Genomic DNA, 57085 nt, shown 5'->3' with positions numbered 1-57085 from the left:
CGGCCAGACCCTTACGGGTACCGTGCGTCGCGATGAAGTACTCCGCCACCGACAGCCCCTCGCGGTACGAGGAGATGATCGGACGCGGGATGATCTCACCCTTGGGGTTGTTCACCAGGCCTCGCATACCCGCGATGTTGCGGATCTGCAGCCAGTTACCACGGGCGCCCGAGGACACCATGCGGTTGATGGTGTTGTCCTCCGGGAAGTTCGCCTTCATCGCGGCCTGGACCTCGTCGGTCGCCTCGGTCCAGATCTTGATGAGCTCCTGGCGACGCTCGACGTCGGTCGTGAGGCCCTTCTCGTACTGGGACTGGACTTTCGCGGCCTGCTTCTCGTAGCCGGCGACGATCTCGGCCTTGTTCGGCGGGGTGAGGATGTCGCTGAGCGCGACGGTCACACCGGAACGAGTGGCCCAGTAGAAGCCCGCGTCCTTGATGCGGTCGAGCGATGCGGCCGTCTCGGTCTTCGGGTACTCCTCGGCCAGCTTGTTGACGATCTGCGACAGCTTGTTCTTGTCTGCCTGCTCGCGGACGAACGGGTAGCCCTTCGGCAGCGTGTCGTTGAAGATCGCCTGGCCCAGCGAGGCGTCGACGAGTCCGTGACGCTCGTAGCCCTCGGGAGCGTCGCCCTCGAGGAACGTCAGACCCGGGATGCGGATGCGGACCTTGGCCTGCAGGTCGAGGGTGCCCTCGTCCTTGGCCAGGATCGCCTCGCCCACCGAACCGAACGCGCGACCTTCACCGGCCGCTCCCGCCTTGACCGTGGTCAGGTGGTGCAGACCGATGATCATGTCCTGCGAGGGCAGGGTCACCGGACGGCCGTCGGACGGCTTGAGGATGTTGTTCGACGCGAGCATCAGCACGCGGGCCTCGGCCTGAGCCTCGACCGACAGCGGCAGGTGCACAGCCATCTGGTCACCGTCGAAGTCGGCGTTGAACGCCGCGCAGACGAGCGGGTGCAGCTGGATGGCCTTGCCCTCGACGAGCTGAGGCTCGAAGGCCTGGATGCCGAGACGGTGCAGCGTGGGTGCACGGTTCAGCAGCACCGGACGCTCGCGGATGATCTCCTCGAGCACGTCCCAGACCTCGGGACGGGTGCGCTCGACGGCGCGCTTGGCCGCCTTGATGTTCTGCGAGTGACCCAGGTCGATCAGGCGCTTGATGACGAACGGTTTGAAGAGCTCCAGAGCCATCTGCTTGGGCAGACCGCACTGGTGCAGCTTCAGCTGCGGGCCGACGATGATGACCGAACGGCCGGAGTAGTCGACGCGCTTGCCGAGCAGGTTCTGGCGGAAACGACCCTGCTTGCCCTTCAGCATGTCGCTGAGGGACTTCAGGGCGCGGTTGCCGGTACCGGTGACGGGGCGACCACGGCGACCGTTGTCGAACAGTGCGTCGACGGCCTCCTGCAGCATGCGCTTCTCGTTGTTGACGATGATCTCGGGGGCGCCGAGGTCGATCAGACGACGAAGACGGTTGTTGCGGTTGATCACACGACGGTAGAGGTCGTTGAGGTCGGAGGTCGCGAAGCGGCCACCGTCGAGCTGCACCATCGGGCGCAGCTCCGGCGGGATCACCGGGACGACGTCGAGGACCATGGCGGCCGGGCTCATGCCGGTCTCCAGGAACGAGTTGACGACCTTCAGGCGCTTGATCGCGCGGATCTTGCGCTGGCCCTTGCCCTCGGAGATCTGCAGGTGCAGGTTGTCAGCCTCGGCCGCGAGGTCGAAGGCCGCCAGGCGACGCTGGATGGCCTCGGCGCCCATGTGGGCCTCGAAGTACTGACCGAAGCGGTCCTGCAGCTCGTGGAAGACGTCATCCTCGGGGCGGAGTGCGCCGACCTCGAGCGTGCGGAAGTCCTCCCACACGCGCTCGAGCTTGGCGATCGCCTCGTCGGCACCCTTGCGGATGAGCGACATCTCCTTCTCGGCGGCGTCCTTGACCTTCTTCTTCTGGTCGGCCTTGGCACCCTCGGCCTCGAGAGCCGCGAGCTCCTCCTCCAGCTTGGCCAGGCGCTCCGCGATCTTGGAATCGCGGCGGTCGCCGAGCGTCTTCAGCTCGAGGCGGATGTTGTTCTCCTGCGTGCCCAGGTCGCGGTGACGAGCATCCTCGTCGACCGAGATGACCATGTAGGCGGCGAAGTAGATGACCTTCTCGAGGTCCTTCGGCGCCATGTCGAGCAGGTAGCCGAGGCGCGAGGGAACACCCTTGAAGTACCAGATGTGGGTGACGGGAGCGGCGAGCTCGATGTGGCCCATGCGCTCACGACGGACGGAGCTCTTGGTGACCTCCACGCCGCAGCGCTCGCAGACGATGCCCTTGAAGCGGACCCGCTTGTACTTGCCGCAGGCGCACTCCCAGTCGCGGGAGGGGCCGAAGATCTGCTCACCGAAGAGCCCATCCTTCTCGGGCTTCAGGGTGCGGTAGTTGATGGTTTCGGGCTTCTTGACCTCGCCGTAGGACCACGCGCGGATGTGGTCTGCGGTCGCCAGGCCGATGCGAAGCTCATCGAAGGTTGTTGCGTCGAGCACTAGTTCTCCTGTGTCGGAATTCTTTGTGAGAAGTCTGGGTGGTGGGCCGCCGCCTCAGGCGGCGGCCCAGACCTTAGATCTCGTCGATCGAGGCGGCCTCGAAGCGGCTGGAGATGTTGATTCCGAGCTCCTCCGCTGCGCGGAAGGCCTCGTCGTCGGTGTCACGCAGGTTGACAGCCGTGCCATCGGCCGAGAGGACCTCGACGTTCAGGCAGAGGGACTGCATCTCCTTCATGAGCACCTTGAAGGACTCGGGGATGCCGGGCTCCTGGATGTTCTCGCCCTTGACGATCGCCTCGTACACCTTGACGCGGCCGAGGATGTCGTCGGACTTGATCGTGAGGAGCTCCTGGAGCGCGTACGCGGCGCCGTAGGCCTCGAGAGCCCACACCTCCATCTCACCGAAGCGCTGTCCACCGAACTGCGCCTTACCACCGAGCGGCTGCTGGGTGATCATCGAGTACGGACCCGTCGAACGCGCGTGGATCTTGTCGTCGACCAGGTGGTGGAGCTTCAGGATGTACATGTAGCCCACCGAGATCGGCGCCGGGAACGGCTCGCCGGAGCGACCGTCGAACAGCTGCGTCTTGCCGCTCGAGTCGATCAGGCGCACGCCGTCACGGGTCGGGGTGGTCGCGTCGAGAAGACCTGCGATCTCCTCCTCGCTCGCACCGTCGAACACCGGAGTGGCGACCTTGGTGCCGGGGGCGGCCTCGAACGCGTCCTTCGGGAGCTTCGCAGCCCACTCCGGAGTGCCCTCGACCTTCCAGCCCTGCTTGGCGATCCAGCCGAGGTGCGTCTCGAGGACCTGGCCGAAGTTCATTCGACCGGGGATTCCGAGCGGGTTCAGGACGATGTCGACCGGGGTTCCGTCCGCGAGGAACGGCATGTCCTCGATCGGAAGGATCTTCGCGATGACGCCCTTGTTGCCGTGACGGCCGGCGAGCTTGTCGCCCTCGGTGATCTTGCGCTTCTGGGCGATGTAGACCACGACGCGGCGGTTGACGCCGGAGCCGAGCTCGTCATCGCCGTCCTCGGCGTTGAACTCCTTGACCGCGATGATCGTGCCCTGCTCGCCGTGGGGCACCTTCAGAGAGGTGTCACGGACCTCGCGGCTCTTCTCGTTGAAGATCGCGCGGAGCAGGCGCTCCTCGGCCGACAGCTCGGTCTCGCCCTTCGGCGTGACCTTGCCGACGAGGATGTCGCCGGGTCGGACCTCGGCGCCGATGCGGATGATGCCGCGCTCGTCGAGATCCTTCAGCAGCTCGGGGCTGACGTTGGGGAGGTCACGGGTGATCTCCTCCTTGCCCAGCTTCGTGTCGCGGGCGTCGACCTCGTACTCCTCGATGTGGATCGAGGAGAGGGTGTCGTCCTTCACCAGGTCCTGGCTCAGGATGATCGCGTCCTCGAAGTTGTAGCCCTCCCACGTCATGAACGCGACGAGGAGGTTCTTTCCGAGGGCCAACTCGCCGTTCTCGGTGGCGGGGCCATCAGCGATGACCTCTCCGACCTCGACGCGCTCACCGGCCGAGACGACGACCTTCTGGTTGTAGGACGTGCCCTGGTTCGAGCGGTCGAACTTGCGCAGGTGGTACTCCTGCGTGCCGCCCTCGTCGAGCATGACGATGACGCGGTCGGCAGAGACCTCGGTGACGACACCGGCCTTCTCGGCGGTGAGCACGTCACCTGCGTCGATGGCGGTGTAGCCCTCCATACCGGTTCCGACCAGCGGCGAGTCGCTGCGCAGCAGCGGCACGGCCTGACGCTGCATGTTGGCGCCCATGAGCGCGCGCTGCGCGTCGTCGTGCTCGAGGAACGGCACGAGCGAGGTCGCGACCGACACCATCTGGCGCGGCGAGACGTCGATGTAGCCGATCTCCTCAGGGAGGAACAGGTCGACCTCACCGCTTCCGCCCTTCGGGCGTGCGAGCACGTGGCTCTCGCGGAAGCGGCCGTTCTTGTCGAGCGGGGCGTTGGCCTGCGCGATGTTGAAGTCGACCTCTTCGGATGCCGTCAGGTAGTCGATGTGCTCGGTGACGACGCCGTTCTCGACCTTGCGGTACGGGGTCTCGATGAAACCGAACGAGTTGATCCGCGCGAAGGTCGCGAGAGCACCGATCAGACCGATGTTCGGGCCTTCAGGAGTCTCGATCGGGCACATGCGGCCGTAGTGCGAGGGGTGGACGTCACGGACCTCGACGCCTGCGCGGTCACGGCTCAGACCACCGGGGCCGAGAGCCGAGAGGCGGCGCTTGTTGGTCAGACCCGCGAGCGGGTTGTTCTGGTCCATGAACTGCGACAGCTGCGAGGTTCCGAAGAACTCCTTGATCGCGGCGACGACGGGGCGCACGTTGATCAGGGTCTGCGGCGTGATCGCCTCGATGTCCTGCGTGGTCATGCGCTCGCGGACGACGCGCTCCATGCGCGACAGGCCCGTGCGGACCTGGTTCTGGATCAGCTCGCCGACCGCGCGGATGCGACGGTTGCCGAAGTTGTCGATGTCGTCGGTGGCGATGCGGATCTCGGCCTGCTTGCCGCCGCGGATGCCGTCGAACGTCTCGACGCCTGCGTGGATGCGCACCAGGTACTTGATCGTGGCCACGATATCGGCGACGGTCAGCACCGAGTCGGTGAGAGGCGCGTCGAGTCCGAGCTTGTGGTTGATCTTGTAGCGGCCGACCTTGGCGAGGTCGTAGCGCTTCGGGTTGAAGTAGAAGTTGTCCAGCAGCGCACGGGCGGCCTCGGCGGCGACCTGCTCGCCCGGACGGAGCTTGCGGTAGATGTCGCGGAGCGCATCTTCCTTCGTGACGATGGTGTCCTTCGCGAGGGTCTCCTCGATGGAGGGGAAGCCGGCGAACTCGGTGAGGATCTCTTCGCTGGTCAGGCCCAGGGCCTTGAGGAAGACGGTGACGGACTGCTTGCGCTTGCGGTCGATGCGCACGCCGACCTGGTCGCGCTTGTCGATCTCGAACTCGAGCCATGCACCACGGCTCGGGATGACGCGGGCGGAGACGATGTCCTTGTCGGAGGTCTTGTCGGGAGTCTTGTCGAAGTAGACACCCGGCGAGCGCACGAGCTGCGAGACGACGACGCGCTCGGAGCCGTTGATGATGAACGTGCCCTTGTCGGTCTGCAGCGGGAAGTCGCCCATGAAGACCGTCTGGGTCTTGATCTCACCCGTGAGGTGGTTCATGAACTCGGCCTCGACGTACAGCGGAGCCGCGTAGGTCTTGCCCCGCTCCTTGCACTCCTCGATGGAGTACTTCTCCGGCTCGAGGTAGGGGTTCGTGAACGAGAGCTGCATCGTCTCGCCGAGGTCCTCGATCGGAGAGATCTCCTCGAAGATCTCGCCGAGACCGGAGATCTCGTTGACGTCGGTGCGGCCCTGTTCCTTGGCCTCTGCGACACGAGCCTTCCAGGCGTCGTTTCCGACGAGCCAGCCGAAGGACTCGGTCTGCAGAGCCAGCAGGTCAGGGACCGTCAGCGTGTCGGAGATCTTGGCGAACGAAAGACGGGATGCTCCGCGTCCGTTCTTGGTGGTGGTGGATGTGGATGCGTTGGGAGCAGCAGCCAAGGGAATAACCTCCGTGAGCCCCGCAGGGCTTCTCGATTCCTTTGTCGTCAGGTGGAGTAGCGCTCAGAGCTCAACGTATGCCGACCACCATATGAGGGCACGGAGAAAGGAGCGCAACTACCAACTATAGACACGAATCTGCTACATGGCAAGTCAAATCCTTGACCAATTCCGGATGCTGCGGTAAAAGCACTCGGGCGATGGACGGACGCCGCTCACTCCTGCGGTGTCCGTCGTCGCTGCGCCGCCGCATCGTGCGTGAGCTGCAGCGGGATCGTCACGGGTGCGCCGCTGTGCTGGACGACCCGCACGAACAGGATGTCGACGAGCACTAGCTGCGCGATGCGGCTGGTCATCGCCGCCATGCGGAACGGCGATTCGTGCGCGTGCGTGAGCAGCACCACGTCGGCCGCCAGCGCCAGTTCCGACTCGGCGGCGCTCGTCACCCCGACTGCGAGCGCACCCGTATCGCGGGCCACCTCGACCGCCCTCAGCACCTCGGCGGTCTGCCCGCTGTGCGAGAACGCGATCACGACGTCGGACGAGGTGCGCAGCGACGCGGTGGTGAGCGCCAGATGCGGATCGGCCGAGTGCGACACGGAGAATCCGATGCGCGCGAGCTTCTGCTGCAGGTCCTGCGCCGTCAGAGACGAGGCCGCCTGGCCGAACAGATCGATGTGCCTGGCCGCGACGAGAGCGCGCGCGACCCGGTCGAGGGCTTCGGCGTCGAGCCCCCGTGCGGTCGTCTCGATCGCGTCGATCTCCTGCGCCGCGAGCTTCGCTGCGATTGCCTCGGGACCGTCATGCGAGTCGATCGCCGTCGTGTCGAGCCCGAACCGTGCCCGTTGCGCCTGTGCGAGCGTGATCGTGCGTGCGGCGGCCACCCTCAGCTCGCGATAGCCGCTGAACCCCAGCGTCTGCGCGAATCGCGCGACGGTGGAGACCGAGGTGCGGCACAGCTTCGCGAGATCGTTGATGGCGAGGTCGACGACGAGCGTCGGGTCGGCGAGGATCGTGTCGGCGACGCGCGCCTCTGCGGCGCTCAGTCGGGGAAGTGATCTGCGAACCAGGGCGAGAACGTCGACGTCCACGGGGGCCTCCGGCGCTCAGCCTACGCGGCCGAGCAGCCGCTCCCTGGCCATCTGCGCGCCGATCCGACTGGCCGCCCCGACCTCGACGACCGGGAGAGGCAGGGCCGACCGTGCCGAGAGCCCGACGTTGACGACGACCGCATCAGGATCGCGCCGCGCCGCGCGCTCGACCAGCTCTCGCTGGCCCGCGTCGGAATCGGGTCGATCGATGAGGATCGCCGTGATGCCGTCTTCAGACACGGCGGCGTCGAGCACCGCATCCTGTTCCGCCGCAGACGTGCGGGCGACGTCGAGACGCACGCACTGGCCGCCGGCGGCGAGGGCCGACGCGACATAGGCCGCCGCACTGTCGACGGCGAGAGTCGATCGGCGGCGCGCGTCGACGACCGACAGGGCGGAGGCCGGCGGCGTCGGCCCGCCCTGGATCGCCCGGCGCACGATGTCGGCAGCGTCGAATGCGATCGGTTCTTCCGCATCCGCCTTCTGGAGCTTCTCGGCGAGCGCCGCGACCCGAGCGGCCGCCTCCTGCACGCGATCACGCGAGAGCGAGCCGTCACGGAGGGCTGAGACGATGCCGTCGCGCGCGCTGAGGAAGTCCCGCCGGTCCTGGTCGGGGTGCGCGGCGTCGCCGGGATTGGTGGGGTTGCCGATGCACAGCAGGTCGGCGCCCGCGGCGAGCGCGAGTGCCGCTCCCCCGCCGATGCCGACGGTCTCCCTGATCGCCGCCATGTCGAGTGCGTCGGTGATGATCGCCCCGTCGAAGCCCATGTCGCGGAGCCTGCCGAGCACGCGCGGGTTCAGCGTGGCGGGCTGTTCGCCCCAGGCGGGGACGACGATGTGCGCCGTCATGATGGTGTCGACGCCTGCGGCGATCGCGGCACGGAAAGGTTCGAGGTGCACGCGCTCGAACTGGTCTACGGGCAGCGTGATCTCGGGCAGTGCGTGGTGGGAGTCGAGGTGCGTGTCGCCGTGGCCGGGAAAGTGCTTGACGCAGGCGGCTGCGCCGCCGCTCTGGATGCCGCGAACCTCGGCGACCACGTGGCGAGCCACCAGCCGCTCGTCGTCGCCGAAGGAGCGGACGCCGATCACGGGGTTGCGGGGATCGGTGTTCACGTCGGCGACCGGTCCGAGGACGACGTTGGCGCCGACCGCGCGCACCCGCCGGGCGAGCTCGGCGCCGGTGGCTCGGGTCGCCGCGAGGTCGTCGAGTCGCCCCAGCTGGGCCGCACCGGGGAGGGTCGAGCCCTCGGCCGTCTCCAGCCGGGTGACGCTGCCGCCCTCCTCGTCGATGCCGATCAGCGCAGCGGGGTTCGCCTCGAGGATCTGCGCGCTGAGCGCGCCGAGGTCGTCGCCGACGTTCTGGCCGAAGTAGACGACTCCGGCCAGACCGTCGCGCAGTTCGTCGAGCAGCCAGTCCGGAGCGGTCGTTCCCAGGAAACCCGGCCAGAGCACGCCGTTCGCGAGCCGGGTGAGCTCCTCGCTCATCCCTTCACCGCCCCTGCCACCATGCCGGCCGACAACCGACGCTGCACGATCACGAAGAAGATCATGACCGGGATCGTGATGATCGTGGACGCGGCCATGATGCTGCCCCAGTCGTTCGAGTGCAGACCGAAGAACGACTTCAGTCCGATCGACACGGTGTACTGGTCGGTGGCGCTGCCGAGGATGGTCATGGCGAAGATGAACTCGTTCCACGCGGTGATGAAGCTGAAGATGCTCGTCGCGACGAGACCGGGCATCACGAGCGGCAGCAGGATCGAGCGGAACATCCGCCACCAGCTGGCGCCGTCGATGTAGGCGGCCTCCTCGAGCTCGACGGGCACGGCCGCCACGAAGCCGCGCAGCATCCAGATGCCGAACGCCAGCGACAGCGCGACGTAGACGACCATCAGCCCCAGGATGCTGTTGAGCAGCCCCAGGCTCTTCACCTGCAGGAACAGAGGGATGACGAGCGCCTCGAGCGGGACCATCTGCACGACGAGGATGAGCATCAGGATCGTCGTGCGGAACCTGAAGCGGAAGCGCGCGACCGCGACGGCGGCGAGCAGGCACACGATCGCACTGATCAGAACCGTGACGAGGGCGACGATCGCCGAGTTGCGCAGGAACGTGCCGAAGCCGCCGTCGGTGAGGACGAACGCGAAGTTGTCGAACGTGAGCTCCTGCGGCAGCAGCGACTGCCCTCCGCTGGAGGCCTTCTTGTCGAGCGCGCTGGAGACCATCCAGTACACGGGGAAGAGCGTGAAGATCAGGACTGCGGCGACCGCGACGCCGGTGCCGATCCTCGATGCGGCAGAGCGACGCGGGTTCACAGCTCGTCCTCCTTCATGAGCGAGCGGATGTAGACGATCGTGATGGCGATGAGCACGAGGGTCAGCAGCACCGCGAGCGCTGCGCCGAAGCCGTACTTGTTCTGGCCGAACGACTCCACGTACGACCACACGCCGAGGTTCAGCACCGAGCGGTTGCCGCCGTTGCCGCCGGGCATGAGATACACCTGCGCGAACACCTTGAAGTCCCAGATCGTCGACAGGATGATGACGACGGAGAAGACCGGCCTGAGCGTGGGGAAGATGATCTTCCAGAAACGGCGCCATGCGCCCGCGCCGTCGAGTGCCGCGGCCTCGAGCATCTCCTTCGAGACGCCCAGCAGGCCCGCGAGCACGGTGATCGCGACGAACGGGAAGCCGTGGTGCACGACGTTGATCAGCACGATCGCGTAGAACGACCACTGGTTGGTGAACCAGTTGTAGCTCTCGTCCATCAGGCCCAGGTTCTGCAGCACGGCATTGAAGACGCCGCGATCTGCATCGAAGATGAACGTCCACACGTAGGTGCCGGTCACCGCGGGCATCGCCCACGCGACCATGATGCAGCTCGAGACGATGGTGCGCCACACGGGGCCGAGCTTGGCGAGCAGCAGGGCGACGAGAGTCCCCACCGCGACGGTCACGAACACCGCGACGGCCGCGAAGCCGACGGTGTTCGGCAGCACGACGGTCCACAGCTGGGGGTCGCTCAGAGCCTTCGCGTAGTTCTCGAGACCGATCCAGTTCTGCTCTCCCGTGTTGATCTCGCGCAGCCCGTAGTCCTGCAGCGAGTACAGGAACACCTGCACGAGCGGCCACAGCATGAGCGTCGCGAGGATGAACAGTCCGGGGGCGAGGAGGAGCCAGGGCCGGGCCTTCACGAGGGAGAACCCCCGCGGCCTGCCGGCCACGGAAGCGGAGGAGGACTCCGCCTCCGTGGCCGGTAGAGGTGCGTGCACCATCGTCATGGAGGGAGACTTCCTACTGGTTGAGGAGCTCGGTCATCTCGGCGGCAGCATCCTTCGTCGCCGTGGCGACGTCCTTCTGCCCGCTGAGGATCGCCTGGATCATCGAGTTCGTCGTCTTCTTCGCCTGCACCGCGCCGAAGTTCGGCGTCACCGGCACGGATGCACCACCCTCGACCATCTGCTGGGCGAACGGGGCGACCAAGGGGTCAGTGGAGGAGAGTGCCTCTTCCATCGCTGACTGCACGCCCGGGAAGTACCCGGTCTCATCGGCCCACTTCTCGGCGAACTCACCGGTGGTCATGAGCTTGACGAACTGCCACGCGAGATCGGCGTTCTTGGTGGTGTTGAAGATCGACAGGTGGGATCCGCCGAGTACGGAGGGAGCGATGCCGCCGTCCTTGCCGGGGATCACGGCGGCGCCGATCTTGCCCTCGAGGTCGGGGTTGGCCTCGATCAGCGCCTTCGGCGTCCACGAGCCCGAGAGCATCATCGCGACGTTCCCCTGCGTGAAGGCGTCACGAAGATCCGTCTCCTTCCAGGTGGTCGCACCGGCGGACGAGAATCCGTGCTCGGTGGCGAGACCCGTGTAGAACTCGATGCCCTCCTGCGACTCCTCGCTGTCGAGCTCGCTGGTCCACTCCTTGCCGTCGAGGGTCGCGACCTCGCCGCCTGCACCCCAGACCCAGGGGTAGACCTGGAACTCAGCGTCGCCTGCGACGGGGAAGGGCAGCATGTCGGGCTTCGCCGCCTTGATCGCCTCGCCGGCAGCGACGATGTCGTCCCAGGTCTTCGGAGCTTCCAGACCGAGTTCCTCGAAGACGTCGGTGCGGTAGACGAGCGAACGGACGCCCGCGTACCACGGCATTCCGTAGAGCTCGTCGTCGTAGGTGCCGGCGACTTCGAGCCCCTCGACCAGGTCGTCGCGCAGGCCCTTCTCCTCGTCGACGTAGTCGTCGAGGGGCAGCAGCGCACCGGCATCGGCGAACTCGGCAGTCCACGTGGTGCCGGTCTCGGCGATGTCTGGAGTCGTGGCTCCGGCGATCGAGGTCACGAAGCGATCATGCGCGTCGGCCCACTGGACCTCTTCGATCTTGACGGTCGCACCGGTCTCGTCCTCGAAGGCCTTCGAGACGGCGTCGTAGAACGCGGTCGAGTCCGGGTTCGTTCCCTTCATGATCCAGACGGTGAGCTCCTGGCCCTTGCCGTCGACGGATCCGCCGTCGCCGGCGTCGCTGCCACCGGTCGAGCAGGCGGCCAGGCTCAGCGTGGCCACGGCGCCCAGCGCGACAGCCGAGAGTATGCGCTTGTGCATCAGGGATCTCCTCTTCGAAACGTCCTGGCGGCATCGGGTGCTCACCAACTTCGATAAGTATCCACGACTAACTAATTAGCTGCAAGCAATTCTCACGATTGTCATCCGGTTGTGACAAAAGTTTCCAGAGGTAGGCTCACGGCATGCGCCGCCCCTTCGACAAGGCCGACCGGACGACAGTCGCGCGCCATGCTCACCTGCTCTCCCCCTCGCCCGGATCCGTCGCGCTCAAGCTGCTCGGGGCTGCGCTCGCCGTGCTCCTCGTGTCGGCTGCGTCCATCGCCGCGTTCGTCGCGATCGACCTCGCCAACCGGGTGAGCGATGGGGCGGTCGCGCTGGAGGGCGACGACGACGTCGCGCCTCCCGCGCTGGGGGCCTACCCCGACGACAAGGCCTTCAACCTCCTCATCGTCGGCACGGACGAATGCGGGGAGATCACGAGTCAGTACATGGGGAAGCGCTGCAGCGACGCGGACGGAGGCATCCGCAACGACGTGAACCTGCTCGTTCACGTGTCGGCAGCACCGCGCAACGTCACCGTGGTGTCCTTCCCCCGCGATCTCATGGTCGAGGTGCCCGAGTGCACTCGTGACGACGGCTCGACCGCCCCCGCCATGGAGAAGGCGTCGTTCAACTCCCTGTTCGATCACGGCGGCGTCTCATGCATCGCGACGACCGTCACCGAGCTCAGCGGCCTCCCTGTCGAGTTCGCGGCGAAGATCAGCTTCGACGGCGTGATCGAGATCACCAACGCGATCGGCGGGGTCGAGGTCTGCGTCGCCGGCGAGGGCATCCACGACTCTCAGGCGGGAATCGACCTGCCGCCCGGCACTCACACGATCTCGGGCGCGGATGCCCTGGCGTTCATCCGCACGCGCCACGGCGTGGGCGACGAGAGCGACCTCGCGCGCATCTCGAACCAGCAGCAGTACATGTCGCGACTCGCGAAGAAGATCCTCAGCGCCGAGACCCTGACCGACCCGTCCACCGTGCTGAAGCTCGCGAACACCATCGCCGACAACATCGTGCCCAGCGAGAAGCTCAGCAACCCGCTCACGCTGGCCCAGCTGGCCCTCGCTCTCAAGGGCGTCGACTTCGCCGACTTCGTGTTCGTGCAGTTCCCGAACACCCCCGACCCCGACAATCCGAAGAGCAAGGTGGTCCCCATCGACGATGCTGCCGAGGCGCTCTGGGCAGCCCTCATCGCAGGGCAGCCGATCTCCCTCTCCGGAGACGTCAACAGCCACTCCGGCATCGTCGTGCCCACGCCGCCTCCGGGCGAGACGCCGGCCGATCCGGTGACGCCGCCCGCCACCCAGACGCCCGAGGTGCGCACGACGCTGCCGCCGGAGATCTCCGGACAGAGCGTCGAGCAGGACACTTGCTCCAACGGCAACCAGGCGAAGTGACCGCGTAGTCTCGGAGCATGGGCAGGACGCGCGCACGAGACACCGAGCACCCGCAGGCCCGACTCGATCACGGCGGCGTCGCCCGCATCGTGCCGAGCGCGTTCACCAGCGGCTTCGAGCTGATCGTCGACGACACCCCGCAATCCCACGTCGACCTCGACGATCCCACTCACCTGCACTTCGAGTACGTGGTGCGCATGGGCGCCGTGATCGATCAGCTGCCGCCCGGTCCGCTGACCGCAGTGCATCTGGGCGCGGGCGCCCTGACCCTGCCGCGTTACGTCGAAGCCACCCGACCCGGATCCCGCCAGCAGGTCATCGAGCTCGAGGCCCCGCTCGCGGCGCTCGTGCGCGAACACCTTCCGCTGCCGCGAGGAGCCGCGATCCGTGTGCGGATCGGCGATGCGCGCGCCGGAGTGCACAAGCTCCCCCCGGCCCTCACCGGCACCTGCGATCTGGTCATCTCCGATGTCTACTCCGGGGCGCAGACGCCCGCGCACCTCACGAGCGTCGAGTTCTACCGCGAACTGAGGGCGCTGCTGAAACCAGCAGGAGTGCTCCTCGTGAACGTCGCCGACGGACCCGGTCTCGCCTTCGCCCGCCGGCAGGCCGCGACGATCGCCGAGGTCCTGCCCGAAGTCGGCGTCCTCGCCGATACGCAGGTTCTCAAGGGGCGCCGATTCGGCAACCTCGTGATCGCGGCGTCCGCCTCTCCCCTGCCCACCGACTGGCTTCCGCGCGTGCTCGCCGCGGGTCCCCATCCCGCCAAGATCGCTCAGGGCGCCGAGGTCCTCTCCTTCATCCAGGGCGCCCGCGTCGTGACCGATTCGGATGCCACGGCGTCCCCTCGCCCCGACGATTCGCTCTTCCTCCGCTGAGCCCGGGCCGGCGCCGAAACGGAACACACCGGGCAAGGTCATGCCTCCTCGGCGTGTTCCCCGTCTCGGCGGAAACGGGAATGCAGACTGGAGCGAGGGATGCTGCGAGAGGAGAGCCGAGAGCATGAGTTTCATCCGGGGCTACGACCAGGAGACCCTCCGCGAACTGGTCGATCTCGATGAATGCGCGATGAGGCTGGCCGAGATCGAGAGCCAGCGCAGCCTTCCCGCTCTGCTGGAACGCGTGTGGCTCCTGAAGGTGCTCGGGCGCCTCGACGAGGCGCTCGCCCTCGCCGACGAGACCGTGCGTCAGGCCCGCATGGCCGGCACCCGCAAGGACGTGCTCCGCGCTCGCGTTCTGCACGCGACGATCCTGCAGTACCGCGGCGCGTTCGCGGCGGCCGAGCAGGAGCTCACGACGTGCGCAGCCGAGGCCGAGGGACAGGGGTGGGCGTCGATCGCGGCGTTCGCCCATCAGCACCACGGCAAGAACGCGTACGAAGCGGGAGACTTCGAGACCGCCCGCGACAGCTTCAAACGCTCCCTGTTCCTCCGCCGAGAGGCCGGCGCCGAGGACCGGGAGCTCGAGGTCGCGCTCCTCGCGATCGAAGCCGCGGAGCGCCGTCGGCCATCTCAGCTCGTCGCCGGCTGAGCAGACACCTCACCGGTTCGACTACCGGCCCGACCACCGCGACGAGGTGCGCCGTGCAGGTCGCAATGTCGGCGGCATGGCTTAGCCTTGGCGCATGGCGGAACTCGACCGTGTGCGCATCTGGGGCGAAGCGCTGATCAGGTTGCATCTCGACGACAGCTGGTCCTTCGGCTTCGACAACGCGAAACGCCGCGCGGGTCAGTGCGACTACACGAAGAAGCGCATCACGGTGTCGCGCTACCTCGCTGCGCGCTTCGAAGACGACGAGATCCACCAGGTGCTGCTGCACGAGGTGGCGCACGCGCTCGCGGGCCACAAGGCCGCACACGGTGCCTCGTGGAAGCGGATCGCACGCGACCTCGGCTACGACGGCGGGGTCACGCATCGGGGCGAGACCGCGGTAGAACTCGCACCGTGGGTCGGCACCTGTCCGGCGGGTCACGTCACCTACCGGCACCGCCGCCCGACCAGGGCCACGTCGTGCGCGAAATGCTCACGCACCTACGACGCGCGCCACCAGTTCACCTGGACCAGGCGCGAGATCACCCCGGCCACGCGTCTCGCCGCCCAGATGGCACGCTGAGATCAGTCCGTAGACGAGCGCTGTTCGGGAGCGGCGCCATCCTCCGCAGAATCGGATGCCGCGGCATCCGTCTCCTTGGTGCTCTGACGCCTGCGCAGCGTTCCTGCGAGAGCGCGCCATCCGACGAGGAACACGCCGAGCACGACCGTCGCGACGATGATGAACGCGAGCTGCGCCGTGTCGCCGGCGATGATGCGCAGCAGCATGCCGCCCGCGACCGTCACGACCCACACGGTGACACCCCACAGCAGCGACCAGGGCTTGCGCGGCCCCGATCCCATGAGCGCGGCGAGCGCGTGCCCGACCAGGAGCGCGACGAGGAACGGCCAGGCGGTCAGGAGGAATCCGCCCGGATCCTCCTGGTGCGATGCGCGCCCGATCACGGCGAAGATCAGCACGAGCACGGCATCGACGATGAGAGCGGGGAGGTATCTCATGCCCCGACCATACGGCCCCGCGGCCCGAATCCGCGGCGAGCGCGCGGCTTGTTGACGAGTGAACGGTCTGTCGACGTCACTGGGCCGTGCGTTCGGCAGGTGCCCGTCCGCTCGAGGGGCTACACGAAGGGCGCGAACCTGCCGTCGCGCAGCACGGGGACCATGTCGGAGGAATCGAGCGACGCGGCCTCGGCGACGGATGCCGGCACGATCCCCGACTCCGCCATGCGCGCGGTCGAGGCGACGCCGATCTCGAGCTCGCGTGCCGAGCCGCTGGCGCTGAGCAGGTGCCGCAGGGCGCCCTTGAGCGCTCGGAACCCCTCGGCGGCGACAGCCGCGTCGGGCGCGGTGTGGTCGATGCCGAGATCGGTGAGAGCGGCGATGACGGCTCCGGCGCCGAGCTGATCTTCGACGGCGAAACGCAGAGCGCCGTCAGGAGCCTTCTCCCCTGCGGCGATCACCGCCACCGAGGTGCGCTGCTGACGGCGCTCCTGCACGGCCTGCACCGCGCGGGCGACGGCCGCAGCATTGCGCAGCCCCCCGACCAGCACGAGAGCGCCCTCGGCGGACGCCGCCACGGCCGCACCGTTGCTCGACCACTCGCGCGCGTCATCGAGGGTGACGACGGCGCCCGAGGCGACGGCATCCGGCACCGTCGAGGAGAAGCGCAGCACATCGACGACCACGACGATGTCGGCGGGGGCGAGGCGTGCGAGGCCGGCGGCTCCCCATTCGAAGCGGACCTGATACGTGGACTGGTCGAAGGGCGATGCCATCTCTCCAGCCTAGGCTCGCTCGGATGCTTCTCGAGGTGCGTGCTGTGGTCGGCGCGGGCGGAAAGCGCGACCACAACACGCACCTCGACACCGACATCGGCTACCGGCGCCGGGCCGCGTCAATCCGCCGCGAGCGCCTCGACGGGCGCGACGCGTGTCGCGAGCCGGGTGGGAGTCGCGGCCGCGACGAGCGTGAGCACCGCAGTGGCCACGACGATCACCACGACGGGGATCCACGGCACCTGAGGAGCGATCAGACCCGCCGGTGTGAAGTCGGGCAGCGTCGGCACCGAGCCGAGCAGCGACTGCGCGGCGATCCATCCGTAGGCGATGCCGAGCACGAGACCGGTGACGGTGGCAGCCACCGTGATGTGCGTGGCCTCCAGGAGCACCATCCGGCGCACCTGCGCGTTCGAGAGGCCGATCGAGCGCAGCAGCCCGAGCTCGCGCCGGCGCTGCACGACGCCGATCGTGAGCAGGTTCACGAGTCCGACCGCCGCGATGACCGCCGAGACCGCGACGAGAACCATCATGATCGTCCCGAACGCATCGAAGGGCGCGAAGAAGTCGGGCGGGATCTCTCCGGTCACCTGACTCGTCATCAGACGCTTGGCGGACTCGAGCGCCACGGCGAACATCGTGACCAGCGTGACTCCCATCACGACGCCGATCGCCATGCGCGCGGAGCGCTCCGGATAGCGCAGCGCGTTCTCGGCTGCGAGGCGCGCGGTGGCGCTCGATCCGAACAGGCGCCCGACGAGACGCAGCACGGGCGGCATGAAGATGACAGATCCGAGTGCGAGCCCGGTGAACGAGAGGATGCCCCCGAAGAACGCGACCACCACTCCGAGCGGTGTGATCAGACCGAGGACCACCCCCGCCGCCAGAAGAGCCGCACCCGAGATCAGCAGCACCCAGGCGCCGACGTGGCGGCCCGGTTTACCGGCGACCTCGTCATGCGCACGCTCGACCGAGCCGCCGATGGCCTGCAGCGGTGTGACCGCCAGAACTCGCCGGGAGCCCGCCCATGCGGCGATCCACGTGGTGAGGGCGACGCCGACCGCGGGCAGCACGATGAACGGCTGCGCGATCGTGAAGTCCCGCGGGACGTTGTCGATGAACTGGGCGCCGATCTGTACGCCGACTGCGGCCAGCAGCAGACCCGCTGCCGCGCCGAGGAGTGCGCCGATGATCCCGACCACGAGCCCCTGCCGGCCCACCTCGCCGCGCTGCGACCGAGCGGTGGCGCCGATCAGCCGCATCAGCGCGATCTGGCGTGTGCGCCCCGCGATGATCGTCGAGAACGTGTTGGCGGTCACGATCGCCGCAACGTACATCGCGACCGCCGTCAACAGGACAGAGAGGATCGCCACGACGACGGCGAGCGTTCCGCTGTCTCCGATGAACGGATCCGCCTGCAGCACCGCGCCGATGTACGCGGTCGTCTCGACGAGCACGACGCCGAAGGCGGCCGACAGCGTCGCGACGAGGACGCTCGCGCCCATGCCTCGGTCGCGCAGCCAGGCCAGGCGGGGGCCGGTCGCCGCGGTCTGCGGGACGACGGTGGCGATCGCGCTCATGCCGAGACCTCCGCCGCGAGCATGTACGCCGAGATCTCCTCGGCGCTCTGGCGAGGATGGTCGGCGACGATGCGACCGTCGCCGAGGAACAGCACCCGATCGGCATGGCTCGCGGCGATCGCGTCGTGCGTGACCATCGCGATCGACTGTCCGTGGTCGCGACTCGCCTCCGCGAGCAGGCGCAGCACTTCGCGTCCGGTCTTCGAGTCGAGGTTGCCCGTGGGCTCGTCGGCGAAGACGAGGTCGGGAGCCGTGGCCAGCGCGCGGGCGATCGCGACGCGCTGCTGCTGGCCGCCGGACAGCTGGTGGGGGCGGTGCTCGAGGCGCGAGCCGAGGCCGAGCGATTCGATGAGGCCGTCGATGCGGGCCTTCTCGATCGCGCTCGGGCGACGGCCGTCGAGTTCGAAGGGCAGCATGATGTTGCCCAGCGCCGTGAGCGTGGGCACCAGGTTGAAGGCCTGGAAGATGAAGCCGACGCGACGACGGCGCAGGATCGTCAGATCGAGATCGTCCAGCCCGGTGATCTCGGTGTCGCCGATCCAGGCGCGCCCCTCACTCGGGGTGTCGAGCCCCGCCATGATGTGCATGAGCGTCGACTTGCCCGAGCCGGACGGCCCCATGATCGCCGTGAACTGTCCGCGACGGATGCCGACGCTCACGTCGTCGAGCGCGCGCACGGTGCCCTCGCCCGTGCCGTAGGTCTTCTTCAGGTGCTGGACGCGGGCGGCGAGCCCGAGGTCGGTGGTCGTGATCTCCATGCCATCGACGCTACGGAGAGCGGATGCCGCGGCGCGTCGCTCTGGCGGAGCATCCGGGTACATCGCAAGGATGATCCGGCGGGCGCGGCATCCGCTCCCGTCACAGCAGCGGGCGCGGATCGAACACGACGCGGATGCTCGTGATCAGTCCCTCTTCGACATGGCTCCAGTTGACCGTCGGCACGATCGCGCCGTTCCGGGCGACGAGATCGAACCACGTCATCGCATCCTTCCCTTCGACGACCCGCCGGGTCAGGCGCAAGGTGTCCATCACGGAGCCGGCCATCCCCTCCAGGCCCGCGATGCACTCGTCGACGCCTGCGGCGTCTCCGAAGACACCGGAGAACTGCACGTCCTCGGCGAGGACCGTCCGAAGCAGGCCGAAGTCACGATCACGCCAGGCGTCGAAGTAGATCGTCGCGGCGCGGCGGGTGGCGTCCTGCTGCGAAGTCATGGCTTCACCTTCTCGGCTCACAGCGACACCGTCCAGGCGCGGGTGGAGACGCCGACTGCGTTCCAGGCGTTGATCACGACGATGAGCGACACTAGGGCGCCGAGCTCCTCGGGTGAGAACACCGCGGATGCGGCCTTCCAGTCCGCATCCGGCACATGGGTCTCGGAAGCCCGGGTGATGCTCTCGGTCAACGAGAGGGCGGCCCGCTCCCTCGCCGTGAACAAAGGCGATTCACGCCATACGGCGACCGCGGCGAGCCTGCGCGCGTTCTCGCCGGCCTTCAATGCGTCACCGGTGTGCAGGTCGACGCAGTAGCTGCAGCCGTTCAGCTGGGACGCTCGGATGCGGACGAGCTCGCGCAGGAGGCGATCGACGCCCGCCTGGTCGAGCTCGCCGGTGGCGGCGTTGTCGAGGTGCGCGAGCGCCTTGGCGAATCGAGGTGCGGTGGCATCGAAGTCCAGGCGGACGAGCACGGGGACGGTCGGAGTCGGATCGGTGGGTGCGGAGTTCATGACTCCTCCTTTCGTCCTCTCCAGCGTCGTCCCCGAGTATCGATCTGTCCAACAGCTGGTTCAGATAGATATCATCGTTCTCAGATATGGAACTCCATCAGCTGCGCTACTTTCTCGCCGTGGTCGACGCGGGCTCGTTCACCGCGGCGGCAGACAGGGTGCACGTCAGCCAGTCGGGCGTGAGCGCCCAGATGCAGAAGCTCGAACGCGAACTCGGGGTCACGCTGTTCGATCGCAGTGCACGGCGCGCCGCACTCACGGCCGACGGCGAAAGGCTGCTCCCGATCGTCCGTGCTGCGTTGTCGGCGGTCAGCGAAGTGCGGGCCGCGGCAGACGACCTGCGCGGACTCGTCGTCGGCTCGTTGCGGGTGGGCACCGTGTCGGGGCTCGCCTGGCCGCCGCTGTTCGACGCGCTCGCGTCGCTGCACGAGACGCATCCCGGCCTCGACATCCGCCTGCACGAAGGCACCTCGGAAGAGCTCCTGTCGGCGCTGTCGCGAGGTGAGAGCGATGTCGCGGTCGCCGCGTGGACCGCCGGTGTCCGAGAGGGGCTCGAGACGAGCGTCGTGTTCGATGACGCGCTCGTCGCCGTGGTCGCGCCGGACCACCCGTGGGCGGCACGGCGCAGCATCCGCCCCCGCGAGCTGCTCGACGCCGACCTCATCGTGCTGCCATCCGGCACCGGGGCGCGCACTGCGCTGGATGCCCTGCTCACCGCGTCCGGGCGGATGGCTGCACCCCGGTGGGAGGTGTCGACGCCCTCCTTCGTGGAGATGCTCGCGACCCGCGGCCTCGGCGTCGGCATCGTCAGCGAGACGACCTGCGCCGGCTGGGCCGGCGTGCGAATCGTGCCCATCGGAGCGCCGACGGCCCGCTCTCGCCTGGGAATCGCCTGGCGCACTGAGCCCACGCACGCGACGCGCGCTCTGCTCGAGCTGCTGCGGGCGTCCCCCTCGACGACCTGATCGGGAACGGGTGTCCGGCCTCAGGCCAGTCCGTGCTCGAAGGCGAAGACGACCAGCTGCACGCGATCGCGGAGGGCGAGCTTGGTGAGGATGCGGCTGATGTGCGTCTTCACGGTCGCCTCGCTGAGATACTCGCGCGCCGCGATCTCGGAATTCGACAGGCCGCGGGCGGCCAGCGCGAAGATCTCGCGTTCGCGATCGGTGAGGGCCGAGTACTGGACGGGCACCGGCTTCGGCGCCTCGGCGAAGTGCTGGAAGAGATCACGCGTGGCGGATGCCGCGATCACGCTCGAGCCCGAGTTCACCGTGCGGATGGCCGCGAGGAGGAACTCGGGGTCCGCGTCCTTGAGCAGGAAGCCGCTCGCTCCCTGTCGGATCGCCCGGGCGGCGGCCTCGTCGAGGTCGAAGGTCGTCAGCATCACGATCCGCGGCGGGTCGGGCTGCGCGAGGATCTCGGTGGTGGCCGTCAGGCCGTCCATGACCGGCATCCGGATGTCCATCAAGACGACGTCCGGCCGCGTCGCGCGCACGACATCGATCGCCTCGCGCCCGTCGCCGGCCTCGCCGACGACGTCGAGGTCGGGCTGCGACGCGACCAGCATGCGGATGCCGGCGCGGAAGAGCGCCTGGTCGTCGACGAGCACGACTCTGATCACGAATTCCCCCCGATGGGCAGCGAGGCGCGAACGAGGAACAGTTCGCCCTCCAGCCCCGCATGAAGGCTACCGCCCACGAGCTGTGCGCGTTCGCGCATGCCGATCAGCCCGTGCCCCGATGAGGGCGACGAGGCGACGACCCCGATGCGGTTGGCGATCTCGATGTCGACGCGTTCGGGCAGCCATGACAGTCGCACGTCGACCGAGCCGTCCCCGTGGCGGATCGCGTTGGTCAGAGCTTCCTGCAGGATCCGGTAGACGGCCAGCTGGATCGCCCCCGGCGGTTCGCCGGGCGGCATCGGATCGACCGTGATGCGCGGTTCGATCCCCGCCTGCCGCACCTGTGCGAACAGCGTCTCGAGATCGGCGAGCGTCGGCTGCGGACCGTCGCCCTGGCGATGTCTGAGCTGGGTGAGCAGCAGCCGCACGTCGGACAGCGCGCCGCGGGCCGTCTGTGCGATCGTCGTGAGCGCTTCGGTCGCCATCTCCGGCTCAGCCGCGGCCACGTAGCGCGCGCCGTCGGCCTGCGCGATCACGACCGCGAGCGAGTGCGCGACGATGTCGTGCATGTCACGGGCGATGCGCACGCGCTCCTGCTCCTCGGCGGCGAGGGATTCGGCCTGCAGCTGAGCAGCCCTCGTGCGACGAGCGCGCAGCACGACTCGCCACAGCAGCCCGCTCACCCACGCGAAGCCGAGCGCCAGGATCGAGACGATCAGCAGCAGCACTCCCGCGCTCAGCTGCTCCCAGCCCGTGCTCGCGACGAACGAGACGCCGTTCACGAGGACCATGTACGCCGCGGCGATGAGTCCGCCCAGCAGGGTCGACCCGAATCCCCACCAGAGCACGGCCCTCGAGCCCCACGCCGCCGTCGCATAAAGCACGAGCAGGATGGCGAGGTCGATCGGCACCGGTCCGAAGCCCGACAGCATCTGAAGCACGGCGCCTGCCCAGGCTGCCGCGAGGGCGATACCGGGCGCGAGGCGGCCGATCGCGACGCCGCCGATCATGAGCACGCCCGCCACGATGAGCCCGGCGAGGGCGAGACCGTGGACCTCCGGGCCGCCCGTCACCGGACCGTAGAAGACGACCGACATGGGCGTGAGCACGACGAAGAGCAGCACCGCGCCGAGGATGTCGAGCACGAGCGCCGTACGGGAGAGCGGCCGGATCACTCCCCCACGCTACGCGAGCGCGAAAGCTGCGGCATCCGCCTCGAGATGTATCCGGCCGACGGGTCAGGCGCGCGCGATGATCTCGCCGTGCGGCACGAGGAACCAGCCGTCGCCGTCGTCGGCCCAGCGCTTCCACGCATCGCTGATGTCGCGCAGCTCGGCCTCGCTCGCCATGCGGCTGTCGAGCAGCTGCCGGGTGAGAGCGGACTCGAGTATGCGGTCGGCCCACATGCCTCCCCACCAGCTGCGCTCCTCGGGTGTCGCATAGCACCAGGTGGATGCCGTGACCGTGACGTCGTCGAACCCGGCGGCTCGGGCCCACGACAGCAGCCGGCGACCGGCATCCGGCTCTCCTCCGTTGGCCCTCGCCGCTCGGCGGTACAGATCGAGCCAGCGATCGAGCTCGGGCAGCACAGGGAACCAGATGAATCCGGCGTAGTCCGCGTCGCGCGCCGCGACGACCCCGCCAGGCACGGCGACCCGGCGCATCTCGCGCAGCGCCTGCACCGGATCGCCGACGTGCTGCAGGACCTGATGCGCATGCACGACGTCGAAGCTGTCGTCGGCGAAGCTCAGCGCGTGCACGTCCTCGACCGAGAAGTCGATGTTGGTCGCGCGGCGCGACTCGGCGAGACCACGCGACAGCGACAGCGCGTTCTCATCGATCTCGGTCGCGGTGACGTGCGCGACGACGCTCGCGAAGTCGAGGGTGATGGAGCCTGGCCCCGCTCCCACATCGAGGAGCCTCGTCGATCCCGTGAGGTGCGGACGGAGATACTCGGCGGAGTTCGAGATGTCGCGGACGCTGTGCGAGCGGAGGACGGATTCGTGGTGTCCGTGCGTGTACGAGGCCATGTTCCATCCTGGCACCCCGCGGAACGCCGTCGAGCCGGTCAGTGCAGCTCGGCCACCGCTCGCCGGATCGACTCGCGATCGGGTTTGCCCGAGGACAGCGTGTCGAGCTCGTCGACGAGGATCAGCCGAGCGGGGCGGGCGTGCTTGCCCAGTTCTTCCGCGACGGCGTCGCGAGCGTGCGCGAGCTGTTCGGCTTCGCTGCGCCGCAGCGCCTCACCGCGGGGCGCCACGATGACGGAGGCCTCCCCCCAGCGCGCGTCGTCGACGGCGACCACGACGGCGCCACTGAGACCGGGGATGCGCCGCACGATCCGCTCGACCCGGTCGAGAGAGATGTTGATGCCTCCCGAGACGATCACGTTGTCCGCACGGCCGTGGACCCGCACGATCCCGTCCTCGATCAGGCCGAGGTCGCCGGTGCGGTACCAGCGGATGCCGTGCTCGTCGCGGGTGAAGGTGCGGGCGGTGAGCTCGTCGTCGCCGAGATAGCCGTCGGCGAGCATGGGGCCCGCGATGCGCAGCTCCCCGTCGACGACGCGCACGGCGACCGTGTCGAGCGGCACGCCGTCGTACACGCAGCCGCCGCTCGTCTCGCTCGAGCCGTACGTGCGCACGAGCCGCGCGCCGAGTGCGGCCGCGCGATCGCGCAACGGCTCGGGCAGCGCCTGGCCGCCCACGAGGATCGCGCGGTACGCCTGCAACGCGGCGCGCACCGCGAGGCTGTCCTCAGCCTCCAGCAGCGTGGCCAGCTGTGCGGGAACGAGGGAGGTGTACAGGTCGGGGATGCCTGCGCCTGCCCCCGCGGAAGGGCGCAGCATCGACAGGGTCGCCGCGGCGAAGCCCTCTGCGGAGAAGCGCCCTTCGAGGATCGCGGGTTCCGTGCCTGCGACGACCGAGCGCACCAGAACCTGGAGCCCCGCCACGTAGGTCGCCGGCAGCGCGAGAAGCCAGCGACCGCTGCCGATGCGCGCGGCCGTCGCTTCGGCGCCCGCGCGCAGCGCCTCGCCGCTCAGCACGACGCGCTTCGGGATGCCGGTCGATCCGGAGGTCGCGATGACGACGGCGGTCCCGTCCGGCACCGCCTCGGGTTCCCCACCGACCATGCCGAATCCGAGCGCGGGTCCGCCCTCGAGCGCGTGCCGCAGGGCTTCGAGCAGCGCCTTCGGGTCTTCGGCGTCAGTCGGCCTCAGCTCAGTCGGCATGAGCGTCAGAAGTGGTAGGGGAACGCCGACCAGTCGGGGGCGCGCTTCTCGAGGAAGGAGTCGCGACCCTCGACGGCCTCGTCGGTGCCGTAGGCGAGGCGGGTCGCCTCTCCTGCGAAGACCTGCTGGCCGACCATGCCGTCGTCGACGGCGTTGAAGGCGAACTTGAGCATGCGGATCGCCGTGGGCGATTTCGTGAGCACGGTGCGCGCCATCTTCAGGGCCTCGCGCTCGAGCTCCTCGTGGGGGACGACGCGGTTCACGGCGCCCATCTCGTACGCGCGCTGCGCCGAGTACTCCTCGGCGAGGAAGAACACCTCGCGGGCGATCTTCTGCCCGGTCTGGCGGGCCATGTATGCCGAGCCGTAGCCGGCGTCGAAGCTGCCGACGTCGGCATCCGTCTGCTTGAAGCGCGCCTCTTCCGCCGAGGCGATCGACAGGTCGCACACCACGTGCAGCGAGTGGCCGCCGCCGGCCGCCCACCCGGGGATCACCGCGATGACGACCTTGGGCATGAATCGGATCAGGCGCTGCACCTCGAGGATGTGCAGGCGGCCGGCGCGTGCAGGATCGGCGACCGCGTCGACGTCGTCGGAGTACTTGTAACCGTCGCGCCCGCGGATGCGCTGGTCGCCGCCCGAGCAGAACGCCCAGCCGCCGTCCTTCGGGCTCGGCCCGTTGCCGGTCAGCAGCACGGCGCCGATGCGCGGATCCTGTCGGGCGATGTCGAGAGCTCGATACAGCTCGTCGACGGTGTGCGGGCGGAAGGCGTTGCGCACCTCGGGCCGGTCGAACGCGATGCGCGCGACGCCGCCGTCGGGCGTGACGTGGGCGGTGATGTCGGTGTAGTCCTCGGCACCGGGCGCGAGCACCCACTCCTCGGGGTCGAACAGGTCGGAGACGGATGCTGTGGTCACGGCGTCCAGCCTATTCCTCGGCGGGCGCAGGCGAGAGAGCGCCGCCCGTCGTGGGCGGCGCTCTCTCGGAGACGGTGTCAGGGCCGGCGCCGACGGACGGTCTTGATCCACCCGTCGACGATGTCCCACACGACGCCGGCCGCGACGCCGAACCCGAGGACGACCGCAAGGATGCGGATGATCCCACCCTCGCCGGATGCCTCGGCATCACCCGCGGCGAAGCCGTCACCGCCGGCCGTGACGACGTGGGCGAGGAAGTCGGGGTTGACGAGCTCGCCGCGCAGCAGCAGGACGAGCACCCACGCGAGGAACGCCAGCGCGAGGACGGTGTTCACGACCGCAGCCCCCACCGTCCAGCCGCCCCGACGGAAGATGATGATCGCGAAGACCGCCTCCGCCGCGATGAGCAGGAGCAGCAGTCCCATGCCCCACGGCCACAGGTCAGGGTTCAGGATCGGCAGCGCCTCCCCCGGGATGAAACCCCGGAAACGGTCCCACAGAACAGCGCCGACGGCGATCCCGAGGAAGACGAGCGAGGCGATCAGCTCGTTGCGCCCGGCGCCGTTCTCGGTGATCTCAGGCAGCTGGTCGACGTCCCACTCGTGGATCGACGTCGAGCTGCCGGTGCGCTCCAGCACGACGAAGACGAGTGTGGTCCAGAAGCAGATGTGTATGATCGCCCCGCCAGTGGCGACGATCGCCGAGGCGATGATCTCGCCGACGGGAGCGCCTGCGATCGTCTGCCCCAGTGCGGCTGCGCCGAGCACGCAGACGGGCACGATGATCAGCAGCAGCTTCAGCAGGCGCCACCAGGTGAGGTAGAAGCGCGGACCGATGAGGTGCAGGGGGCGATCGGCGTAGCCCGCGGCGAGGATGCCGGGGTCGCCGAGTTCCGTGAGCACTGCCCGCTCGGCATCCGTCGGCGACTCACCGGCCTCGAGCCTCGCTTCGATCGCGTCGGCGATCGAAGCCTCGAGCTCGGCGCGGACGTCGTCCTGCGCATCGGGTTTCAGGCTTCTGACCGTCGCGGCGATATAGCGCTCGGCGAGAGTGGCTGTCGTGGTCATGTCAGTTCTCCTCTGCGGTGAGGGCGGTGATCGCCGCGGTGAGCGAGCGCCATTCGTCGGTGAGGGTGTCGGCGAGGCGGATGCCGGCATCCGATGTGCGGTAGAACTTGCGGGGCCGGGCCTCGTCGGTATTCCACTCGCTGGTGAGGTACTCCTGCTTCTCCAGTCGGCGCAGCAGGGGGTAGAGCGTGTTCGCGTCCGTGGCGAAGCCGCGGTTCTCGAGCTCTTCGAGCAGTCCGTACCCGTAGCCGGGTGTGCGCAGCAGCTGCAGGCACGCCAGCACGACCGTGCCTCGGCGCAGCTCCTGCAGGTGCGTGTCGAGCGTCTCGTTCATGTCGATCACATTACTGTGCGTCACACACTATAGTCAAGCACACATTGATATTGAGGGGTGCGGTCGCTGTTCGCGACGTACGGTGGTGACATGTCCTTCGAGATCAGCCCTGTCGATCCCTTCGACGACGACGCCGTCGACGCCTGGTGGGATGCCTACGCCGCAGCCCGGCGCGTCGACATGGGCGAGAATGCCGTGATCTGGTCACGCGAGGAGAGCCGCGCCGAGTTGCAGCAGCCGTCGGCCACCACGCATCGACGCGCCTTCTCGGCGCGCGAGGGCGGCGAGGTCGTCGGCTCGGCATCCCTCGCCCTGTCCCTCAAGGACAACGTGCACATCGCCGCGATCGGGATCAACGTGCCCGCAGCTCATCGTCGGCGCGGCGTCGGATCGGCGCTCCTCGCGCACCTCGAACGCGAAGCCGCAGCTGCCGGTCGCACGACCCTGCGGGTCGACATCTTCTGGCCGGCGTCCGCCCCGGCCGACGGCACAGGCGAACCCGGACGCGAGTTCGCCCGGCGCCACGGGTACGACATCGCTCTGGGCGACCTGCAGAGCCGCCTGGATCTGCCGGTTCCGGAGGCCACGATCGACGCCCTCCTCGCGGAGGCTCCTGCGGCCGGATACACCGTGCGCAGCTGGACGGGGCCGGTGCCCGAAGACCTCGTCGTCGAATGGGCCGCTCTGGACGCGATGCTCGACACCGAGGCCCCCACCGGAGACCTCGACATCGAGGCGGCGTCCGCCGATGTCGCCGACTTCCGGGCCGACGAACAGCTCGTCGCGCGCCAGGGGCGCACGTCGTTCGGCACCGCGGCGCTCACCGCCGACGGCCACATCGCCGCCTACACGCAGATCGTCGTGTCGCTCGACGACGGCAACGCCTACCAATGGGGAACGCTGGTGCGGCGTGAGGATCGCGGGCAGCGCCTGGGCCTGCGCGTGAAGCTCGAGAATCTTCGGCTGCTGCAGCGCCTCTCACCCGGGACCACCCGCGTCTACACCTTCAATGCCGAGAGCAACGTCCACATGCTCGCCGTGAACACGCGCCTCGGGTTCCGGATGACGGCACGGATGGGCGAGCTGCAGAAGCGTCTCCTGTGAGGCGAAGCGCCGCCTGATTGTGACGACACAGGCACGGGATGCGGCATCCGATTCCGTACTGTAGAACGGTGACCCCGAAGACCCGAAACCTCGCTCTCACCCTGTCCGCGGCAGCCGTCCTCGCGCTGTCCCTCACCGCGTGCTCTCCCACCGCCCCGACATCGACTCCGACGCCGTCGGCCGCCGCCGCCGATGACGGCGCCTGCGCCGGCGTGACCGTCGTCGTCGACACCGGCGATCTGGAGATCTCCGACGACCCCTCCGCCTCAGTGTGCGTCGAGACCGACGAGACGATCCTCGGCACGGATGCGGTGACCGAGGCCGGGTTCACCACGGTGGGCACCACGACCTACCCCGACGACGTCATCTGCCGCGTGAACGGCGTGCCCTCGGAGGATACGGAGCTCACCGGCGACGACGGCGCCGCCTATCACGAGACCTGCGCCGACATGCCCCCGGCCGCCGCATACTGGGGCCTGTGGGTCAAGCCCGCCGATGGCGAATGGGACTACGCGCAGACCGGACTCTCCGCCCTCGAGCTGAACCCCGGCGACAGCGTCGAGCTGCTGTTCACCGTCAACGGCGCTCCCGCCGCTCCCACCTCGTGACCAGAGCGGGCCGGCTCCGACTGAGACCCGGCCCGCTGCGCGCGGCGGCGGGGCTGGCGGCGATCTTCGTCGTCGCCCGCGTCGTCTACCGCGTGCTGTTCCACGGTGCAGACGGCAGCGGTGTCGTGCTGCTGCCGCTGCCCGCCGTGCGGCTGCCCGCCCCCTTCTCCTGGGTGACGCTCCTCGGCCCCGTCACCATCGACGGGCTCTGGGATGCCGTGCTCTCGGCCCTGCCCATCGCCGCGGTCATCCTGCTGTTCGGCCTGCTGAACGCCCTGTTCGACATCTCGCGGGCGTTCGGCCTGCTCGCCCGACGCGGCCCGCTGCGCGGGATCGCCCGGGCGCTGGCGGTGGCGTGGTCGACGTTGCCGGGCCTCGGCCAGGCCGTGCGCACCGTGCACACCGCGCAGCGCCTCCGGGGAGAGAAGGCGGGACCGCGGATGCTGGTCCCGGTGCTCGAGCGCACCCTCGAGCGCGCGGCGGCGGTCGCGAACGGGTTGGAGCTGCGCGGCTTCGGCGGCGCACCGGTCGACGGCGAGTGTCTGACCCCCGTGACCGTGCGCGATGCCGCCTTCGGGTTCGGCGATGCGCCGGTGCTGTCCGTGCCGCAGCTCTCCCTCGGTACGGGAGTGCTCGCCGTCGCCACCGGTCCGACCGGATCGGGCAAGTCGACGATGCTGCGCGGTCTGGCCGGGCTCGTCGACCACGTCGACGGCGGCTGGTCGACGGGCGTCGTGGAGGTGGCGGGGCACGAGCGCCGGCGGACGCCGCCGCGCGATTCCTCCCGGCTCGTCGGCGTCGTGCTGCAGAACCCGCGCGAAGGGTTCTGCAGCGAACTGGTCCGCGACGAGATCGGACTGTCTCTGCAGCTGCGCGGAGTGGCATCGACGATCGTGACCGCTCGCGTCGATGAGGTCGCCGAGCGTCTGGGCATCGCCCATCTGCGGGATCGAGCGGTGCACGCGCTGTCGGCCGGGGAGGCGACCATGGTCGCGATCGCCGCCGCAGTGGTCGAGCGTCCGATCCTGCTGCTGGTCGACGAACCGCTCGCAGACCTGGATGCCGACGCACGTGCGCGCGTGGTCGCGGCGCTGGAGTCGCTGGCTCACGAAGGCGGCGTGTGCGTGCTGGTCGCGGAGCATCGCGCAGCCGCCTTCGAGGACGTCGCCGACGAGTGGTGGACGATCGAGGCCGGTGCGTTGAGCGAGCAAAGCGAGACGAAACGCCTCAGTCCCACGAACGCCCGTTCGTTGAGCGAGCAAAGCGAGACGAAACGCCTCAGTCGTCCGGCGCTTCCTCCGCTCGACTCTCACCGCGTTTCGGCTCGATCGCTGCGCTCCCCCGCTCGACGAACGCAGGTCGCGAGTCCTTCAGCCCTTGCGGCATCGCATGTCCGCATCGCGCTCGACGACACGATCGCTGTGGCCCACGCGACTCTCTCGCTCGCCCGCGGTGAGATCGCGGCGGTGATCGGGCCCAACGGCGCGGGGAAGTCCTCTCTCCTGATGGCGCTCGCGCTGCCGCCGCGCGATCTCGTGGTCACGGGGCGCCCGGTGCTCGTCCCCGACGCCTCCGACGATCTGTTCACCCGCGACACGGTGGCAGCCGAGTGCGCTCGGGCCGACCGCAAGGCGCGCAGGGCCGGTATCTCCTCGCAGACGGCGACCGCCGAGAGGATCGCGGCATTCCTCGACCTCGACGCCGAGGGGCTCCGCGAGCGGATGACGCGACATCCGCTCGACCTCTCACTCGGCGAACGACGCTGCCTGGCGATCGCTCTGCAGCTCGCGCGTGCCCCCGAGGCCCTGCTGATCGACGAGCCCACCCGAGGGCTCGACGTGCGTGCCCGCGATCAGGTGCGCGAGGCTCTGAGCCGGGCGGCCGATGCCGGCACCGCGGTGCTGGTGGCGACTCACGATGTCGACTTCGCGCACAGTCTCGGTGCACGGATCCTGCCGATGAGCGATGGCGTGCTTCCCGCACCAGCCGGTCTCAGCGTCCCGGTCACCGCGCACCCCCCGCTCATCGAGCCGGCAAAGCGAATCGACGGTACGAATCGTGCGGCTGTCGCTCCGGCGGTCGTTCCGGACGACTCAGGCGTTTCGTCTCGCTCCGCTCGCTCAACGGACGGGGCGGAAGAGATCTCCTCTCTCTCCGCTCGCACGACCCTCGGCCGAACGAGCACTCGCTGGGCCGCGGTCGCACTCCTCGCGGCGAATCTCGTGGCCCTCGCCGCCTTCACCTGGCCTTTCGTCGCCGTGGCCGTACCCTCGCAGGCGACCGCTGCGGTGCCCTGGGTCGCCCTCGCACTCGCCCCCGTGGCCGTGATCGTCGCGATCGCGGCGCTCGATCAGACCGTGCGCTCCGCGCACACCCTCGCCTACCTCGGTGTGCTCGCGGCGATCGGCACTGCTCTGCGCATCGCGAGCACCGGCGTGGGAGGCGTCGAGGCGGTGTTCATCCTGCTCGTGCTCGCCGGCCGCGCCTTCGGCGCCCGGTTCGGCATGCTGCTCGGCGTCGCCACGATCCTGCTGTCGTCCACGGTGTTCGGAGGCTTCGGCCCGTGGACGCCGTTCCAGATGTTCGCGTGCGCGTGGGTGGGCGGCGGCGCCGGGCTTCTTCCCCGTCGGGTGCGGGGCTGGGGCGAGATCATCATGCTCTGCGCCTACGGCGCCGTCGCGTCCTATCTCTTCGGCCTGCTGCTCAACCTCTGGTTCTGGCCGTTCGCGATCGGCTCGGGCACCACGATCTCCTACGCGCCCGGCGCTCCTCTCGTCGAGAACCTCGGCAGCTTCCTGCTCTACTCCCTCGTCACGTCGACCGCCGGATGGGACACGCTGCGCGCGATCACGACGATCGCCGGAGTAGTTCTGATCGGGCGTCCCGTGCTCGCGGCACTCCGCCGCGCGAAGCCGGTTGCGCTGCGGGCGCCCGCGCCCCCATCCACGCGCGACGTCTCCGACTCCTGACGCCGCTGCTGAGTCAGACCCTCGCCGACTTCCTGACGCCCGCTCCCCTGCTGAATTGCGACTTCGGCCCGGCTGCACTCGCAGCGTCGCCGGCCCGAACTCACACCGAGAAGTACTTCGCCTCCGGGTGGTGGAACACGAAGGCGTCCGTCGACTGCTCGGGGTGCAGCTGCAGCTCGTCGCTGAGCTCGACCCCCATGCGTTCCGGTCGCAGCAGCTCGACCACCTTGCGGCGGTCCTCCATGTCGGGGCATGCGGGGTAGCCCAGCGAGAAGCGCGCACCCCGGTACTCGAGCTTGAAGAGGCCGGCCGTGTCGCTCGGGTCTTCAGCCGAGAACCCGAGCTCTGAGCGGATGCGGGCGTGCCAGAACTCGGCGAGCGCTTCGGTGAGCTGCATGACGAGTCCGTTGAGCTCGTAGTAGTCGCGGTACCGGTTCTCGGCGAAGAGCTTCGCAGTGACTTTGTCGATCGCGGCTCCGGCGGTGACGAGCTGCACGGGCAGCACGTCGACCTGACCCGATTCCCGCGAACGGACGAAGTCGGCCAGGTCGAGGTGCCGGTCGCGGCGCTGCCGCGGGAACGTGAAGCGCAGGCGGTCCATACCCAACTGGAGCCCTGAGCCTGTCGAAGGGCCGGATCCTCCGTCCGGGGCCAGCAGTCCCGGAACGCCCAGGATGCCGGTCGGGTCGTCGCCGTGGTGCAGAACCACGACGTCGTCGCCCTCAGAGACCACGGGGAAGTACCCGTAGGCGACGGATGCATCCAGCATCCCCTCGCCGAGGATCCGATCGAGCCAGTAGCGCAGCCGGGGGCGCCCCTCGGATTCGACGAGCTGCTCGTACGAGGCACCGTCCTCGCCGCGGCCCGGTTTGAGTCCCCACTGCCCCATGAAGGTCGCTCGCTCGTCGAGATACGCCGCGTAGTCGGCGAGTGCGATGCCGCGCACGATGCGGGTTCCCCAGAACGGCGGGGCCGGAACCTCGTTGTCGGATGCCACGTCGGAGCGGGCCGGCAGGTTCTCCGGCTCCGTCAGGGTGAGCTGCGCGCCGCGAGCGTGGATGCGCTTCTTCAGCGCCGGCAGACCGACTTCGGCCGGGTCCTCCCCACGGGCGACCCGTACGAGCGGCTCCATCAGCGCGAGACCCTCGAAGGCGTCCTTCGCGTATCGCACCTCGCCGTCGAACATGCCTGCCAGGTCGTCCTCCACGTAGGCGCGGGTGAGCGCCGCGCCGCCGAGGATCACCGGCCACTTCTTCGCAAGCCCTCTGGCCTGAAGTTCGAGCAGGTTCTCCTTCATCACGACCGTCGACTTCACGAGCAGACCCGACATGCCGATCACGTCGGCGTCGTGCTCTTCGGCCGCCGCGATGATGTCGGCGATCGGCTGCTTGATGCCGAGGTTGATCACCTTGTAGCCGTTGTTCGTGAGGATGATGTCGACGAGGTTCTTGCCGATGTCGTGCACGTCTCCGCGCACCGTGGCGATGACCATCGTGCCCTTGCCCGAGGCGTCCGACTTCTCCATGTGCGGCTCGAGCAGCGCGACGGCGTTCTTCATGACCTCGGCAGACTGCAGCACGAACGGCAGCTGCATCTCGCCGGCGCCGAAGCGTTCGCCGACCACCTTCATGCCCTCGAGCAGATGGTCGTTGATGATGCCGAGCGCGGTCTTGCCCTCGGCACGCGCGAGATCGAGGTCGGCCTCGAGTCCCTTGCCCTCGCCGTCGATGATCCGGCGCTCGAGGCGCTCTCCGACGGGGAGAGCCGCGAGTTCCGCCGCGCGCTGGTCGCGCAGGGCCGCGGTGTCGACACCGGCGAACAGGTCGAGCATGGTCGACAGCGGATCGTAGGTGACGTTGCCGTCGGCGTCGTACTCGCGGCGGTCCCAGACGAGATCCAGGGCGACCTTGCGCTGCTCCTCGGGAAGGGATGCCAGGGGCACGATCTTCGCGGCGTCGATGATGCCGCTGGAGAGACCGGCCTCCGACGCCTCGTGCAGGAACACCGAGTTCAGCGCCATGCGGGCGGCCGGGTTGAGCCCGAACGACACGTTCGAGACTCCGAGGGTGGTGTGGATGCCGGGGTACTTCCGCGTGATCTGCCGGATCGCTTCGATGGTCTCGATGCCGTCGCGGCGGGTCTCCTCCTGGCCGGTGGCGATCGGGAAGGTCAAGGCGTCGACGATGATGTCCTCGACGCGCATGCCCCACTCTCCGACGAGCGAGTCGATCAGCCGCGAGGCGATCGCGACCTTGCCCTCCGTGGTGCGCGCCTGACCGTCCTCGTCGATCGTGAGCGCGACGACCGCCGTGCCGTGCTCCTTGACGAGCGGCATGATCCTGCCGAAACGGGAGTCGGGGCCGTCGCCGTCTTCGTAGTTGACGGAGTTCACGACGGGTCGGCCGCCGATGAGCTCGAGACCGGCCTGGATGACCGGCGGCTCGGTCGAGTCGATCACGAGCGGCAGGGTGGACTGCGAGGCGAACCGCGAGACCACCTCGCGGATGTCGGCGACCCCGTCTCGCCCGACGTAGTCGACGCACACGTCGAGCAGATGCGCCCCGACGCGGATCTGGTTGCGCGCGATCTCGACGCAGTCGTCCCAGCGCTCATCGAGCATCGCCTCACGGAACGCCTTCGAGCCGTTCGCGTTGGTGCGCTCGCCGATCGCGAGATACGAGGCGTCCTGATCGAAGGCGACGTGCTGGTAGAGAGAGGCCACGCCCGACTCGATCTCGGCCGTCCGAGCGGGCAGATCGCGGGTGCGGTACGGCTCCAGCCGCTCGACGACGGCTGCCAGGTGCTCGGGCGTGGTGCCGCAGCATCCGCCCACCAGGCCCAGGCCGAACTCGCGCACGAACTGCTCGTGAGCGGTGGCGAGCTCGGCAGGCGTCAGCGGATAGTGGGCGCCGTTCGCGCCGAGCACGGGCAGTCCGGCGTTCGGCATGCAGGCGATCGGCACGGTCGAGTGCTTCGACAGGTGCCGCAGGTGCTCGCTCATCTCGGCAGGGCCGGTGGCGCAGTTGAGACCGATCGCGTCGACCCCCAGCGGCTCCAGAGCCGTGAGCGCGGCGCCGATCTCGGAGCCCATCAGCATCGTCCCGGTGGTCTCGACGGTCACCTCGACGAAGATCGGCAGGCGGATGCCGCGCGCGACGATCGCCTGCCGGCATCCGTTCACCGCCGCCTTCGTCTGCAGCAGATCCTGGCTCGTCTCGATGAGGAAGGCATCCGCTCCCCCGTCGATGAGGCCCTCGGCCTGCAGGGCGAAGGTCTGCTTGAGGTGGTCGTAGGTCGTGTGACCGAGGCTCGGCAGCTTCGTACCGGGGCCCATCGACCCGAGCACCCAGCGCACGCGGCCGTCCGCGGCCTCCGCGGCTTCCGCGCGCTCGCGAGCGATGCGGGCGCCGACCTCGGCCAGTTCGTGGATGCGGTCATCGATGCCGTAGTCCGACAGGTTCGACCAGTTCGCGCCGAAGGTGTTCGTCTCGACGGCGTCGATGCCGGTCGCGAAGTAGGCGTCGTGGATGCCGCCGATCACGTCGGGGCGGGTGACGTTGAGGATCTCGTTGCAGCCCTCCAGCCCCTGGAAGTCGCCTTCGATCGAGAGCTCGTGCTGCTGCAGCATCGTGCCCATCGCGCCATCCGCGATGACCACGCGCGAGTGCACGGCATCCAGCAGCGCCTGCGAGCGGGCCGGGCGGTCGAAGGCCTCGATATCGAGAGCGTGGCGGGGAGTCGGCATCTCCCCAGCCTATTGCCGCGATGAGCCGTGTTTCGCGGGGTTTCGGGGCCAGAATGGGGGCATGCTCCCCGCACTCGCAGACCTGATCGGCTCAGCCCGGGTCGTCTCCCTCCCGATGGCTACGCGATTCCGCGGCGTCGACACGAGAGAGGCGCTGCTGTTCGAAGGCCCGGAGGGATGGGCGGAGTTCTCGCCGTTCCTCGAGTACGAGGACGCCGAGGCGGCGACCTGGCTGGCCGCGGCGATCGACTTCGCCTTCCGCACTCAGCCCGCGCCGCTGCGCGACCGCATTCCCGTGAACGCGACGGTTCCTGCGATCGAGGCGTCGAGGGTGCCCGAGGTCCTCGCGCGGTTCGCCGGATGCCGCACCGCGAAGGTCAAGGTCGCAGAACCCAGGCAGACTCTCGCCGACGACATCGCCCGTGTGCGAGCGGTGCGCGAGGCCATGGGCGCGGAGGGGCGCATCCGCATCGACGCCAACGGGCTGTGGAACGTCGATGAGGCCGAGCATGCCGTGCACGCGCTGAACGAGTTCGACCTCGAGTACGTCGAGCAGCCCTGCGCGAGCGTCGAGGAGCTCGCCGATCTGCGCAGGCGTGTGAAGTACATGGGCATCCCGATCGCGGCAGACGAGAGCGTGCGGAAGTCGTCCGACCCGCTGGCCGTCGCACGGGCGAAGGCCGCCGATCTGCTGGTGATCAAGGCCCAGCCACTCGGCGGCGTCACGCACGCGCTGCAGATCGTCACGGCGGCCGGTCTCCCCGTCGTGGTCTCCAGCGCCCTCGACACAGCTGTGGGCCTCTCGCAGGGCGCCGCCCTGGCGGCGGCGTTGCCCTCGCTCGAGTACGACTGCGGCCTCGGCACCTCGTCGCTGTTCCTCGACGACGTCGCCGAGCTGCGGCCGGTCGACGGATCGATCTCGGCGGATCGGGTGACGCCGGATGCCGCGGCTCTCGAACGCCTCGCCGCCTCGGACGAGCGGCGCGACTGGTGGCTCGAACGCCTCACCCGCTGCCACCAGGTGCTTGGCCTCGGCGGCGATGCGGCTTAGCCTGTCGGCATGTGCCGCAACATCGTCCCTCTGAACAACCTCGCACCGGCCGCGACCGACGACGAGTGCCACGACGCCGCACTCCAGTTCGTGCGCAAGATCGCGGGCACCACCAAGCCCTCGCGCGTCAATCAGGCCGTCTTCGATCGCGCCGTCGCCGAGATCGCACACGCCACGCGCCATCTCCTCGACGACCTGGTCACGACCGCGCCCCCGAAAGACCGCAACGAGGAGGCCGCGAAGCGACAGGCGCGATCGGCCGAACGCTACGAGGCGATCAGGGTGTTCCAGCAGGAGAAACGCGCAGCGCGCACCGCATCCTGACGCCCGCCGTCGCGGCGGGCGAGTTCACTCGATGAGCATCGAGACGAGGCGTCCGAGCTCCTCGCCTCCCGTGCGACGCAGCTGCGAGGCATCCTGCCCGTCCATCGCGCCGCGCACGGTCATGCCCTCCCACACGATCATCAGCATGCGGGCGGCAGCCTCGGCCGGCTCGCGCAGCCTGAGGTGGCCGGCGGCCACGATGTCGCTGATGATCTGGGCGATGCTGGCGACCATCTCGCGCTCCTGCGCGAGGTAGGCGGCGCCGAAGACCTCATCGCGAAGCGCCCTGATGCGGATCTCGCTCATGAGCATGACGCCGAGCCTGTCGTCACCGCCTGAATCCATGATGTCCTGCACCAGCTCGATCGGGTCGCAGCCATCTGCCAACGCTCCGTCGGCCGCCATCTCCTCGACGCGTGCACGCACGGCGCTGACGCGCACCTCTCCGACGCTCGCTGCGAGCGTGAGGAACAGTTCGTCTTTCGACTCGAAGTTCGAGTAGAACGCGCCACGGGTGAACCCGGCGCGTTCGCACACGGCCTCGACCGATGCTCCGTCGAGACCGACCTCGGCGAAGACCTGGGCTGCGGCGTCGAGCAGACGCGCCCTCGTGTTCTCGCGACTGCGCGTAGCGGGTGTCGTCATCGATTCATCTTCCCACTGGGTCCCTGAGCCTGTCGAAGGGTTCTCACCCGACGCACAGACTTTCGGGTGGAGGTCCCTTTACGATACATCTATGTATTGGATACACCTGTGTATCCAATAGTGGGAATCCCGAAGGAGCCTCGTGTCCACTCTCCTGTCCTCGCTCGGCCGCTGGTCGTTCCGGCACCCCTGGCGCGTACTCGTCTCCTGGCTCATCGTCTTGGGCATCGCGGGCGCGGGCGCGCTCACGCTGGGAGCGGGCACGGACAACTCGTTCTCCATTCCCGGAACCGAGTCCCAGGCGGGCCTCGAGCAGCTCAACCGCTCGTTCCCCGCTGTCAGCGGCACCAGCGCCCAGATCATCGTCGTCGCCGCAGACGGCGACTCGATCACGGATGACCCTTACCGGAAAGACATCGAGAACGCGGTCGATCAGCTCGCCGATCTCGACGACTCCGTGCTGTCGGCCACCTCTCCGTACGACGAGAACGTCAGCGGCATGATCAACGACGACAAGACCGCCGGAATCATCCGTCTGCAGTTCGACGGCCAGTCGACAGATGTCTCGGAGAAGACGAAAGACGGCCTGCGCAGCGTGGTTGCCGATCTCAGCGACGAGTTGCCGAGCGGTTCGCAGACCGCCCTCGGTGGGGATCTCTTCGCCACCTCGATCCCCGGAGTCACGCTCACCGAGGCGATCGGCCTCCTGATCGCCCTGCTCGTGCTGATCGTGACGTTCCGCTCCTTCGTCGTCGCCGGGCTGCCGCTGCTCACTGCCGTGCTGGGAGTCGGGATCTCCATGGCCGGAATCTTCGCGGCGACGGCCTTCGCCTCCGTCTCCTCGACCACTCCCCTCCTCGCTCTCATGCTCGGGTTGGCCGTCGGCATCGACTACGCGCTCTTCATCATGGCCAGACATCAAGATCAGGTCCGCGAAGGAGTCGACCCCGAAGAGTCGGCGTCGCGCGCCGTCGGCACGGCGGGCTCGGCCGTGGTCTTCGCCGGCATCACGGTGCTGATCGCCCTGATCGGACTCGGCTTCGCCGGCATCCCGTTCCTGACGACCATGGGCATCGCCGCATCGGCAGCCGTCGCGGTCGCCGTCGCGATCGCGGTGACGCTGACCCCCGCCCTGCTCGGCTTCATGAAAGGCCGGGTCGCCGGCCGTCCGCGCAAGGCGCCGACCCTTCGACGGGCTCAGGGGCCCAAGACGCGCGACTCTCAGCCCGAGAACGAGGGGAAGGCGACGCCTGCCCCGGCTGCACGTCGACGGTTCAGCGATCGTTGGGTGACGGGCGTCACGAAACATCCGATCCTCGTCTCGCTCGCCGTGGTGATCGGCCTCGGCATCGTCGCCGTGCCCGCTCTCAGCCTGAACCTCGCCCTGCCGAACGCGGGCGTGCTGCCCAAGGATTCCGAGGCGCGACAGAGTTACGATCTCGTCGGCGAGCAGTTCGGACCCGGCTTCAACGGGCCGCTGATCCTGACCGGCACGATCGTCACCTCCACCGATCCCCTGGGGCTCATGGAGGATCTGGGCGACGCCGTGGCCAAGATCGACGGCGTGAAGGAGGTCGCCCTCTCCACCCCGAACGAGACCGCCGACACCGGCATCGTGCAGATCATCCCGGAGACCGCCCCTGACGACCCGGCGACCGCGGATCTCGTGCGCGAGCTGCGCTCGCATCACGACGAGTGGCTGAAGGAGTTCGGCATCGATCTGAAGGTCACGGGGTTCACTGCGGTCGGCATCGACATCTCCGACCAGCTGGGCAACGCGCTGCTGCCGTTCGGGATCTTCGTGATCGGCCTGTCGCTGATCCTCCTGACCGTCGTCTTCCGCTCCATCTGGGTGCCGGTCACGGCCGCCGCCGGGTACCTGCTGTCGATCGTCGCCGGATTCGGCATCGTCGGCGCGGTGTTCGAATGGGGTTGGTTCTCCGACGCCCTGCATGTCGCGAAGGTCGGACCGATCATCAGCTTCATGCCGATCATCCTGATGGGTGTGCTGTTCGGCCTTGCGATGGACTACCAGGTGTTCCTGGTGTCGCGCATGCGCGAGGACTACGTGCACGACCCCGACGGGAAGAGCCCCGATCGCGCCACGCGACGAGCCGCCGCCCTGCGTGCCGTGCGCAGCGGCTTCACGGGATCGGCGAAGGTCGTCACCGCGGCGGGACTCATCATGTTCGCGGTGTTCGTGGCGTTCGTGCCCGAGGGCGACTCCTCGCTCAAGCCGATCGCCCTGGGTCTGGCCGCCGGCATCGCGATCGACGCGTTCCTCGTGCGGATGACACTGATCCCCGCGCTCATGGCGATCCTCGGCGAGCGCGCCTGGCAGATCCCGTCGTGGCTCGAGAAGATCCTCCCGAGCGTCGACATCGAGGGCGAGGCGGTCGAACGCGAGCGTCACCTGTCGGCGTGGCCGGGCGACGACTCGGTGGTCGCCGCCGACGACCTCGCACTGGCGGATGCCGGAATCGAGGCGTTGCATCTGCGCGTCGCTCAGGGCGGCACAGCGGTGCTCACAGGTGGCGCGCCCGGCGCGCTGCGTGTGCTCGCGCTCACGCTCGCCGGTCGCGTCACCCCCGATTCCGGTCGCCTGCGCGTGGCGAGTCACCTGCTGCCCGGTCGAGCGGCCTGGGTGCGCGCGCATGTGGGAGTGGTGCTCGTGTCGGATGCCGGCGCCGCAGCATCCGAGCTCTCCGAAGCCCTGCGGGGCCGCACAGCGCTCGTCGTGATCGACGGCGTCGACAGCCTCCCCGCAGCCGAGCGCGATCAGCTCGCGGCGCGCCTGCGAGACGCGGATGCCGCCACCGCCGTCGTGCTCACGGCCGCATCCCCCGCAGCGGCTCTCGAAATCCTGGCGCAGGCGGGCCGCCCGACTCCCGACGTGATCGATGTCTTCCCATCCGCCGATACCCCGGCTTCCCGCCGACACCCCGCCGTGCTGACGTCGCCAGCCGAGGGTCTCGACGACAACCCGGGGTCTGCGCACTCCGACGAATCCTCTGAGGTGACCGCATGACCCTCCCCATCGAGCGCGCACGTTCGCGCAAACCCATCACCTGGCTGACGATCCTCGGGGTCCTGCTGCTTCCCGCAGCCGTCGGCGGGATCCTCGTCGCGGCCCTGCAGAACCCGACGGAGCGGCTCGACTCGATGACCGCGGCGATCGTCAACCTCGACGAACCCGTCACGATCGACGGTCAGCTCACACCGCTCGGCCGCCAGCTCGCTTCCGGTCTGGTCGAGGGATCGGACGATCTCGACTCGAACCTCACCTGGGTCATCTCCAACGAGGACGATGCGAAGGAGGGTCTCGCCGACGGCACCTACCAGGCCGTCATCACGATCCCCGAGGACTTCTCGAAGGCGGCGACCTCGGCCGGCACCGCGATCGCCGACGGCGGGGGCTCCGCATCCGACGATGCGGAGAAGGCGACCATCCAGGTCACCACTCCTCCGGATGGACTCGTCGCCGACGACCTCATCACCGGGCAGATCGCCTCGGTGGCGGCCTCGAGCATGGGCTCGATGCTCAGCGAAGCCACCATGGGCAATGTGCTGGTCGGCTACACCACGCTCGGCGATCAGATCGGCGAGGCCGCGGACGGCGCAGTGAAGCTCGCATCGGGAGCCCGGGATGCCGCCACCGGCGCCGCGGCGATCCCCGACGGGGCGACCAAACTCGCCACCGGGGCGACCGGGCTGAGCACCGGAGCGTCCGACTTGTCCACCGGACTCACCACGATGGCGGGCAGCGCTCGGCAGCTCGCCGGCGGGGCGACGCAGCTGGGCTCCGGGCTGCTCTCGGGGGCGACGCAGCTCGAGCAGAACACGGCGGGCGTTACGGCGCTCGTCGGTGGCATCCAGACGGCCGCGGGATCAGCGAAGACGGCGTCGACCGGCTCTGCGACGCTCGCGGGAGATCTCGGCGCTCTCGCAGTCGACTGCGCGAAGCCAGACTCGGGAGTGCCCACGGCTGTCTGCGATCGGATCACAGCGGCAGCCACGTCTGCCGGCGACGTCGCGACCTCCGCAGGCACGGCATCCGCCATCCTGAACGACCCTCAGACCGCGGGCGGCGTCGCCGCCCTTCCCGGCACGTTCTCCACGCTCGCGACCCAGATGCGCACTGCCGGCACCGGCGCCTCTTCGATCGCCGCCGGCCTCAACCAGCTCGCCACCGACGGCCTCGACAAGTCCGCCGCTGGTGCTACTCAGCTCTCCGACGGCGCGGCGCAGCTGTCTGACGGGGCCACCCAGCTCGCCAGCGGCGCGGGCGAGCTGGCGACGGGCCTCGACACCCTGGCGACCGGCACCGGCGATCTCGCCGGCGGTCTGCGCACCGCATCCGACTCCCTCCCCTCGTTCAGCGACGGAGAGTCGAAGTCGCTCGCCACCGTCATGGCTGACCCCGTGAAGACGAACGCCGAGGCGACCACGATCTTCGGTCCGACGGCGATCCCGCTGCTCGCCGCAGTGGTGCTCTGGTTCGGCGGCCTCGCCTCGTTCATCGTGATGCGGGCCCACACCGCGCGCACCCTGACCTCGCGACGCTCCTCGGCGGCCCTGGCGCTGCGATCGTTCGCACCCGCCGCCCTGATCGGGGCAGGGCAGGGCGTTCTCGTCGCGCTCATCGTGCAGATCGTCGCGAGCTACGACGCGGGCACCTGGTGGGCATTCGCCGGCACCGCGGTGCTCGCGGGCGTCGCGTTCGCCGCAGTGAACCAGGCGCTCGTCGCCGTGTTCGGCGGCATCGGGCGCTGGGTGGGTGCTCTGATCGGCGTCCTCGCCGTGGCGACGGGTCTCATCTCGACCGTTCCGGACTGGCTCGCCTCGATCGGCGCTGCGCTGCCCACAGCCCCGGCCTTCACCGGACTCATCGCCGCGAACGGCTCTGCCGCTGCCGGGCTCATCGTATGGGGTGTGCTGTCGCTGGTCGTCACGACCCTCGTGATCACGCTGCGGCGTACGACCTCGGCGAAGACGGTGCTGGCCACCGCCTGATGCCGAGCGCGGTCGGACGCGCATCTCCGAGTCCCCTCGGAGGTGCGTTTCCGGCCGGGGACGAGTGCAGCGGCCCGGACCGATGACGACGGATGCCGTGAGAAGACGTACGCTCGGGAGATGCGCCGTCCGTTCATGAGCACCCCCGAGCAGCTCGCCTCGCTCGAGGGTCAGCAGTATCTCGTGCTCCGTCCGACGTCCGTCGTCGCCGACCGCTACCGCGCGGAACAGCGCACCGCGCTCGCACGTGCGGACGTACCGCACCCGCACACCGGGCACGTCACGCTGCGAGGCTTCTTCGAGCCCGAGCGGCGTGAGCAGCTGGCAGCGCTCGTGCGCAGGTGGGCAGCGGCTCAGCCGCCGATCGAGGTCGTCGCCGAGGCGGTCGACGCCTTTCCCGCGCCCTGGCAGATCCTCATCATCCGGTTGTCGCGCACGCCGAGCCTGCTCGCAGCGTACGCGCGCCTGACCGAAGCGCTCGACCGCACCGACCTCCGTCGGCTCGGCGAGCTGCCTCTCGAGGAGTGGACGTTCCACATGTCACTCGTCTATGCGAAGACCCTCGCGCCCGCACCGTGGACGACGCTCTCGCACATGTCACGTCGCTCGATCGGCGGGCGGCCCGCTGAGACCATCGGCGAGGCCGAACTCGTCTGGTACGAGAACGGCGAGGAGCACTCCGAGATCATCCCCTTCACCGGCTGACCCCCGGACGCACCGCGGCCGACGGGCGTCATGACAGCCCGTCGAGGGCTCAGCTCAGGCCGGAGTACGCGTGCAGGCCCTTGAAGAAGACGTTCACGATCGTGAAGTTGAACATCACGGCGGCGAAGCCGACGATCGACAGCCAGGCCGAGGGGTTGCCGCGCCAGCCGCGCGTCGCACGTGCGTGGATGTAGCCGGCGTAGATGACCCAGATCACGAAGGTCCAGGTCTCCTTGACGTCGAAGCCCCAGTAGCGACCCCAGGCGTCCTGCGCCCAGATCGCTCCGGCGATGAGCGTGAAGGTCCACAGGATGAACCCGATGATCGAGAAGCGATACGCGAGGCTCTCGAGGCGGTCGGACAGGGGAAGCGTGCGCAGGAATCCGGGACCCGTCTTCGCCGCGCCTTCGCGAACCAGACGCTCTCGTCGTGACTGCATGAGCTGCAGCGCCGACAGCGCGAACGCCAAGGCGAAGAAGGCCGTTCCGAGCGAAGCGACGAACACGTGGATGATCAGCCAGATGCTCTTGAGGGGATCCATCAGCGGGGTGACGGCGACGTAGAAGTTCGTCGCCGCGAGTCCGAGCAGGATCACCACGAGTCCGGTGATGAAGGTGCCGAGGTAACGCAGGTCGATGCGGGTGAGGACGATGAGGTAGACGAGCACGATCAGCAGCGTGCCGATCATCGCGAACTCGTACAGGTTGGCCCAGGGCACACGGCCGGCGGCGATGCTGCGGGTGACGACCGCGGCGAGGTGGAACACCCACGCCAGGACCATCAGCGAGGTGCCGATGCGCGCCATCACGAACCGCTGCGGTGCCGGATCGACGGGGGCTCCGGTAGGCGTGACCGCGCCGGAGCCGCTGCGAGCGCCGGCGCCGACCAGTTCGCGCTCGCGAACTGTCTGCGCATCCGCGGTCGCCTGCGAGCGGCGGGCGAGGTCGAAGGCGTAGGCCACGAACGACGCCGCGTAGATCGCGATCGCGGTCCACAGCAGGACCGGCGAGATCACGGAGAGATCGAACATGCTGTCAGTCTACTTTCGGGGTGTCGGATGCCGGGGGCTCGAGTTCTTCGGCAGATGCTGCGGAATCGGGCGCTTCGTCTCGGTCGGCGTCGCCGTCCTCGCTCGACGATCGGGGCACGGCCGACGTGACGCCGGCGGCGTCGAGCAGTCGGGCGTGGCCGGCGACGAGGTCGTCGACCGCCGCCGCGAGCGTCGGATCCTCGCCCCGGGCGAGGGCGGCGTACTCGAGGGCCACGCCATCGCCGGCAGCGACAGCCTTGACCCACACGCGCCGGCGCGGCACGAACAGGGCGAGCATCAGACCTCCGAGCGCGAGGAGCGCGAAGACGAGCACCCACACCGACGACGAGTCGTGATGGATCTGCAACGACGCGAACCTCTTCACCGACTGGGTGAGGTCGGTCGCTCCGGCGGGAGACTCGTCTTCGAAGGTCACGGTGCCGAGGCCGTTCGGCAGATCGGCGGTTTTTCCGGGGGTGAGCTCGATCGACTCCTCCCCGATCGCTCGACCGGTGAGCTGGGTGAGATCCGTGGTGTCGAGCACGTAGACCGATCGCGGCGTGCCGTCGTCGATGCCCAGATCGCCCTCGAACACGTCGAGCGTGAGCGTGGGGTTGAACAGGTCGCCGTAGGCGGAGGCGATCGCGCCGTCCTTGCCCGCCGCCGCCGTCGGATAGAACAGCCCGCGGATTCCGAGCTGCTCCGGCATCCCATCGGTCACCTTGACGATGCCCACGGAGAACAGGTTGTTGTCCTGCGGGAGGAACGGGACGCTGTTCGTGAAGACGACCTTCCCCTCGGCGTCGCGGACCGTGATGGTGGGCGCGTAGCCGTTGCCGAGCAGATATACCCGGTCCCCGCCCACCTCCAGCGGATGGTTGACCTTCACCGAGCCTGTGCGCTTGTGCCCGTCTTCCTTGACCGTCATGTTCGCCGAGAAGTCGCCGGCCTGACCCGAACCGGGTTCACCGTACGGCTGGTACGTCACATCGAAGGTATCGAGTCGCATCGAGTAGGGCGTCAGCGCGCCGTCGCCGACGAAGCGTCCTCGATTCATCGAGTCGTAGTCGAGCAGCGTGTTCGCGAACGTCTCGCCCTCGACGAGCACGCGCTGGCCGGTGTAGGCGAAGCCTCCGCCCACGCCGACCGTGATGAGCACGCCGACCAGGGCGATGTGGAAGATGAGGTTGCCGGTCTCGCGCCAGTATCCGCGCTCGGCCGATACCGAGAACGAGCGTTTGTCGTCGTAGCGCTCCACGCGGTAGCCGAGCGCCTTCAGCTGCTTCTGCGCGATGTCGATCGTCGCAGCGGCGTCGGCCGCGGCATCCGCCCCCTGGGTCCCTGAGCCCGTCGAAGCGCGGGTCACGTCGCGGAAGTCGGCCAGCCTCTTCAGCCGGGCCGGAGTGCGGGGCGGCCGGGCCTGCAGCGCCTTCGCATGATGCTTGATGCGCGGGATCACGCAGCCGACGAGCGAGGTGAACAGCAGCAGGTAGATCGCCGAGAACCACGGCGACAAGTACACGTCGAACATCTTCAGCGCGTCGAGCACCGGGAAGAGATCGGGATTGTCGCGCTGCCACTGCGTGACGCCGTTCGGATCCGCCATGCGCTGCGGGAAGATCGAGCCGGGGATCGCGGCGATCGCGAGCACCAGCAGCAAGATGAGTGCCGTGCGCATCGAGGTGAGCTGACGCCATCCCCACCGCAGCCAGCCGACGAAACCGAGCCTCGGCTGGGTGATCGTGTCGTCGCCGTCGATGTGATCCGACGGGCGCAGAGGGTCGGTTTCCACGGAGTCCTTCTGGTCGTTCTGGTCAGTGAGGTCAGAGCGGGAGGATGACACTGCCCATCACCGCCGTCAGTCGCGACATGATGTCGGTCCACAGCCCGGACACCATCAGGACGCCGAGCACGATGAGCAGGACGCCGCCGATGATGTTCACGATGCGGATGTGCCGTCGGAGGAACCCGACGGTCCTGGTCGCCCAGCCGAAGCCGAGGGCGACGAGCAGGAACGGGATGCCGAGACCCAGCGAGTACGCGAGACCCAGGAAGCTCGCTCGGACCGGGTCGCCCGAGTTGAACGAGAGCGCGACGATCGCGCTGAGAGTCGGCCCCATGCAGGGCGCCCAGCCGATGCCGAGTGCGATCCCCAGCAGCGGGGCGCCGATCATCCCCGCCTTGGAGTCGACGTGGAAGCGCAGCTCGCGCTGTGCGAAGCCGAAGAATCCGAGGAAGACGAGTCCCATCAGGATGATCACCGCGCCGAGGACGCGCGTGATCAGGTCGCCCCAGCGCAGCAGGAAGACGCCGACCGTGCCGCTGAGCGCGGTGATGCCGATGAAGACGACGCTGAAGCCCAGGATGAACAGCAGCACGCCGAGCACGAGCTGGCGGCGGACGGGAGTCGCACCTGCCTGGGTCCCTGAGCCTGTAGAAGGGGCGGAGCGAGACGAAACGCCTCCGCCCGCCACGGCCCCGCCGAGGAATCCGAGGTACCCCGGCACGAGCGGCAGCACGCACGGTGACAGGAACGACAGGAGTCCGGCGAGCATCGCGACCGGGACCGCGATCCACAGAGCACCCGAGCCGATGATGGCGTCGGGGTTCACGACTTCTCCGCGAGTGCGTCCTTGACGAGCGTGGAGAGGATGGAGGGGCTGTCGATCGGGCCGATGATGCGGGCCGCGACGCGGCCCTGCTTGTCGAGCACGAGCGTCGTCGGGGTCGCCTGGATCGGCACGGCCTCGGCGAAGGCGAGCTTCGCCTCGGCTGTGTCGACGTCGATCAGGCTCGGGTACGTGATGCTGTACTCCTCCGAGAAGGCCTTGGCTGTGTCGGCCTGATCACGTGTGTTGACGCCGATGAAAGAGACGCCCTCGCCGTCGAACTTCTGCCAGACGGTCTCGAGGAAGTCCGCCTCGACCCGGCAGGGCGCGCAGCCCGCGTACCAGAAGTTGACGACCGTGACCTGGCCCGCGATGTCGGCGCTGGAGAACTTCTCGCCGTTCTCGGTGACGCCTCCGAATTCGACCGGTTCACCTCGGTCTGCGACGGGGATCTCGACGATCGCGCCGTCCGCTGCGACATAGCCGTTGTTGTCTCCGCTGAGGAAGGAATCGCTCACCGGATCGGGAGCGCACGCGCTCAGACCGACGACGACGATTGCGGCGAGCGCGGCTCCGACCGCACCACGGACGAAGCGGATGCGGGAGCGGCGGCCGCTGCGCATCGGGGTGTTCACAGGCGCGACAGGCACGAATCCCAGTGTACGCAGGGGTTCCTATGCGTGGGCCGGATGCAGGCAGGCGTCAGAAGCGCGCGAGGACGTCCGCGACGCCCTGCCGGAACTTGGGGCACATGGCGATGTCGTGGGCGCTGCACTGCATCGCGTGCTCGGTCATCGCCTTCGAGCGACGCATCTCGTCCATGCGCCGATCGAGGTCGTCGAGATGCGCCTGCAGCACCTGGTGGCGACCCGCACTGCCGTCGTCCAGCAGCACCCCGATCTGCTCGAGGCTCATCCCTGCGGCCTTGCTGCGCTGGATCACGGCGATGCGCACGACGTCATCCTCGCCGTAGCGGCGCCGGCCGGCGGCATCCCGCTCGGGCCGTAGCAGGCCCACCGTCTCCCAGTGCCGGAGCACGTTGGTCGGCAGATCGAAGCGAGTCGCCACGTCGCCGACGGACCACGGATGCTCAGCACTTGACTTCATGTTGACATGAAGTCACAGACTGAGCTCGAAAGCAAGACGAGAGGACCCACTCATGTACGACGTGATCGTGATCGGCGCCGGCCCTGCCGGCCTGCAGGCGGCGTTGACGCTCGGACGGATGCACCGTTCGGCCCTGCTCCTGGACTCCGGCGAGTACCGCAACGGCACCGTGCTGCACATGCACAACGTCGTGGCCAATGACGGCACCCCTCCCTCGGAGTTCCGCGCCACCGCCCGAGGGCAGCTCGCCGAGTACCCCGACGTGGAGATCCGCGACGTGGGCGCCTCGCACATCTCGGGCCGTGAGGGCGACTTCACGGTGCGACTCGTCGGCGAGACCGAGGTGTCCGCCCGCCGGATCGTCCTGGCGACAGGCGTCGCCGACGATCTGCCGGAGGTACCGGGACTGGCCGCGCTCTGGGGGACGCACGCCTTCAGCTGCCCGTTCTGCGACGGCCACGAACACGCAGGCAGGCCCATCGCGATCCTGGGCGCCGCGGCCCGCGCCGAGCACCTGATCAGTCTGCTCGGGCGCTTCGTCGGAGCCATCTCGGTGTTCCCCGTCGGCGGTGACTTCTCGAAAGAAGAACGGCGGATGCTGGAGGCGCGCGGAGCCCGCGTGAGCGCCGTGGCTGCAGACGGGGTCGAACGCGACGGCGCCGATGTGATCGTCACGGCGGGCGGCTCGTCGATGTCGGTCGCCGGAGTCTTCGTCGCCTCGGTCGAGATGCGCCAGCGCGCCCCGTTCGCCGAGCAGCTGGGTCTGGCCATGCTGCCCTCGGGCGCGATCGAGATCGACGACTTCGGCGCCACCTCCGTGCCCGGCGTCTCGGCGGCGGGTGACCTTGCCCACCGCGCGGCTCTCCCGGGGGCGATGGCGTCGGTGCTGCTCGCGGCTGCGGCCGGTCAGCTGGCCGCGATCGGCATCGTCAAGGCGCTGAGCGCCGGTCAGTGAGCGTCGAACGACGGGGTCAGACCGCGCCGAGGTCGATTCCACCGGCGGCGGGCTCCGCATAGTCGACCTCGCGCCACACATCGCCGACGCGCTCGAACGAGGTCACGCTCGACAGCGCGCAGCGCCGCGTGCGCGGGTCGTGCCGAAGCGGGAGACCCGCGACCCGGAGATGCGTGATCCAGATCGGCGCCTGGTGCGACACGACGACCACGTCGCCGTCCGGGGCCGCGTGCCAGGCCTCATCCATCGCAGACAGCATCCGCTCTGCGATGGATGAGTACGGCTCACCCCAGCTCGGCACCGAGGGGCGCCGAAGGTGCCACCAGTTCCTGGGGTCCATCAGCGAGCGGCGCATCCGCGTGCCCTCGAACACGTTGGCAGGCTCGATCACGCGCTCATCGAGCACGGGCGTGAGCCCGAAGATCTCGGTGAACGGTTCGGCCGACTCCTGAGTGCGCTGCAGAGGCGAGGCGATCAGCGACGTCACCGGTCGATCGAAGTCGCGCACGTGCTCGGCGGCGGCCCACGTCATCCGCCGTCCTGCCTCGCTCAGGCCGTACCCGGGCAGCCTCCCGTACAGCACGCGTCCGGGATTGCGCACCTCGCCGTGCCTGACCAGATGCAGTCGCGACGCCGTCATGCCCGTCGACGCCCTGCGGCGAGCGGGACGATGCGGGTCGCTGCAGCGAAGAGATCGCCGTCGCAGAAGACATCAGAGGCGAGACGCATGACGGCCTTTCATGAGAGGAACGGGGCCAGCGCTGGCGAGTCTACTGAAAGCGTCCCCGGTAGACTTGCGGGGTTCACCATTTCCCAGATCAGGAGGAATCCTCCGTGCTTCGCACTCACTCCGCAGGCTCCCTGCGAGCAGAGAACATCGGTCAGACCGTCACCCTCACGGGCTGGGTCGATCGTCGTCGTGATCACGGAGGAGTCGCGTTCATCGATCTGCGGGATGCATCGGGCATCGCCCAGGTCGTCATCCGCGACGAAGAGGTGGCCCACCCGCTGCGCAACGAGTTCGTCCTCAAAGTCACCGGCGAGGTGTCCCGTCGCCCCGACGGCAACGAGAACCCCAACCTGCCGACCGGCGAGATCGAGCTCATCGCGAGCGACGTCGTGGTGCTGAACGAATCCGCGCCGCTGCCCTTCCAGGTCTCCACGGCGCTCGCCGAGACCGAGAACGTGGGCGAGGAGGCGCGGCTGAAATACCGTTACCTCGACCTGCGCCGCCCGGCGACGGCATCCGCTCTGCGCCTGCGCTCGAACGTCTACAAGGCGATCCGCGATGTGCTGCACGCCGAGGACTTCACCGAGGTCGAGACGCCGACGCTCACCCGCTCCACCCCCGAGGGCGCCCGTGACTTCGTCGTGCCCGCTCGCCTGCACCCCGGCAGCTGGTACGCCCTGCCGCAGTCGCCTCAGCTGTTCAAGCAGCTGCTCATGGTCGGCGGCGTCGAGAAGTACTTCCAGATCGCGCGCTGCTACCGCGACGAGGACTTCCGGGCCGACCGCCAGCCGGAGTTCACCCAGCTCGACATCGAGATGAGCTTCGTCGACCAGGAAGACGTCATCGCTCTGATGGAGTCGCTCGTCGTCGCGATGTGGAAGACGATCGGCGTCGAGGTGCAGACGCCGCTGCCGCGCATGACCTATGCCGAGGCCATGGCGAAGTACGGCTCGGACAAGCCCGACCTGCGCTTCGGACTCGAACTCGTCGAAGCGACCGAGTACTTCAAGGAGACGCCGTTCCGCGTGTTCCAGGCCGAGTACGTCGGTGCGGTGCGGATGCCCGGTGGGGCCTCGCAGCCGCGCAAGACGCTCGACGCCTGGCAGGACTGGGCCAAGCAGCGTGGCGCCCGCGGCCTCGCCTACGTGCTCTTCAACGAAGACGGATCCCTCGGGGGCCCTGCCGCGAAGAACCTCTCCGACGCCGAGCAGGCAGGCCTCGCCGCGTTCGTCGGCGCCGAACCCGGCGACTGCGTGTTCTTCGCCGCCGGTTCCACGAAGGAGTCGCGCGCGCTCCTCGGCGCCGCGCGCGTCGAGATCGGCCGTCGCCTCGGCTACCTGAACCCCGATGAATTCGCGTTCACCTGGGTGGTCGACGCACCGATGTTCGAGCCCGCAGCGGATGCCGTGGCATCCGGCGACGTCGCCGTGGGCGCCGGCGCCTGGACGGCCGTGCACCACGCCTTCACCGGCCCGAAGCCCGAGTTCCAGGACACCTTCGACACCGACCCCGGGTCTGCGCTCGCCTACGCGTACGACATCGTGTGCAACGGCTCGGAGCTCGGCGGCGGCTCGATCCGCATCCACCGCGAAGACGTGCAGAAGCGCGTCTTCGAGGTCATGGGCATCAGCGACGAGGTCGCGCAGGAGCAGTTCGGCTTCCTGCTCGACGCGTTCAAGTTCGGCGCCCCGCCGCACGGCGGCATCGCGCTGGGCATGGACCGCGTGCTGCAGCACCTGTCGAAGAGCGAATCGATCCGCGACGTGATCGCCTTCCCGAAGTCGGGTGGCGGCTTCGACCCGCTCACCTCCGCACCTGCGCCGATCAGCGACGCGCAGCGCAAGGAGGCCGGAGTCGACTTCGTGCCGGAGGATGCCGAGGCCTGAGCTTCGCACCACCGGTCGTTGAGCGAGGAGCGCAGCGACGAGAAGAAACGCCTCATGTTCTACCGGAGCATGAGGCGTTTCGTCTCGCTGCGCTCGCTCAACGACCGGTTGCTCAGCCCGCAGGTCGAAGCCTCCCTCAACGACCGGTGGCTCAGCCCGCAGGTCGTTGAGCGAGCGAGCGCCAGCGAGCGAGACGAAACGCGTGAGGTGAAGCGGTGCGTCAGAGAGCAGCGAGTCCCGGCGCGATGTTCTCGTTCCAGACGTCGACGCCGAGTTTCGCGATGAGCGCGATGACGACGACGAGGAAGACCACGCGGATGAACGTCGTCCCGCGAGAGATCGCCATCCGCGAGCCCAGATAGCTTCCGGCCACGTTGGCCACGGCGAGGATGCCGCCGAGCAGCCACAACACGGCGCCGTGCGGGATGAACAGGATGAGCGCGCCGGCGTTGGTCGCGAAGTTCACGATCTTCGCCTTCGCACTCGCCTGCAGGAAGTCGTAGCCGAGCAGCGCGACCAGCGTGATCACGAGGAACGTGCCCGTTCCCGGGCCGATCATGCCGTCGTAGAAGCCGATGCCGAGGCCCGCGGCCCCCGCCGTGATGTGATGCTTGTGCCCGTGGAACCGCAGCTGCGTCGCGGCGCCCAGCTGCGGCTTGAACGCGGTGAACAGCGCGACGGCCAGCAGGGCGACGACGATGATCGGCTTGAACGCGGATGACGGGAGCACGGTCGCGACCGCTGCTCCCCCGAAGGATCCGGCCAAGGCGATCGCTGCCATCGGAAGTGCTGTTCGGATGTCTGGCTTCGCCCGCCGGTAGTAGGTGACGCTGCTCGTGGCCGTGCCGAAGACCGAGCCGAGCTTGTTCGTGGCGAGCGCCTGCACGGGTGTGATGCCGGGGATCAGCAGTAGTGCGGGCAGCTGCAGCAGCCCTCCGCCGCCGACGACGGCATCGATCCACCCCGCGCAGAACGCGGCCACGACGACGAGGATCAGCGTGCCCCACGTGAGCTGCTCGAGCCCGAGCACAGCGCCGATGTCCATCCCTCCAGGATGTCAGACTGGCTGCATGCTCGATGTCCTCCCGCTGCCTCGCCCCCTCGACTCCCGTGCCGGAAGCGCCACCCTGCGCCGGGCGACGGTGCACGACGCGGATGCCGTCATCGCTCTGCTCGCCGACGACCCGATCAGTGCTTCGCGCGGCGACGTCGCGTCTGTCGAAGACCGCCCTGCGTACCAGGCCGGACTAGCCGACGTCCTCGGAGATCCCTCGAACGATCTCGTGGTCGTCGAGCTCGACGGGCAGATCGTCGCGACGCTTCAGCTCACATCGATCCCCGGGATGGCACGGCGCGGCGCCCGGCGCCTGCTCGTGGAGGCGGTGCGTGTGCGCAGCGACCTTCGCTCGTCAGGAATCGGCTCCGCGATGATGCGCTGGGTGTCGGATGCCGCGGCGCCCGCACTGGGAGCCGCGATGATCCAGCTCACCTCGGATGCCGCACGCGTCGAGGCGCATCGCTTCTACGAACGGCTCGGCTACGTCGGCTCTCATCTCGGCTTCAAGTACGCCGTCTCACGCTGACCCGGCATCCGAGGGCTCCACCCCCGAAGGACGACCGCGCTACCGAAGGACGAAGCCGGAGCGTTCGTCCTTCCGAGGCGCAGTCGTCCTTCCTTGGTGCAGGCGGGGCGACGGCATCCGATCCGGCCACCGCCCGGACACCCGCCATTCACCCGTCGCCGACTCACCGGTCACCTCCGTCCCGTAGCGTCCACTCGCAACCCGAACCGGCGTACCCGCGCCGGTCACCGAGAGGACCCTCATGGCACACTTCCCCCGCCGCGCCCGCTTCGGCGCCGGCATCGCCCTCGCCGCCACGGCCGCGCTCGCCCTGACCGGCTGCGCAGGCGGCGGCGACACTCCGGCAGCCGGCTCCGACAAGGTCGACGCGGCATCCGCCACCGCCGTCGCCGACTTCGGCACATTCGCCGACCTCGAGGCGGCGGCGAAGGCCGAGGGCGCGCTGAACGTCATCGCGCTCCCCCGCGACTGGGCGAACTACGGCGAGATCCTCGACCTGTTCGCTGAGAAGTACCCCGAGATCACGATCAACGAGGCCTCCCCTGACGTCTCGAGCGCCGAAGAGATCCAGGCCGCGGAGACCAACAAGGGCCTCGACACCGCTCCCGACGTCTTCGACCTCGGCCTCGCCGTCGCGCTGCAGAACACCGACCAGTTCGCGCCCTACAAGGTGCAGACGTTCGACGACATTCCGGACGCGCTGAAGGAGCCGACCGGCCTGTTCGTCGGCGACTACGGCGGGTACATGTCGATCGGCTACGACTCCTCGAAGTTCGACGCGCCGAAGACCCTCGACGACCTGCTCGGAGCCGACTACAAGGGCGCCGTCGCGATCAACGGCGACCCCACGCAGGCCGGCGCGGCCTTCGCGGCCGTGGGCCTCGCCACGGTGCAGTCCGACGGCACGCTCGACGACTTCCAGCCCGGCATCGACTTCTTCAGCGAGCTGCAGAACGCCGGCAATCTGCTCAAGGTCGACGTCACCACCGCGACCGTCGCGAGCGGCGAGACCCCGGTCGTCTTCGACTGGGACTACCTGAACGCGGCCCACCAGAAGGACAACGAGAACTGGAAGGTCGTGGTCCTCGACGGCACCGGCTACGCGGGCTACTACAACCAGGCCATCAACATCGACGCCCCGCATCCTGCAGCCGCCCGTCTGTGGCAGGAGTTCCTGTACAGCGACGAGGTGCAGAACCTGTGGCTGAAGGGTGGCGCGCGTCCGGCCCGCATGGAGGCGATGACGGATGCCGGCACGATCGACGCCGAGCTCGCAGCCGCTCTCCCCGAGGCCCCGTCGGACACGGTCGTCCCGACCGAACAGCAGTCCACCGATGCCGGAAAGCTGCTCGGCGAGAAGTGGGCAGCGGCGGTTCAGTGACCACTCTCGCGCAGACGGGGGCGGATGCTGCGGCATCCGCCCCCTCCGCCGGGCTCGCGCCGCGCGCGCGGGCCCGGCGCGCCGCCCCCTCCGCGGCGTGGCTCGGTCTCGTCCCCTTCGCCGCCTACGTCATCCTGTTCCTCGCCGTTCCGACGATCCTCGCCATCGGGTCGGGTTTCTTCACCAAGGACGGCACCTTCACGTGGACCAACGTCGCCGCTCTCGGCGACCCCGTGGTCCTGAACACCTTCGCCAATTCGGCCTGGGTCTCACTGCTGACCGCGCTCGTCGGCGCGCTCGTCGGCGCGCTGGTCTGCTACGCGCTGCTCGGCATGAATCCGGAGGGACTCGTCCGGCAGACCGTCGATGCGGCAGCAGGCGTGCTCGCCCAGTTCGGCGGCGTCATGCTCGCGTTCGTCTTCATCGCCACGATCGGCATCCAAGGCGTCGTGAAGGTGTTCCTCCAGGAGAGCTTCGGCATCGACATCTTCGCGAACGGCACCTGGCTCTACGAGTTGCCGGGGCTGATCCTGCCCTACATCTACTTCCAGATCCCGCTCATGGTCATCACGTTCATGCCCGCACTCGCCGCCCTCAAGCCGCAGTGGTCCGAGGCGAACCTCACCCTCGGGGGCACCCGGTCGAGCTTCTGGCTGCGCATCGGCATTCCGGTCCTCGCCCCCTCGTTCCTCGCGAGCCTGCTGCTGCTGTTCGCGAACGCGTTCTCGTCGTACGCGACTGCCGCGGCGCTCGCCAGTCAGGGTTCGCAGATCGTCCCTCTCCAGATCCGCGCCGCGCTCACCAGCGAGACCGTGCTCGGCCGAGAGAACCTCGCCGGCGCCCTGGCGCTCGGCATGATCGTCGTCGTGGGAGTCGTCATGGGCCTCTACTCGCTCGTCCAGCGCCGGGCAGCGAGGTGGCAGGCATGAATCCGCTCGCCCCTTCACGCCCGACCCGCTGGATCATCGGCATCCTGGTCGGCGCGTTCTTCGCGATCCCGCTGCTGGCGACCTTCCTGTACACCGTGAAGATGGCTGACGGCTCGTACTCGCTGAAGCGCTGGGCGAGCCTCTTCGACCCCGCGATGGCGGCGACGCTCAAGCCGATCTGGACGGGGCTCGGCAACTCGCTGCTGCTCGCCGTGATCACGGTCGCGATCGTGCTGTTCGTCCTGGCGCCCACGATGATCCTCGTGAACCTGCGTTTCGCGAAGATGCGTCCGGCGTTCGAGTTCGCGGCTCTGCTGCCGATCTCGATTCCGGCCATCGTGCTCGTCGTCGGCCTCGCGCCGATCTACCTGCAGATCGGTCGAACGCTCGGCACCGGCGCCTGGACTCTCGCCCTCGCCTACGGCATCACCGTGCTGCCGTTCGCCTACCGATCGATCCAGGCATCCATCGACGCGGTCGACATCCGCACGCTCACCGAGGCCGCTCGCTCCCTCGGCGCGTCGTGGACCACAGTGGTGTTCCAGGTGCTCGCCCCGAACCTCCGTCAGGGACTGCTCGCCGCGTCGCTCATCTCGGTCGCCGTCGTGCTCGGCGAGTTCACGATCGCGTCGCTCCTGAACCGCCCCGTGTTCCAGACCGCCATGGTCGTCGTGCAGAAGCAGGACGGCTACCTGCCTGCGATCTTCACCCTGCTGGCCCTGCTGTTCTGCTTCGTCCTGCTCCTCGTCATCGGTCGCGTCGCCCGCGGCACCGGAAAGGCCCGCTCATGACCCTCCCCCGTACCGCCGACAACATGCTGCTCGCCGATGCCGGTGAGGGCACCCGCGTGCAGCTGCAGGGGATCGTGAAGAGCTACGCGGGCACTACCGTTCTGCACGGCGTCGACCTCGACATCGCGCCCGGCGAGTTCGTGTCTCTGCTCGGCCCCTCCGGCTGCGGCAAGACCACCCTGCTGCGGGTGCTCGCTGGGCTCGAGATCGCCGACCAGGGTGCGGTGCTGCTGGGCGGTGGAGACGTCTCTCGGGTGCCGACCAACAAGCGCGACATCGGGATGGTCTTCCAGTCGTACTCGCTGTTCCCGCACCTGCGAGTGGTCGACAACACGGCCTTCGGCCTGCGTCGTCGCGGTGTGAACCGGGCAGATGCGGCGAAGCGATCGCTCGATGCCCTCGCCCTGGTCGGCCTCGCGGATTTCGCCGACCGGTTCCCCCACCAGCTCTCCGGCGGCCAGCAGCAGCGCGTGGCCCTGGCGCGCGCCCTCGTCACGGAGCCCAAGGTGCTGCTGCTCGACGAGCCGCTCTCGGCCCTCGATGCGAAGGTCCGCGTGCAGCTGCGCGACGAGATCCGCCGCATCCAGCTGCGTCTGGGCATCACGACCGTGTTCGTCACCCATGATCAGGAAGAGGCCCTGGCCGTCTCCGACCGCATCGCCGTGATGAACTCGGGCCGCATCGAGCAGATCGGCTCTCCCGAGCAGCTGTACACGACACCTGCGACCGCGGGCGTCGCGGCCTTCGTGGGCCTCTCCAGCGTCGTCTCCGGAGTCGCCGAGGGCGACCACGTGACGGTGTGGGGCCAGCGACTGCCGCTGCAGACCCCGGCCGACGGCCCGGTCGACGTGTACATCCGCCCTGAGAACGTGCACTTCGCCGGAGAGGCGGATGCCGCCACCGACGCTTTCGTGGAGGAG

At 68.8% G+C, this 57085-nt stretch carries 49 protein-coding genes (2 of these 49 cut by a window edge); 20 read left to right on the top strand and 29 right to left on the bottom strand.

Annotated elements, in window-relative coordinates:
* The 7 genes from rpoC to ACI3KT_RS11580 all read right to left on the bottom strand — a co-directional run.
* On the bottom strand, positions 1-2533 hold the 5' portion of the coding sequence (gene rpoC, locus ACI3KT_RS11610; RefSeq protein ID WP_307294982.1) for a DNA-directed RNA polymerase subunit beta'. Its footprint begins 1343 nt before the window's first position; only the first 2533 of its 3876 coding nucleotides appear in the window; it begins with the start codon at positions 2531-2533; its stop codon lies off the left edge, out of view.
* 73 nt (positions 2534-2606) lie between these two features.
* Entirely contained in the window at positions 2607-6107 is a 3501-nt protein-coding gene (locus ACI3KT_RS11605; RefSeq protein WP_307294980.1) for a DNA-directed RNA polymerase subunit beta, read from the bottom strand.
* 215 nt (positions 6108-6322) lie between these two features.
* Complete coding sequence (locus ACI3KT_RS11600; protein ID WP_404904367.1) at positions 6323-7198, bottom strand: MurR/RpiR family transcriptional regulator; 876 nt, start codon at positions 7196-7198, stop codon at positions 6323-6325.
* A gap of 15 nt (positions 7199-7213) precedes the next feature.
* Positions 7214-8683 carry a glycoside hydrolase family 3 N-terminal domain-containing protein gene (locus ACI3KT_RS11595; protein WP_404904365.1) on the bottom strand — a complete coding sequence of 490 codons (1470 nt, stop codon included), beginning with the start codon at positions 8681-8683 and terminating at the stop codon, positions 7214-7216.
* Positions 8680-9513, bottom strand: coding sequence for a carbohydrate ABC transporter permease (locus ACI3KT_RS11590; protein WP_292906298.1), 834 nt, complete (start codon positions 9511-9513; stop codon positions 8680-8682). The genes ACI3KT_RS11595 and ACI3KT_RS11590 overlap by 4 nt, the downstream gene beginning before the upstream one ends.
* On the bottom strand, positions 9510-10478 hold the full coding sequence (locus ACI3KT_RS11585) for a carbohydrate ABC transporter permease (protein WP_307294975.1): 969 nt from the start codon (positions 10476-10478) through the stop codon (positions 9510-9512). The genes ACI3KT_RS11590 and ACI3KT_RS11585 overlap by 4 nt, the downstream gene beginning before the upstream one ends.
* 13 nt (positions 10479-10491) lie before the next feature.
* Entirely contained in the window at positions 10492-11790 is a 1299-nt protein-coding gene (locus tag ACI3KT_RS11580; RefSeq protein WP_404904363.1) for a sugar ABC transporter substrate-binding protein, read from the bottom strand.
* A 143-nt stretch (positions 11791-11933) separates the two neighbouring features.
* Between ACI3KT_RS11580 and ACI3KT_RS11575 the strand changes: the two genes are divergently transcribed.
* From ACI3KT_RS11575 to ACI3KT_RS11560, 4 genes are all read left to right on the top strand, one after another.
* Complete coding sequence (locus tag ACI3KT_RS11575) at positions 11934-13199, top strand: LCP family protein (RefSeq protein ID WP_404904360.1); 1266 nt, start codon at positions 11934-11936, stop codon at positions 13197-13199.
* A 17-nt stretch (positions 13200-13216) separates the two neighbouring features.
* Positions 13217-14077 (top strand): spermidine synthase, encoded by an 861-nt coding sequence (locus ACI3KT_RS11570; RefSeq protein WP_404904358.1) that lies wholly within the window; start codon positions 13217-13219, stop codon positions 14075-14077.
* A gap of 124 nt (positions 14078-14201) precedes the next feature.
* Positions 14202-14729 carry a hypothetical protein gene (locus ACI3KT_RS11565; protein ID WP_292906267.1) on the top strand — a complete coding sequence of 176 codons (528 nt, stop codon included), beginning with the start codon at positions 14202-14204 and terminating at the stop codon, positions 14727-14729.
* Positions 14730-14823: 94 nt separating this feature from the next.
* On the top strand, positions 14824-15312 hold the full coding sequence (locus ACI3KT_RS11560; RefSeq protein WP_292906265.1) for a SprT-like domain-containing protein: 489 nt from the start codon (positions 14824-14826) through the stop codon (positions 15310-15312).
* A gap of 2 nt (positions 15313-15314) precedes the next feature.
* Here the strand turns inward: ACI3KT_RS11560 and ACI3KT_RS11555 are convergent, their stop codons facing one another.
* The 6 genes from ACI3KT_RS11555 to ACI3KT_RS11530 all read right to left on the bottom strand — a co-directional run bounded on the left by ACI3KT_RS11555 (position 15315) and on the right by ACI3KT_RS11530 (position 19829).
* Positions 15315-15749 (bottom strand): DUF3054 domain-containing protein, encoded by a 435-nt coding sequence (locus ACI3KT_RS11555; protein WP_307294965.1) that lies wholly within the window; start codon positions 15747-15749, stop codon positions 15315-15317.
* Positions 15750-15868: 119 nt separating this feature from the next.
* Entirely contained in the window at positions 15869-16525 is a 657-nt protein-coding gene (locus ACI3KT_RS11550) for a 2-phosphosulfolactate phosphatase (RefSeq protein WP_404904356.1), read from the bottom strand.
* A gap of 119 nt (positions 16526-16644) precedes the next feature.
* Positions 16645-18105 carry an ABC transporter permease gene (locus ACI3KT_RS11545; protein WP_307294961.1) on the bottom strand — a complete coding sequence of 487 codons (1461 nt, stop codon included), beginning with the start codon at positions 18103-18105 and terminating at the stop codon, positions 16645-16647.
* Complete coding sequence (locus ACI3KT_RS11540) at positions 18102-18863, bottom strand: ABC transporter ATP-binding protein (RefSeq protein WP_292906258.1); 762 nt, start codon at positions 18861-18863, stop codon at positions 18102-18104. Before ACI3KT_RS11540 ends, ACI3KT_RS11545 begins: the two co-directional genes overlap by 4 nt.
* Positions 18864-18963: 100 nt before the next feature.
* Positions 18964-19317, bottom strand: a complete 354-nt coding sequence (locus tag ACI3KT_RS11535) for a nuclear transport factor 2 family protein (protein ID WP_404904355.1) — start codon at positions 19315-19317, stop codon at positions 18964-18966.
* Positions 19318-19334: 17 nt separating this feature from the next.
* The gene (locus ACI3KT_RS11530; RefSeq protein ID WP_404904353.1) at positions 19335-19829 is read right to left on the bottom strand and encodes a carboxymuconolactone decarboxylase family protein; all 495 of its coding nucleotides are present in this window, start codon (positions 19827-19829) and stop codon (positions 19335-19337) included.
* A gap of 86 nt (positions 19830-19915) precedes the next feature.
* Between ACI3KT_RS11530 and ACI3KT_RS11525 the strand changes: the two genes are divergently transcribed.
* Positions 19916-20794 carry a LysR family transcriptional regulator gene (locus ACI3KT_RS11525; protein ID WP_404904351.1) on the top strand — a complete coding sequence of 293 codons (879 nt, stop codon included), beginning with the start codon at positions 19916-19918 and terminating at the stop codon, positions 20792-20794.
* A 20-nt stretch (positions 20795-20814) separates the two neighbouring features.
* On the opposite strand, the gene ACI3KT_RS11520 is transcribed toward ACI3KT_RS11525, so the two are convergent.
* The 7 genes from ACI3KT_RS11520 to ACI3KT_RS11490 all read right to left on the bottom strand — a co-directional run bounded on the left by ACI3KT_RS11520 (position 20815) and on the right by ACI3KT_RS11490 (position 27000).
* Entirely contained in the window at positions 20815-21450 is a 636-nt protein-coding gene (locus ACI3KT_RS11520) for a response regulator transcription factor (protein WP_307294952.1), read from the bottom strand.
* Positions 21447-22625 (bottom strand): sensor histidine kinase, encoded by a 1179-nt coding sequence (locus tag ACI3KT_RS11515; protein WP_404904349.1) that lies wholly within the window; start codon positions 22623-22625, stop codon positions 21447-21449. The genes ACI3KT_RS11520 and ACI3KT_RS11515 overlap by 4 nt, the downstream gene beginning before the upstream one ends.
* A 63-nt stretch (positions 22626-22688) precedes the next feature.
* Positions 22689-23480, bottom strand: a complete 792-nt coding sequence (locus tag ACI3KT_RS11510; RefSeq protein ID WP_404904348.1) for a class I SAM-dependent methyltransferase — start codon at positions 23478-23480, stop codon at positions 22689-22691.
* Between the two features lie 38 nt (positions 23481-23518).
* Positions 23519-24682, bottom strand: a complete 1164-nt coding sequence (locus tag ACI3KT_RS11505; protein WP_404904347.1) for an AMP-binding protein — start codon at positions 24680-24682, stop codon at positions 23519-23521.
* A gap of 5 nt (positions 24683-24687) precedes the next feature.
* Complete coding sequence (locus tag ACI3KT_RS11500; protein ID WP_292906242.1) at positions 24688-25599, bottom strand: 1,4-dihydroxy-2-naphthoyl-CoA synthase; 912 nt, start codon at positions 25597-25599, stop codon at positions 24688-24690.
* Between the two features lie 77 nt (positions 25600-25676).
* Positions 25677-26666 carry a permease prefix domain 1-containing protein gene (locus tag ACI3KT_RS11495; RefSeq protein ID WP_404904344.1) on the bottom strand — a complete coding sequence of 330 codons (990 nt, stop codon included), beginning with the start codon at positions 26664-26666 and terminating at the stop codon, positions 25677-25679.
* Between the two features lies 1 nt (position 26667).
* Positions 26668-27000: a PadR family transcriptional regulator gene (locus ACI3KT_RS11490; RefSeq protein ID WP_292906312.1), complete on the bottom strand. Its 333-nt coding sequence runs from the start codon at positions 26998-27000 to the stop codon at positions 26668-26670.
* Between the two features lie 90 nt (positions 27001-27090).
* Here ACI3KT_RS11490 and ACI3KT_RS11485 point away from each other — a divergent pair, with 90 nt between their 5' ends.
* The 3 genes from ACI3KT_RS11485 (at position 27091) to ACI3KT_RS11475 (ending at position 31681) form a co-directional block, all read left to right on the top strand.
* Positions 27091-28104: a GNAT family N-acetyltransferase gene (locus ACI3KT_RS11485; protein ID WP_404904342.1), complete on the top strand. Its 1014-nt coding sequence runs from the start codon at positions 27091-27093 to the stop codon at positions 28102-28104.
* A 68-nt stretch (positions 28105-28172) separates the two neighbouring features.
* Positions 28173-28712 (top strand): hypothetical protein, encoded by a 540-nt coding sequence (locus ACI3KT_RS11480; protein ID WP_307294932.1) that lies wholly within the window; start codon positions 28173-28175, stop codon positions 28710-28712.
* Positions 28709-31681: an ATP-binding cassette domain-containing protein gene (locus tag ACI3KT_RS11475; RefSeq protein WP_404904340.1), complete on the top strand. Its 2973-nt coding sequence runs from the start codon at positions 28709-28711 to the stop codon at positions 31679-31681. The genes ACI3KT_RS11480 and ACI3KT_RS11475 overlap by 4 nt, the downstream gene beginning before the upstream one ends.
* A gap of 100 nt (positions 31682-31781) precedes the next feature.
* On the opposite strand, the gene metH is transcribed toward ACI3KT_RS11475, so the two are convergent.
* Positions 31782-35426, bottom strand: coding sequence for a methionine synthase (metH, locus tag ACI3KT_RS11470; protein ID WP_404904339.1), 3645 nt, complete (start codon positions 35424-35426; stop codon positions 31782-31784).
* Between the two features lie 61 nt (positions 35427-35487).
* On the opposite strand from metH, the gene ACI3KT_RS11465 reads away from it, so the two are divergent.
* On the top strand, positions 35488-36477 hold the full coding sequence (locus tag ACI3KT_RS11465) for an o-succinylbenzoate synthase (RefSeq protein WP_404904337.1): 990 nt from the start codon (positions 35488-35490) through the stop codon (positions 36475-36477).
* A 9-nt stretch (positions 36478-36486) separates the two neighbouring features.
* Positions 36487-36801 (top strand): DUF2277 domain-containing protein, encoded by a 315-nt coding sequence (locus tag ACI3KT_RS11460; protein WP_292906228.1) that lies wholly within the window; start codon positions 36487-36489, stop codon positions 36799-36801.
* Between the two features lie 24 nt (positions 36802-36825).
* On the opposite strand, the gene ACI3KT_RS11455 is transcribed toward ACI3KT_RS11460, so the two are convergent.
* The gene (locus ACI3KT_RS11455; RefSeq protein WP_307294922.1) at positions 36826-37446 is read right to left on the bottom strand and encodes a TetR/AcrR family transcriptional regulator; all 621 of its coding nucleotides are present in this window, start codon (positions 37444-37446) and stop codon (positions 36826-36828) included.
* A gap of 142 nt (positions 37447-37588) precedes the next feature.
* Here ACI3KT_RS11455 and ACI3KT_RS11450 point away from each other — a divergent pair, with 142 nt between their 5' ends.
* From ACI3KT_RS11450 to ACI3KT_RS11440, 3 genes are all read left to right on the top strand, one after another.
* Entirely contained in the window at positions 37589-40474 is a 2886-nt protein-coding gene (locus ACI3KT_RS11450) for an MMPL family transporter (RefSeq protein ID WP_404904335.1), read from the top strand.
* Complete coding sequence (locus tag ACI3KT_RS11445; RefSeq protein ID WP_404904334.1) at positions 40471-42459, top strand: YhgE/Pip family protein; 1989 nt, start codon at positions 40471-40473, stop codon at positions 42457-42459. Before ACI3KT_RS11450 ends, ACI3KT_RS11445 begins: the two co-directional genes overlap by 4 nt.
* 120 nt (positions 42460-42579) lie before the next feature.
* Positions 42580-43164 carry a 2'-5' RNA ligase family protein gene (locus ACI3KT_RS11440; RefSeq protein ID WP_292906220.1) on the top strand — a complete coding sequence of 195 codons (585 nt, stop codon included), beginning with the start codon at positions 42580-42582 and terminating at the stop codon, positions 43162-43164.
* Between the two features lie 49 nt (positions 43165-43213).
* Here ACI3KT_RS11440 and ccsB read toward each other — a convergent pair whose 3' ends face one another.
* From ccsB to ACI3KT_RS11415, 5 genes are all read right to left on the bottom strand, one after another.
* Positions 43214-44194: a c-type cytochrome biogenesis protein CcsB gene (ccsB, locus tag ACI3KT_RS11435; RefSeq protein WP_307294914.1), complete on the bottom strand. Its 981-nt coding sequence runs from the start codon at positions 44192-44194 to the stop codon at positions 43214-43216.
* Between the two features lie 4 nt (positions 44195-44198).
* Positions 44199-45986, bottom strand: coding sequence for a cytochrome c biogenesis protein ResB (locus tag ACI3KT_RS11430; protein WP_404904332.1), 1788 nt, complete (start codon positions 45984-45986; stop codon positions 44199-44201).
* A 31-nt stretch (positions 45987-46017) separates the two neighbouring features.
* On the bottom strand, positions 46018-46806 hold the full coding sequence (locus ACI3KT_RS11425; RefSeq protein WP_307294909.1) for a cytochrome c biogenesis CcdA family protein: 789 nt from the start codon (positions 46804-46806) through the stop codon (positions 46018-46020).
* Positions 46803-47426: a TlpA family protein disulfide reductase gene (locus ACI3KT_RS11420; protein ID WP_404904390.1), complete on the bottom strand. Its 624-nt coding sequence runs from the start codon at positions 47424-47426 to the stop codon at positions 46803-46805. Before ACI3KT_RS11420 ends, ACI3KT_RS11425 begins: the two co-directional genes overlap by 4 nt.
* Positions 47427-47505: 79 nt before the next feature.
* On the bottom strand, positions 47506-47910 hold the full coding sequence (locus ACI3KT_RS11415) for a MerR family transcriptional regulator (RefSeq protein WP_404904330.1): 405 nt from the start codon (positions 47908-47910) through the stop codon (positions 47506-47508).
* 52 nt (positions 47911-47962) lie between these two features.
* Between ACI3KT_RS11415 and ACI3KT_RS11410 the strand changes: the two genes are divergently transcribed.
* Positions 47963-48865, top strand: a complete 903-nt coding sequence (locus tag ACI3KT_RS11410) for an NAD(P)/FAD-dependent oxidoreductase (protein WP_404904328.1) — start codon at positions 47963-47965, stop codon at positions 48863-48865.
* 16 nt (positions 48866-48881) lie between these two features.
* Here the strand turns inward: ACI3KT_RS11410 and ACI3KT_RS11405 are convergent, their stop codons facing one another.
* A complete protein-coding gene (locus ACI3KT_RS11405) occupies positions 48882-49505 on the bottom strand; it encodes a histidine phosphatase family protein (protein ID WP_404904325.1) in 624 nt (207 codons plus the stop codon).
* A 194-nt stretch (positions 49506-49699) separates the two neighbouring features.
* Between ACI3KT_RS11405 and aspS the strand changes: the two genes are divergently transcribed.
* On the top strand, positions 49700-51481 hold the full coding sequence (gene aspS, locus ACI3KT_RS11400; RefSeq protein ID WP_404904323.1) for an aspartate--tRNA ligase: 1782 nt from the start codon (positions 49700-49702) through the stop codon (positions 51479-51481).
* 220 nt (positions 51482-51701) lie between these two features.
* Here the strand turns inward: aspS and ACI3KT_RS11395 are convergent, their stop codons facing one another.
* A complete protein-coding gene (locus ACI3KT_RS11395; RefSeq protein ID WP_404904322.1) occupies positions 51702-52526 on the bottom strand; it encodes a sulfite exporter TauE/SafE family protein in 825 nt (274 codons plus the stop codon).
* A gap of 25 nt (positions 52527-52551) precedes the next feature.
* On the opposite strand from ACI3KT_RS11395, the gene ACI3KT_RS11390 reads away from it, so the two are divergent.
* The 5 genes from ACI3KT_RS11390 to ACI3KT_RS11370 all read left to right on the top strand — a co-directional run.
* Entirely contained in the window at positions 52552-53064 is a 513-nt protein-coding gene (locus ACI3KT_RS11390; RefSeq protein WP_292906202.1) for a GNAT family N-acetyltransferase, read from the top strand.
* Between the two features lie 241 nt (positions 53065-53305).
* A complete protein-coding gene (locus ACI3KT_RS11385) occupies positions 53306-54445 on the top strand; it encodes an ABC transporter substrate-binding protein (RefSeq protein WP_404904320.1) in 1140 nt (379 codons plus the stop codon).
* Positions 54442-55374: an ABC transporter permease subunit gene (locus ACI3KT_RS11380; RefSeq protein ID WP_292906198.1), complete on the top strand. Its 933-nt coding sequence runs from the start codon at positions 54442-54444 to the stop codon at positions 55372-55374. Before ACI3KT_RS11385 ends, ACI3KT_RS11380 begins: the two co-directional genes overlap by 4 nt.
* Positions 55371-56165 (top strand): ABC transporter permease, encoded by a 795-nt coding sequence (locus ACI3KT_RS11375; RefSeq protein WP_292906196.1) that lies wholly within the window; start codon positions 55371-55373, stop codon positions 56163-56165. The genes ACI3KT_RS11380 and ACI3KT_RS11375 overlap by 4 nt, the downstream gene beginning before the upstream one ends.
* Positions 56162-57085: the 5' portion of an ABC transporter ATP-binding protein gene (locus tag ACI3KT_RS11370; RefSeq protein ID WP_307294893.1), read on the top strand. Its footprint extends 156 nt past the window's final position; the window shows 924 of its 1080 coding nt (coding positions 1-924); its start codon is at positions 56162-56164; its stop codon lies beyond the right edge, outside the window. Before ACI3KT_RS11375 ends, ACI3KT_RS11370 begins: the two co-directional genes overlap by 4 nt.

This window comes from Microbacterium sp. ZW T6_19, assembly GCF_044987465.1.
Classification (GTDB): Bacteria; Actinomycetota; Actinomycetes; order Actinomycetales; family Microbacteriaceae; genus Microbacterium; species Microbacterium natoriense_A.
This window is presented reverse-complemented; position numbering and strand designations above follow the sequence as displayed.

What these genes read in the sequence shown, in the direction of transcription:
- ACI3KT_RS11585 (WP_307294975.1), bottom strand. Translation starts at nt 10,478, where the DNA reads ATGACGATGGTGCACGCACCTCTACCGGCCACGGAGGCGGAGTCCTCC.
- ACI3KT_RS11385 (WP_404904320.1), top strand. Translation starts at nt 53,306, where the DNA reads ATGGCACACTTCCCCCGCCGCGCCCGCTTCGGCGCCGGCATCGCCCTC.
- ACI3KT_RS11545 (WP_307294961.1), bottom strand. Translation starts at nt 18,105, where the DNA reads ATGAGCGCGATCGCCACCGTCGTCCCGCAGACCGCGGCGACCGGCCCC.
- ACI3KT_RS11445 (WP_404904334.1), top strand. Translation starts at nt 40,471, where the DNA reads ATGACCCTCCCCATCGAGCGCGCACGTTCGCGCAAACCCATCACCTGG.
- ACI3KT_RS11570 (WP_404904358.1), top strand. Translation starts at nt 13,217, where the DNA reads ATGGGCAGGACGCGCGCACGAGACACCGAGCACCCGCAGGCCCGACTC.
- metH (WP_404904339.1), bottom strand. Translation starts at nt 35,426, where the DNA reads ATGCCGACTCCCCGCCACGCTCTCGATATCGAGGCCTTCGACCGCCCG.
- ACI3KT_RS11420 (WP_404904390.1), bottom strand. Translation starts at nt 47,426, where the DNA reads ATGCGCAGCGGCCGCCGCTCCCGCATCCGCTTCGTCCGTGGTGCGGTC.
- ccsB (WP_307294914.1), bottom strand. Translation starts at nt 44,194, where the DNA reads ATGTTCGATCTCTCCGTGATCTCGCCGGTCCTGCTGTGGACCGCGATC.
- ACI3KT_RS11460 (WP_292906228.1), top strand. Translation starts at nt 36,487, where the DNA reads ATGTGCCGCAACATCGTCCCTCTGAACAACCTCGCACCGGCCGCGACC.
- ACI3KT_RS11525 (WP_404904351.1), top strand. Translation starts at nt 19,916, where the DNA reads ATGGAACTCCATCAGCTGCGCTACTTTCTCGCCGTGGTCGACGCGGGC.
- ACI3KT_RS11410 (WP_404904328.1), top strand. Translation starts at nt 47,963, where the DNA reads ATGTACGACGTGATCGTGATCGGCGCCGGCCCTGCCGGCCTGCAGGCG.
- ACI3KT_RS11490 (WP_292906312.1), bottom strand. Translation starts at nt 27,000, where the DNA reads ATGAACGAGACGCTCGACACGCACCTGCAGGAGCTGCGCCGAGGCACG.
- ACI3KT_RS11485 (WP_404904342.1), top strand. Translation starts at nt 27,091, where the DNA reads ATGTCCTTCGAGATCAGCCCTGTCGATCCCTTCGACGACGACGCCGTC.
- ACI3KT_RS11595 (WP_404904365.1), bottom strand. Translation starts at nt 8,683, where the DNA reads ATGAGCGAGGAGCTCACCCGGCTCGCGAACGGCGTGCTCTGGCCGGGT.
- ACI3KT_RS11405 (WP_404904325.1), bottom strand. Translation starts at nt 49,505, where the DNA reads ATGACGGCGTCGCGACTGCATCTGGTCAGGCACGGCGAGGTGCGCAAT.
- ACI3KT_RS11555 (WP_307294965.1), bottom strand. Translation starts at nt 15,749, where the DNA reads ATGAGATACCTCCCCGCTCTCATCGTCGATGCCGTGCTCGTGCTGATC.
- ACI3KT_RS11560 (WP_292906265.1), top strand. Translation starts at nt 14,824, where the DNA reads ATGGCGGAACTCGACCGTGTGCGCATCTGGGGCGAAGCGCTGATCAGG.
- ACI3KT_RS11540 (WP_292906258.1), bottom strand. Translation starts at nt 18,863, where the DNA reads ATGGAGATCACGACCACCGACCTCGGGCTCGCCGCCCGCGTCCAGCAC.
- ACI3KT_RS11395 (WP_404904322.1), bottom strand. Translation starts at nt 52,526, where the DNA reads ATGGACATCGGCGCTGTGCTCGGGCTCGAGCAGCTCACGTGGGGCACG.
- ACI3KT_RS11455 (WP_307294922.1), bottom strand. Translation starts at nt 37,446, where the DNA reads ATGACGACACCCGCTACGCGCAGTCGCGAGAACACGAGGGCGCGTCTG.
- ACI3KT_RS11510 (WP_404904348.1), bottom strand. Translation starts at nt 23,480, where the DNA reads ATGGCCTCGTACACGCACGGACACCACGAATCCGTCCTCCGCTCGCAC.
- ACI3KT_RS11505 (WP_404904347.1), bottom strand. Translation starts at nt 24,682, where the DNA reads ATGCCGACTGAGCTGAGGCCGACTGACGCCGAAGACCCGAAGGCGCTG.
- ACI3KT_RS11375 (WP_292906196.1), top strand. Translation starts at nt 55,371, where the DNA reads ATGAATCCGCTCGCCCCTTCACGCCCGACCCGCTGGATCATCGGCATC.
- ACI3KT_RS11495 (WP_404904344.1), bottom strand. Translation starts at nt 26,666, where the DNA reads ATGACCACGACAGCCACTCTCGCCGAGCGCTATATCGCCGCGACGGTC.
- ACI3KT_RS11550 (WP_404904356.1), bottom strand. Translation starts at nt 16,525, where the DNA reads ATGGCATCGCCCTTCGACCAGTCCACGTATCAGGTCCGCTTCGAATGG.
- ACI3KT_RS11390 (WP_292906202.1), top strand. Translation starts at nt 52,552, where the DNA reads ATGCTCGATGTCCTCCCGCTGCCTCGCCCCCTCGACTCCCGTGCCGGA.
- ACI3KT_RS11565 (WP_292906267.1), top strand. Translation starts at nt 14,202, where the DNA reads ATGAGTTTCATCCGGGGCTACGACCAGGAGACCCTCCGCGAACTGGTC.
- ACI3KT_RS11440 (WP_292906220.1), top strand. Translation starts at nt 42,580, where the DNA reads ATGCGCCGTCCGTTCATGAGCACCCCCGAGCAGCTCGCCTCGCTCGAG.
- ACI3KT_RS11415 (WP_404904330.1), bottom strand. Translation starts at nt 47,910, where the DNA reads ATGAAGTCAAGTGCTGAGCATCCGTGGTCCGTCGGCGACGTGGCGACT.
- ACI3KT_RS11530 (WP_404904353.1), bottom strand. Translation starts at nt 19,829, where the DNA reads ATGAACTCCGCACCCACCGATCCGACTCCGACCGTCCCCGTGCTCGTC.
- ACI3KT_RS11465 (WP_404904337.1), top strand. Translation starts at nt 35,488, where the DNA reads ATGCTCCCCGCACTCGCAGACCTGATCGGCTCAGCCCGGGTCGTCTCC.
- ACI3KT_RS11580 (WP_404904363.1), bottom strand. Translation starts at nt 11,790, where the DNA reads ATGCACAAGCGCATACTCTCGGCTGTCGCGCTGGGCGCCGTGGCCACG.
- ACI3KT_RS11575 (WP_404904360.1), top strand. Translation starts at nt 11,934, where the DNA reads ATGCGCCGCCCCTTCGACAAGGCCGACCGGACGACAGTCGCGCGCCAT.
- ACI3KT_RS11535 (WP_404904355.1), bottom strand. Translation starts at nt 19,317, where the DNA reads ATGACTTCGCAGCAGGACGCCACCCGCCGCGCCGCGACGATCTACTTC.